This window comes from Sphaerisporangium corydalis, from assembly GCF_025506355.1.
In the GTDB taxonomy this organism is placed as follows: domain Bacteria; phylum Actinomycetota; class Actinomycetes; order Streptosporangiales; family Streptosporangiaceae; genus Sphaerisporangium; species Sphaerisporangium corydalis.
This window is the reverse complement of sequence record NZ_JANZYP010000011.1, coordinates 57,672-110,782: the sequence shown is the minus strand read 5'-3', so window position 1 is coordinate 110,782 and position 53,111 is coordinate 57,672. Positions and strand designations below refer to the sequence as shown.

General features: G+C 70.6%; 42 protein-coding genes (1 of these 42 only partly in view). 14 read left to right on the top strand and 28 right to left on the bottom strand.

Features of this window, described 5'->3' with window-relative positions:
* The 5 genes from NYZ98_RS10910 to NYZ98_RS10890 form a co-directional block, all read right to left on the bottom strand.
* Positions 1–745 (bottom strand): DUF7158 domain-containing protein (locus NYZ98_RS10910; protein WP_262842483.1); only part of this gene is annotated, 745 nt, incomplete at its 3' end.
* On the bottom strand, positions 742–5,178 hold the full coding sequence (locus tag NYZ98_RS10905; protein ID WP_262842482.1) for a glycoside hydrolase family 38 N-terminal domain-containing protein: 4,437 nt from the start codon (positions 5,176–5,178) through the stop codon (positions 742–744). The genes NYZ98_RS10905 and NYZ98_RS10910, both read right to left, overlap by 4 nt.
* Before the next feature lie 3 nt (positions 5,179–5,181).
* On the bottom strand, positions 5,182–6,003 hold the full coding sequence (locus NYZ98_RS10900) for a carbohydrate ABC transporter permease (protein ID WP_262842481.1): 822 nt from the start codon (positions 6,001–6,003) through the stop codon (positions 5,182–5,184).
* Entirely contained in the window at positions 6,003–6,932 is a 930-nt protein-coding gene (locus NYZ98_RS10895) for a carbohydrate ABC transporter permease (RefSeq protein ID WP_262842480.1), read from the bottom strand. Before NYZ98_RS10895 ends, NYZ98_RS10900 begins: the two co-directional genes overlap by 1 nt.
* The gene (locus tag NYZ98_RS10890; RefSeq protein ID WP_262842479.1) at positions 6,929–8,299 is read right to left on the bottom strand and encodes an extracellular solute-binding protein; all 1,371 of its coding nucleotides are present in this window, start codon (positions 8,297–8,299) and stop codon (positions 6,929–6,931) included. The genes NYZ98_RS10895 and NYZ98_RS10890 overlap by 4 nt, the downstream gene beginning before the upstream one ends.
* A gap of 193 nt (positions 8,300–8,492) precedes the next feature.
* On the opposite strand from NYZ98_RS10890, the gene NYZ98_RS10885 reads away from it, so the two are divergent.
* From NYZ98_RS10885 to NYZ98_RS10875, 3 genes are all read left to right on the top strand, one after another.
* Positions 8,493–9,704, top strand: coding sequence for an ROK family transcriptional regulator (locus tag NYZ98_RS10885; RefSeq protein WP_262842478.1), 1,212 nt, complete (start codon positions 8,493–8,495; stop codon positions 9,702–9,704).
* Positions 9,705–9,887: 183 nt separating this feature from the next.
* Complete coding sequence (locus NYZ98_RS10880; RefSeq protein ID WP_262842477.1) at positions 9,888–10,793, top strand: ROK family protein; 906 nt, start codon at positions 9,888–9,890, stop codon at positions 10,791–10,793.
* 121 nt (positions 10,794–10,914) lie between these two features.
* The gene (locus NYZ98_RS10875; RefSeq protein WP_262842476.1) at positions 10,915–12,846 is read left to right on the top strand and encodes a glycosyltransferase family 39 protein; all 1,932 of its coding nucleotides are present in this window, start codon (positions 10,915–10,917) and stop codon (positions 12,844–12,846) included.
* A gap of 136 nt (positions 12,847–12,982) precedes the next feature.
* Here NYZ98_RS10875 and NYZ98_RS10870 read toward each other — a convergent pair whose 3' ends face one another.
* Entirely contained in the window at positions 12,983–13,768 is a 786-nt protein-coding gene (locus NYZ98_RS10870) for a GntR family transcriptional regulator (RefSeq protein ID WP_262842475.1), read from the bottom strand.
* Positions 13,769–14,117: 349 nt separating this feature from the next.
* On the opposite strand from NYZ98_RS10870, the gene NYZ98_RS10865 reads away from it, so the two are divergent.
* Positions 14,118–14,474 (top strand): hypothetical protein, encoded by a 357-nt coding sequence (locus NYZ98_RS10865; protein WP_262842474.1) that lies wholly within the window; start codon positions 14,118–14,120, stop codon positions 14,472–14,474.
* A gap of 2 nt (positions 14,475–14,476) precedes the next feature.
* On the top strand, positions 14,477–14,767 hold the full coding sequence (locus NYZ98_RS10860; RefSeq protein ID WP_262842473.1) for a hypothetical protein: 291 nt from the start codon (positions 14,477–14,479) through the stop codon (positions 14,765–14,767).
* Positions 14,768–14,929: 162 nt separating this feature from the next.
* On the opposite strand, the gene NYZ98_RS10855 is transcribed toward NYZ98_RS10860, so the two are convergent.
* The 6 genes from NYZ98_RS10855 to NYZ98_RS10830 form a co-directional block, all read right to left on the bottom strand.
* Positions 14,930–16,360 carry a WS/DGAT/MGAT family O-acyltransferase gene (locus tag NYZ98_RS10855; protein WP_262842472.1) on the bottom strand — a complete coding sequence of 477 codons (1,431 nt, stop codon included), beginning with the start codon at positions 16,358–16,360 and terminating at the stop codon, positions 14,930–14,932.
* A gap of 134 nt (positions 16,361–16,494) precedes the next feature.
* The gene (locus NYZ98_RS10850) at positions 16,495–17,913 is read right to left on the bottom strand and encodes a cellulose binding domain-containing protein (RefSeq protein ID WP_262842471.1); all 1,419 of its coding nucleotides are present in this window, start codon (positions 17,911–17,913) and stop codon (positions 16,495–16,497) included.
* Between the two features lie 123 nt (positions 17,914–18,036).
* A complete protein-coding gene (locus tag NYZ98_RS10845) occupies positions 18,037–19,320 on the bottom strand; it encodes a beta-N-acetylhexosaminidase (RefSeq protein WP_262842470.1) in 1,284 nt (427 codons plus the stop codon).
* 39 nt (positions 19,321–19,359) lie between these two features.
* Positions 19,360–20,262, bottom strand: a complete 903-nt coding sequence (locus tag NYZ98_RS10840; protein WP_262842469.1) for a carbohydrate ABC transporter permease — start codon at positions 20,260–20,262, stop codon at positions 19,360–19,362.
* A complete protein-coding gene (locus NYZ98_RS10835) occupies positions 20,259–21,179 on the bottom strand; it encodes a carbohydrate ABC transporter permease (protein ID WP_262842468.1) in 921 nt (306 codons plus the stop codon). Before NYZ98_RS10835 ends, NYZ98_RS10840 begins: the two co-directional genes overlap by 4 nt.
* Positions 21,180–21,196: 17 nt before the next feature.
* On the bottom strand, positions 21,197–22,480 hold the full coding sequence (locus NYZ98_RS10830; protein WP_262842467.1) for an extracellular solute-binding protein: 1,284 nt from the start codon (positions 22,478–22,480) through the stop codon (positions 21,197–21,199).
* 146 nt (positions 22,481–22,626) lie between these two features.
* On the opposite strand from NYZ98_RS10830, the gene NYZ98_RS10825 reads away from it, so the two are divergent.
* From NYZ98_RS10825 to NYZ98_RS10805, 5 genes are all read left to right on the top strand, one after another.
* Positions 22,627–23,361: a GntR family transcriptional regulator gene (locus NYZ98_RS10825; RefSeq protein WP_262842466.1), complete on the top strand. Its 735-nt coding sequence runs from the start codon at positions 22,627–22,629 to the stop codon at positions 23,359–23,361.
* A gap of 134 nt (positions 23,362–23,495) precedes the next feature.
* Positions 23,496–23,768, top strand: coding sequence for a phosphopantetheine-binding protein (locus NYZ98_RS10820; RefSeq protein WP_262842465.1), 273 nt, complete (start codon positions 23,496–23,498; stop codon positions 23,766–23,768).
* 320 nt (positions 23,769–24,088) lie between these two features.
* Positions 24,089–24,376, top strand: a complete 288-nt coding sequence (locus NYZ98_RS10815; protein WP_262842464.1) for a hypothetical protein — start codon at positions 24,089–24,091, stop codon at positions 24,374–24,376.
* The gene (locus NYZ98_RS10810; protein WP_262842463.1) at positions 24,373–25,137 is read left to right on the top strand and encodes a 4'-phosphopantetheinyl transferase family protein; all 765 of its coding nucleotides are present in this window, start codon (positions 24,373–24,375) and stop codon (positions 25,135–25,137) included. Before NYZ98_RS10815 ends, NYZ98_RS10810 begins: the two co-directional genes overlap by 4 nt.
* Positions 25,138–25,291: 154 nt before the next feature.
* Positions 25,292–26,011, top strand: a complete 720-nt coding sequence (locus tag NYZ98_RS10805) for an alpha/beta fold hydrolase (RefSeq protein ID WP_262842462.1) — start codon at positions 25,292–25,294, stop codon at positions 26,009–26,011.
* Between the two features lie 15 nt (positions 26,012–26,026).
* On the opposite strand, the gene NYZ98_RS10800 is transcribed toward NYZ98_RS10805, so the two are convergent.
* The 7 genes from NYZ98_RS10800 to NYZ98_RS10770 form a co-directional block, all read right to left on the bottom strand.
* Entirely contained in the window at positions 26,027–26,797 is a 771-nt protein-coding gene (locus NYZ98_RS10800) for a GDSL-type esterase/lipase family protein (protein WP_262842461.1), read from the bottom strand.
* The gene (locus tag NYZ98_RS10795) at positions 26,794–27,246 is read right to left on the bottom strand and encodes a hypothetical protein (RefSeq protein ID WP_262842460.1); all 453 of its coding nucleotides are present in this window, start codon (positions 27,244–27,246) and stop codon (positions 26,794–26,796) included. Before NYZ98_RS10795 ends, NYZ98_RS10800 begins: the two co-directional genes overlap by 4 nt.
* Complete coding sequence (locus NYZ98_RS10790; protein WP_262842459.1) at positions 27,243–27,800, bottom strand: hypothetical protein; 558 nt, start codon at positions 27,798–27,800, stop codon at positions 27,243–27,245. The genes NYZ98_RS10795 and NYZ98_RS10790 overlap by 4 nt, the downstream gene beginning before the upstream one ends.
* Before the next feature lie 183 nt (positions 27,801–27,983).
* Positions 27,984–29,708: an acyl-CoA carboxylase subunit beta gene (locus NYZ98_RS10785; RefSeq protein WP_262842458.1), complete on the bottom strand. Its 1,725-nt coding sequence runs from the start codon at positions 29,706–29,708 to the stop codon at positions 27,984–27,986.
* 14 nt (positions 29,709–29,722) lie between these two features.
* Positions 29,723–30,766, bottom strand: a complete 1,044-nt coding sequence (locus tag NYZ98_RS10780) for an NAD-dependent epimerase/dehydratase family protein (RefSeq protein WP_262842457.1) — start codon at positions 30,764–30,766, stop codon at positions 29,723–29,725.
* Between the two features lie 279 nt (positions 30,767–31,045).
* Complete coding sequence (locus NYZ98_RS10775) at positions 31,046–32,032, bottom strand: helix-turn-helix domain-containing protein (RefSeq protein WP_262842456.1); 987 nt, start codon at positions 32,030–32,032, stop codon at positions 31,046–31,048.
* Between the two features lie 141 nt (positions 32,033–32,173).
* Complete coding sequence (locus tag NYZ98_RS10770; RefSeq protein ID WP_262842455.1) at positions 32,174–32,629, bottom strand: MarR family winged helix-turn-helix transcriptional regulator; 456 nt, start codon at positions 32,627–32,629, stop codon at positions 32,174–32,176.
* Positions 32,630–33,001: 372 nt separating this feature from the next.
* On the opposite strand from NYZ98_RS10770, the gene NYZ98_RS10765 reads away from it, so the two are divergent.
* Positions 33,002–33,490 carry a MarR family winged helix-turn-helix transcriptional regulator gene (locus NYZ98_RS10765; protein ID WP_262842454.1) on the top strand — a complete coding sequence of 163 codons (489 nt, stop codon included), beginning with the start codon at positions 33,002–33,004 and terminating at the stop codon, positions 33,488–33,490.
* Here NYZ98_RS10765 and NYZ98_RS10760 read toward each other — a convergent pair.
* The 3 genes from NYZ98_RS10760 to NYZ98_RS10750 form a co-directional block, all read right to left on the bottom strand.
* Positions 33,487–34,518, bottom strand: coding sequence for a YcaO-like family protein (locus NYZ98_RS10760; RefSeq protein WP_262842453.1), 1,032 nt, complete (start codon positions 34,516–34,518; stop codon positions 33,487–33,489). The genes NYZ98_RS10765 and NYZ98_RS10760 overlap by 4 nt on opposite strands.
* 664 nt (positions 34,519–35,182) lie before the next feature.
* Entirely contained in the window at positions 35,183–35,617 is a 435-nt protein-coding gene (locus NYZ98_RS10755) for an SgcJ/EcaC family oxidoreductase (protein WP_262842452.1), read from the bottom strand.
* A 63-nt stretch (positions 35,618–35,680) separates the two neighbouring features.
* The gene (locus NYZ98_RS10750; RefSeq protein WP_262842451.1) at positions 35,681–36,865 is read right to left on the bottom strand and encodes an acyl-CoA dehydrogenase family protein; all 1,185 of its coding nucleotides are present in this window, start codon (positions 36,863–36,865) and stop codon (positions 35,681–35,683) included.
* A 411-nt stretch (positions 36,866–37,276) separates the two neighbouring features.
* Between NYZ98_RS10750 and NYZ98_RS10745 the strand changes: the two genes are divergently transcribed.
* Positions 37,277–38,887 (top strand): 4-hydroxyphenylacetate 3-hydroxylase family protein, encoded by a 1,611-nt coding sequence (locus NYZ98_RS10745; RefSeq protein WP_262842450.1) that lies wholly within the window; start codon positions 37,277–37,279, stop codon positions 38,885–38,887.
* Positions 38,888–39,181: 294 nt separating this feature from the next.
* On the opposite strand, the gene NYZ98_RS10740 is transcribed toward NYZ98_RS10745, so the two are convergent.
* From NYZ98_RS10740 to NYZ98_RS10715, 6 genes are all read right to left on the bottom strand, one after another.
* On the bottom strand, positions 39,182–40,060 hold the full coding sequence (locus NYZ98_RS10740; RefSeq protein WP_262842449.1) for a phytanoyl-CoA dioxygenase family protein: 879 nt from the start codon (positions 40,058–40,060) through the stop codon (positions 39,182–39,184).
* 91 nt (positions 40,061–40,151) lie between these two features.
* Positions 40,152–40,427, bottom strand: a complete 276-nt coding sequence (locus tag NYZ98_RS10735) for a phosphopantetheine-binding protein (protein WP_262842448.1) — start codon at positions 40,425–40,427, stop codon at positions 40,152–40,154.
* 62 nt (positions 40,428–40,489) lie between these two features.
* On the bottom strand, positions 40,490–41,863 hold the full coding sequence (locus tag NYZ98_RS10730) for a condensation domain-containing protein (RefSeq protein WP_262842447.1): 1,374 nt from the start codon (positions 41,861–41,863) through the stop codon (positions 40,490–40,492).
* Positions 41,864–42,070: 207 nt separating this feature from the next.
* Positions 42,071–43,675 carry a tyrosine 2,3-aminomutase gene (cmdF, locus tag NYZ98_RS10725; RefSeq protein WP_262842446.1) on the bottom strand — a complete coding sequence of 535 codons (1,605 nt, stop codon included), beginning with the start codon at positions 43,673–43,675 and terminating at the stop codon, positions 42,071–42,073.
* Positions 43,676–43,680: 5 nt separating this feature from the next.
* Positions 43,681–46,974, bottom strand: coding sequence for a non-ribosomal peptide synthetase (locus NYZ98_RS10720; protein ID WP_262842445.1), 3,294 nt, complete (start codon positions 46,972–46,974; stop codon positions 43,681–43,683).
* Between the two features lie 38 nt (positions 46,975–47,012).
* Complete coding sequence (locus NYZ98_RS10715; protein ID WP_262842444.1) at positions 47,013–48,422, bottom strand: NAD(P)/FAD-dependent oxidoreductase; 1,410 nt, start codon at positions 48,420–48,422, stop codon at positions 47,013–47,015.
* 423 nt (positions 48,423–48,845) lie between these two features.
* Here NYZ98_RS10715 and NYZ98_RS10710 point away from each other — a divergent pair, with 423 nt between their 5' ends.
* Both NYZ98_RS10710 and NYZ98_RS10705 read left to right on the top strand, forming a co-directional pair.
* Complete coding sequence (locus NYZ98_RS10710) at positions 48,846–49,598, top strand: SDR family NAD(P)-dependent oxidoreductase (RefSeq protein ID WP_262842443.1); 753 nt, start codon at positions 48,846–48,848, stop codon at positions 49,596–49,598.
* Positions 49,599–50,017: 419 nt separating this feature from the next.
* A protein-coding gene (locus NYZ98_RS10705; RefSeq protein ID WP_262842442.1) for a glycosyl hydrolase family 95 catalytic domain-containing protein crosses the window boundary here: on the top strand, positions 50,018–53,111 show its 5' portion. Its footprint extends 32 nt past the window's final position; 3,094 of the gene's 3,126 nt are visible here — the first part of the coding sequence; its start codon is at positions 50,018–50,020; its stop codon lies beyond the right edge, outside the window.

Below are 53,111 nucleotides of genomic sequence, written 5' to 3'. Positions count from 1 at the left end.
GCCCCGCGCCCCCGCCCGGGGGCGGTACGGGAGGGGGTTCCGGGTTGGGGAGGCGGGTCACGTGGCGGGTTTCCTGGTGGGTGTAGCGGTCGAGGTTGCGGGTGTAGTACGCGCGGACCTCGGAGTCGGGGACGGTCACCCCGGCGGTGACCGCCGCGCGGAGGCGGCGGGCCAGGGGCATGGACGTCGTCACGGCCGCGACGACGCCTCCGGTGCGGAGCGCATCGGTCAGGGTCAACCTGGCGGGGCGCGCGTCGTGGCCGACGGAGACCGAGCCGGAGAGGGCGGAGGCCGAGCCGAGGGCGGCGGGGTGCAGGCCGGAGGCGGCGGGGTGCAGGCCGGAGGCGGCGGGGTGCAGGCCGGAGGCGGCGGGGCGGAGGGGGGAGGCGGCGGGGTCGAGGTTGGACGCGGCAGGGTTCGGGTCGGAGGGGGCGGGGTCCAGGTGGAGGGTGGTGGCTTCTTGGTGGATGAGGGTTTCGGTGATCAGGACCTGGACGAGCCAGCGTCGGAGGTTGCGGCCTTCGGCGCTGTGAGGGTGTGGGAGGCGTGCGGCGAGTGGTCCCGCGCGTAGTCCCGCCTCGCGTTCGTCGACGAGGGAGACCGGGATGGCCCGCCCCCCGACCTCGGCCGCGACAGTGTGGGAGTGCGTTCCTCCCAGGCTGTCCTCGGACCTGACGGGCCCGGCGGCGACCGTGTGGCCGGGTTTGTGGGAGTGCGGCGCCTCGCGGGTGGGGTGGGGGGTCATGGGAGGATCTCGATTTTGATGGAATCGGTGTAGTGGAGCCAGCCGGCGCTGGCGAGTTTGACGACCGCCCACCAGTGGCCGGGGCGGGTGCCGGGGGGCGCTTGGACGTCGAAGCGGAGGCGGGCCTCGCCCTGGGCGGGGACGACGACGCCGGTGTTCCACTCAGGGAACAGGTCGAAGGTGTGCCAGGGGCTGATCAGCTGGGCCTGGACGGAGACGTCCGTGCGGGCCGGGGAGCGGAGCACCAGCTCCACCGCCCCGGCCGCCGCCTCGGAGTCGCCGGGTGACAGCCGCACGTGGGGCGTTTCGACCGTGATGTCGAGGCCGGTGCCGTGGAGGCCGCCGACGTGCAGCCGGGTCACGTCCTCGTAGGTCTGGCCGCCGTGGGACGTGCGCGCGCGGAGCCAGTAGACGCCCGCCTCGGCGCCGTCCGGGGGGACGACGGTGACCGGGAAAGAGGTGTGGCCGCCGGGGGCGAGCGCGTACGGGCGTTCGGCCGGCTCGCAGGTCCAGCCGTCGGGCGGCAGCAGGGTGACGACGCCGGACGCCTCGCCGTGGGTGAGCCCGGAGGCGACGGACACGGCCACTTCGGCGGGGCCGTCGGCGGCGAGGTCGGGGAGCGAGAGGTGGACGGCCACCGGCATGTTGCCCGTGGGGGCCGGTCCGGTGTTGTTCAGCCAGTAGCGCGTGTAGACCGGCTGGTACGGCTCGGCCTCCGGCCCGAGCGCCGCCCCGGCACCGCCGCCTGAGGGTCCAGAGGTCCCCGGGGAGTCCGCGGGACCCTGCGAGCCCAGAAGACCTTCCGAGCCCAGAAGACCTTCCGAGACACCCGCACCCGGCGATATCGGAGAGCCCCCGGAGACATCCGCACCCTGCGAGGACGTGCGGCCCCTGGAGACACCCGCACCCTTCGAGGACGTGGGGTCCTCTGGGGACTCCGGGTCTTCTGAGGAGTGGGGGGTGGGGGATTCTGTGGGTTCGGTGGGGGTCGGGGGGTTGGAAAGGGGGGCGGAGACGGTGGCGATCTCCATGCCGGTCAGGGCCAGCTCGCCGCCCGTCAGCGCGTACAGCGGCCGTTCGAGCAGGTCGGTGCGGTGGGCGTCCCCGAGGGGAAGGGTGGTGGTGATCCGGGCGGTGACCGGCGTCCCCGCCGCCTCGTACAGCCGCAGGGTGACGCCGTCGACCTCGCCCGCCTCCCGCCCGGTGGCCAGCGGGTTGCCGGTGGCCTTGAGCGCGGCGAGCACGACCTTGCCCGCCGGCTCGACCGACAGGAACGAGGTCGTGGCGGCCAGGTCGCCATCGTGCGCGGCGGAGGGTACGGCGGCCAGGGGGTGGTTGACGTCGTGCCCGTGGTCGACCAGCCGGGCGGCGCGCCAGTCGCCGGCACCGGTGACCAGGGAGTACTCGTAGGAGTGCGTCCAGTGCTGTAGCTGGAAGTTGGACCCGTCGGGCGTGGTGCGGCGCGGCGGGTCGATCCACACCCCGGACGGCCAGCCGGTGCAGGAACGCAGCAGCGACATGTGCAGGGCGCCGCCGGAGTCGACGGCGAACCCCGGGACGCCACGGTTGACCACGCCGATGGTGTAGTCGTCCAGCGCGGGCTCGGTGAGCGTGGCCAGGTCGGCGGGCTGGACGACCTCGATGACGGCGTCGTCGAGGTCGGCGACCAGTTCCTCGGCGGCGCCCTCGCCCGCGACGACCAGCACGGGCAGCGCGCGGACGCCGGTGAGGTCGGCGCTCGGCACCCAGACCTTCTCCAGCGGCTCGGACGCGGGGATCCACACCCGGGCACGGCCGGCGGAGGCCAGGCGCTCGCGCAGCAGCTCGCCGTACCCGGGGTCGGAAGCGGCCAGTACCTGGGCGACGAACGGGTTCTCCTCCGGGGTGCCGAGCGCGACCCGCACGTCGGGCAGGTTGGAGTCCACGCTGAGGTCGCCGTACCGGGGGCCGGGGGCGCTGGAGCAGGTCGCGGTGACGCCCTTGCGCACCAGGGCGACCGCGAGGTCACGCGGCTCGCCGCCGATGATCTCGGCGATGCCGATGGCCCGGTCGCCGATCGGCGTGCCGTCCTCGGCGCGCAGCGCGACCCGCGCGGTGGAGGACAGCGCGAACCAGGAGCCGGCGGGGTTGTCGAGCGTCCAGGGGTGCTCGCCCGAGTCCACGTCGATGAGGCCGAAGCCCCGGCCGACGACGGCGTCGCCGACCTCGCTGACCGGCAGCGCGCCGGGGACGCGGGCGGGCCAGCGCAGCCGGACGAGCTGGTCGGCGCCGTCGAACTCGTCGATGTGGGTGACGCAGTCGACCCGGTCGAGGCCGTGCCACAGGGTGATCCGCTGGGTGTAGGCGACCGAGCCGACCTGGCCGGTGACGGTGACGCGTTCGGCGAGCGCGCTGGTCTCGACGGTGACGGACGTGGCCGGCCGCTCGGCCGAGCCGGTGGCGGTCCCCTTGGGCACCAGGTGCCAGGGGCCTTCGGAGAACTCGGGGTGCGCCGGGTACTCGTCGTACACGATCAGCTCGTTGCCGACCCGGCCGGGCTGCAGCAGCTCGCGGCCGAGCGCGACGTCGGTGAACCGGGACACGCAGCCGCCGCGCGCCGGGTCGACCTCGACGAGATGGGTGGCGGTGGAGATGGTGTCGCCGTCGCGGGCGGTCCACCCGGGCGTGGCCTGTTCGACCGGCTCGGCGCGCAGGGTCGTGCAGCCGAGCGGCGGCACGGCCCGCGCGAGCACGACGACGTCGACGGACGCGAGCCCGCCGTCCTCGTCGTATTCGGGGTTCTCCAGGAGCACGGGAAGCTCGCCGCCGCCGGGGTCGGTGACGCGTACCCCGGCGGCGCCGGGGCGGGGCAGGGCGAGCCGGACCCTGACCAGGTCGGTGCGCTCCCAGGAGGAGGGGTTCCACACCACGACGGCGGTGCCCTGGCCGCTCGTGTCGACGCGGGCGGTGAGCTCGCCGAGGGAGGCCGTGAGGACGTCCTTGCCCAGGTCGTGCGCCTCACGCCAGCCGGTGAGCAGGTCGAGGTAGACCTGGTCGGACTCCGAACCGGTGATGGCGTCGTGGTGGGCGCCGTACACGAGCTGGCGCCACGCCTTGTCGAGCGCGGCGTGCGGGTAGCGGGCGCCGGAGGTCACGGCGGCGATGGTGGCGAACTTCTCGGCGTCGGCGACCAGCGACTCGGCGGACCGCTGGGCCTGCTTGGTGTCGATGAAGGAGACGTCCTTGCCGGTGTACACCGGGTTCATGTCGCGGGTCTGCGGCGAGGGCGCGGCCAGCGAGGAGCGCACGGCGGCGAAGAACTCCCTCGGCAGCGCGCAGACGAACTTGGGCGACACGTAGCGGGCGTTCCAGTCGCGGTGGATCTCGGTGACCCACTTGTTCGGCGGGGTGTAGTCGGTGCCGACGGGCAGCAGCAGGTTGCGGGTCGCGGCGACCTTCTTGAGCTGGACGAACAGCTCGTACACGGCCTGCTCGGCGGCGGCGAGGTCGGCGGTGGAGTCCATCCACCACCCGGCGCTGTAGTGGGCGGGCATGTAGTGCGTGAGCACGCCCTTGCCGGACGGCGACAGCCATTCGAACTCGGCGGGGAACTGCATGGTCGACGGGTCGCCCCAGCCGTCGCGTTCGAGGTCGCGCCCGGTGAGCATCGGCCCCCACTGGTGGTGCGGGCCCCGCGCCCAGGAGCTGGACGTCAGCCCGGCCTCGGCGATCAGGCCGGGGAACTGCGGGTCGTGCCCGAACACGTCGAGCTGCCAGGCGGTCGCCGGGTCGCCGCCGACGATGTCGCGCTGGAAGCCGACCCCGTACACGATGTTGCGGATCGTGGACTCGGCCGAGGTCAGGTTGGTGTTGGGCTCGTTGTAGGTGCCGCCCATCAGCTCGACCCTGCCCTCGCCGAGCAGCCGGCGCAGCAGGTCGCGGTCCTCGGGGTGGGAGTCCCAGTAGGGCTTGAGGTAGTCGACCTCGGCGAGCACGAACTTGTAGTCGGGGTCGCGGCGCGCGGTGTCGAGGTGCTCGCGCATCAGGGCGAACCCGGCGTGCTGCCGGTCGCCGCGGAACTCCTGGGCGACCTCGCCGGCGTCGTCCCAGGTCGTGGTGTACGCGGCCTGGGTGTTCCACCACACCGGGTCGTAGTGGAAGTGCGGCACCATCCACACCGTCCAGCCGGATTCGGCCACCACCAGCTCGCCGGTCGCGTCCGCGTCGGGCGCGGTGCCCGTGGAGACCGTCACCTCGATCGGGATCCGCGTGCCGGGAGCGGCGTCCGCCGGGACGCCCACCTCGGCCGGGCGCCGCGCCGTACGGGCGGCACCGCTGACACCGGGGCCGGTGACGCGGACCTCGATCTCACCCGGAGGTCCTTCGACGTGCACCCGGACGACCTGCCCGGAGTCGACGAAGAGCTCGGTGGATTCGACGCTGGTGATACGCAACGGTCAACCCTTCACTGATCCGGCGAAGCTGAACGATCCGGCGAGGTACTTGTTCACGGCGACATAGAGCACCACGGCCGGGGCTGTGTAGATGATCGAGAAGGCGGCCAGCTCACCATAGGCGACCTGGCCGTACTGGGAGAAGAAGGTGTAGATGGTGACGGCCGCCGGCTGCTTCTCCGGGGTGTCGAGCAGGACGAACGGGACGAAGAAGTTGCCCCACTGGCCGACGAACACGAAGATCGTGACGACGGCGACGCCGGGGGCCATCAGCGGGACGACGACGCGGGTCAGCGACTGCACCCAGCCGGCCCCGTCGACCCACGCGGCCTCCTCCAGGCTCACCGGGACGCCGTCCATGAAGTTCTTCATCATCCAGATGGCGAACGGCAGCGCGCTGGCCGCCAGGAACAGCACCGTGGCCGGCACCGACCCGTACAGATTGAACCGGAAGAACATCGAGTACACCGGCACCATGATGGCCGTCACGGGCAGCCCGGTGGTGAACAGCAGGGTGAGCATGAAGTGCCGCTTGAAGCGCAGCTTGTAGCGGGAGAGCGGGTAGGCGGCGAGCCCGGAGACGACGACGGTGAGGATGGCCGTGCCGCCGGAGATGACGATCGAGTTGATGATCGGGTGGTAGACGGTCTCCCAGTTCAGCACGGCGGCGAAGTTCTTGAAGGAGAACTCGAACGTCGGTTTGGCGCTGAGGTTGGCCTCGGGCTGGACGGAGGCGACCAGCACCCAGACGAAGGGGCCGAGGAAGGCCAGGGTGATCAGCGCGAGCGAGATGAGCGCCGCGGTGCGGGCGGCCACGCGGGTCATCAGGCGTCCACCTTGATCAGTCGCAGGTAGACCAGCGAGAACACCGCGCCGATGACCAGCATCACCAGGGCCATCGCGCTGCCGTAGCCGATCTCGAAGTACCGGAACGCCTGCTCGTACATGTAGAGCGGCGTGGTCTGGCTGGCCGTGCCGGGACCGCCGCCGGTGAGCGCGTAGATCAGGCCGAAGGCCGCCAGCGTCTGCAGGGTGATGAGCATGAGGTTGGACAGGATCGAGCGGCGGATCAGCGGCAGCGTGATGTGCACCAGCCGCCGCCAGCCGCTGGCCCCGTCGACCGCGGCGGCCTCCAGCAGGTCGCTCGGCACGTCCGACAGCGCGGCGGAGTACACGAGCATGGAGAAGGCGGTGCCGCGCCAGATGTTGGCCAGGATGATCGCGAGCATCGGCGCGCTGAACAGCCAGTCCTGGGACAGGCCGAGCGAGCCGAGCAGCTCGTTGAGCGTGCCCTCCTCGGCGAGGAAGGAGTACCAGCAGGCCGCCGCGACCACTTCGGGGACCACCCAGGCCGCGATGACGACGCCGTTGACCACGCCGCGGAGGACCCGGCCGCGCCCGCGCTGGATCAGCGCGATGACCAGGCCGAGGGTGTTCTGACCGATGACCGCCGAGCCGATCACGAAGATGAACGTGAGCAGGAACGAGTTGATGAAGTCCTCGTCCCCGAACAGCTTCACGAAGTTGGCGAAACCCACGAAGTGCGAGTTCACCGACGCGGCGCCGGTCAGCGTCTCGTTGGTGAAGGCGATGTAGACGCTCCACAGGATGGGCCCCGCCATGAAGATCACGAGCAGGACCAGCGCGGGCCCCAGGGGCACGAGCCAGCGCAGGGTCCCCCGCAGCCGCCGGCGCGGCTCCCCCTGCTCGGGGGAGCCGGCCAGCCGTGGCGGTGTCACGGTCGTGACGGTCATGAGCCGGCGGTCACCTTGTCCGGCCCGCCGACGACGGCGGGCAGCGAGTCCGCGTAGGCCTTGGCCGCGGCGTCAGGTGCCTTGGAGCCGGTCGTCATCGCCTCCATGGCCTTCTGCACCTCGGCGGAGACCTTGGGATAGACCTCGTAGGCCGGGCGGTAGTGCGTGACCGAGGCGAGGTCGGTCCAGAACTTCACGGCCGGGTTGTCGGCGGAGTAGGTCGGGTCGGCGGCCACGTCCTTGCGCGGGGCCAGGTCGCCGGTGCTGACCGAGTACAGCAGGGTGTTCTTCTTGTTGGTCACCGTGGAGATGAAGTCGAAGCCTTCCTTCTTGTCCTTGGCGTAGGAGCTCATGGCCATGACCCAGCCGCCGGACATGCTGACCGCGCCGGGCGCCTCGCCGTTCTGGGTCGGCATCGGGGTCCAGCCGATCTTCTCGGTCCACTCCGGCCACGGCTTGGTGCCGCTCGGCTTCCACGCCGAGGAGACCCACGCGCCGTCGAGGTCGATGCCCAGCTTGGCCTCGGGGAACCATTCGAGCGCGACCTTGTCGCCGAGCTTGGGGTCGAACGCGTCGGCCTGCTTGGGGCCGAGGTTCTCGCGGTAGATCGAGTTGATGAAGCCGAGCGAGTCGGTGAACCCCTTGCCGGAGGCCACCCACTTCTTCTGGGTGTCGTCGTACAGCGTGCCCCCCGGCGTGCCGTACAGGAGCATCTCGAAGCCCTGCATGGTGGCGGCCTCGCCGTGCGGCTTGGTGGAGTACATGCTGAAGGGGATGACGCCGGGCGCCTTGGCCTTGATGGCGCGGGCGGCGGTCAGGACGTCCGCCCAGGTCTTCGGCTCCCAGGGCACCTGGATGCCGGCTTTGGCGAAGACGTCCTTGTTGTACCAGAGTCCCCGGGTGTCGGTGCTGATCGGAACGCCGTAGATCTTGCCGTCGGGGCCCTTGGCGGCCTGCTTCACCGAGTCGGCGTACTGCGTCGCCCAGTCGGGCCACGTCTTCAGGTAGTCGTCGAGCGGCGCGAGCTTGCCCGCGGCGACGTCGGCGTTGACCTGGAACGTGTCGTGCAGGTACACGTCAGGGGCCGAGTCGGGCGAGCGGTTCAGCAGGGCGAGCTTGGTGTAGTAGACCTCGTTGTCGCCCTGGACCGGCGACAGCTTGATCGTCACGCCCTTGTGCGCGGCCTCGTAATCGGTTTTGGCCTGCTTGAGGACCTTGTCCATGTACGGCCAGGTGGGGTCTGTCTTGTACAGGACCTCGATCTCCTTGGCCCCGCCCGCGCTCTTGTCCGTCGTGTCTCCACCACACGCGCCGGCCGTGGCCGCAACCGCGACCGCCAGCATCGAGGCCACCATCGCTCGTCTCATCGGACTCCTTCTCCGGCCTGTGCGGCCGGCCGCCGAGCATGCTCCGCGGCCACGACCCCCGCGCTGGAGTGGTCTGCCGACCGTGTTTCGGCCGTGTTTCTTTGGGTGACGAGAACTTAAGTCTTTTTGATTTACTAAGTCAACGGCCTGTGCGATATTGCCTGAGGACATCGCCGGACGCCGGGAGTCATGCATGCAGATGGGCACCAACCTGCCGAAGGTGGGCAGTTACAACCGTGCCGTCGTCCTCGAGGCGATCCAGGTGTCGGACGGCATCAGCCGCGTCCAGATCGCCAAACGGGCCGGGCTCACCGCGCAGACCGTGTCCGTCATCGTGCGCAAACTGCTGGAAGAAGGCCTGGTCATCGAGGACGGGTCGCTCCCCTCCAGCGGCGGCAAGCCCCGGACGATCCTGCGCGTCGACCCCACCGCCGGGTACGCGGTCGGCATCCACTTCGACCCCGGCGCGATCTCGTACGTCCTCGCCGACCTGGCCGGGCAGCCGGTCACCAAACTGCACACCGACGTGCCCCCCGGGCTCGAACCCGACGCGGTGATCCGCCAGATGGCCGACACGGCCCGGCGGATGCTGAACGCGGCCGACGTGCCCGACGACAAGGTGCTCGGCATCGGGCTGGCCTGCCCGGGCCCGCTGGACACCGACGGCGTGATGAACTTCCCGCCCCGCCTGACCGGCTGGGACCACGTGCCCATCAAACGCCTGCTGGAGGAGCACACCGGCTTCCAGGTGACCTTCGACAACGACGCGTCCGCGGCGGCGATCGGCGAAAGATGGGCCGGCCTCGCCCGCGCCACACCGAGCTTCGCCTACCTGTACCTCGGCACGGGCATCGGCGGCGGCCTGTTCCTCGACAACCAGATCTACCGGGGAAGCTCGCTCAACGCCGGCGAGTTCGGCCACATCACCGTCGTGCCGGACGGCCCCGACTGCTACTGCGGCAACCGCGGGTGCGTCGAGGCCGTCTGCTGCCCGAGCGCCATCGAGGCCACCGTACGGGCGCGGCTGGCCAGGGGCGCCGAGAGCACGCTGACCGGCGGCCCCGTCGACCACGAGGCGATCTGCGCCGCCGCGGCCGACGGGGACCCGTTGTCCCGCGAGGTCATCGGCGAGGCCGCGGCCCGGCTCGCCGACGCGGCCGTGAGCATCGTCAACATGCTCGACATCGACCTGCTGGTGCTCGGCGGGCCCGCCATGCACAAGGTCGCCGACATCTACCACGACGTGATCGCCGAGGCGGTGGCCGCGCGGCCGCTCGCGCGCCGGCTGCACACCGTCCAGGTCGAGACGTCCCCGATCGCCACCGACGCCGCCGCGATCGGCGCGGCGTCACTGGTCTTCCACGCCACCTACGCGGCCCGCCTCGGCACCCTCCTGCCATCCTGACCACGCCCTGTCATCTTGACCACGCCCTGCCGTCTTGACGCCGCCCCGACCACCCCCTGCCGTCCTGATCCAGCCCCCGACCACGTCCCGTCATCCTGATCACGCCCTGTCACCCTTGCGCCACCGCCCGACCACGTATCGTCGACATCACCACGTTCCGACGTTCCCCGCGACGAGGAGCCCATGACCGCCCACGTGCTCGCCGCCGACATCGGCGGCACCAAGCTGGCCGCCGCCATGATCGGTGAGGACGGCGCGGTGCTCCGCCGCAGGGAGGTCCCGACGCCCCACGCGGCCCCAGGTCAGGCCGGCATCGTGAGCGAGGCCCTCACCGGTCTGCTCCACGACGTGGCGGGCGACGCGCCCCCGCTGGCGGTGAGCGTCGCGTCGGCGGGCCCGCTCGACCTGCTCGCCGGCACGGTCAGCCCGGTCAACATCCCCGCCTGGCGGGGGTTCCCGATCCTCGCCGAGGTCGCCGGGGTGGTGCCCGGCGTCCCGACCTACCTGGTCGGGGACGCGGTGGCCGCGGCGGCGGGCGAGTCCTGGCGCGGCGCGGGACGCGGGTCGACCGCCATGCTCGGCATCGTGGTCTCCACGGGCATCGGCGGCGGGCTCATACTCGGCGGCGTCCCCTACACCGGGCCGACCGGCAACGCCGGCCACATCGGGCACATCGTCGTGGACCCCGCCGGCGCGCCCTGCCCGTGCGGCGGCACCGGCTGCGTCGAGACCATCGCCAGCGGTCCCTCGATGGTCCGCTGGGCCCGCGAGCGGGGATGGCCCGGCACCGACGCCCGCGAGCTGGCGCGCGCCGCCCATGGCGGGGACGCGGTGGCCCTGTCGGCGTTCGGGCGGGCGGCGGACGCGCTCGCGGGCGCGATCCTCTCGGTGGCGGCCATCTGCGACCTCGACCAGGTGGTGATCGGCGGCGGGGTCGCCGGGGCGGGCGAGGTGCTCTTCTCCCCCCTGCGCCGGGCCGTGGCCGACCGCGCCCACCTGGCCTTCGTCCAGCGCCTGCGCGTCACCCCGGCGGCCCTCGGCCGCGACGGCGGCCTCGTCGGCGCCGCCCGCATGGCCCTCCTTGGCTGAGCCGGCGGCGGGGTGGTGTGGGGCGGTATTTCATGGAGTTCTCAAGGTTCCTTCACCGAGGTCGTAGACGAGCCCTCCTAGCTTGGCGGTGCAGCTCCTCCCACCGGCAAAGGACGGTCGCGTGACCACCGCACTCGGCGACACCGCCTCCCCAGGCTCGACGGCGCCGCGGCGCCCCTGGACCACCGGCGCCTCAAGCGACCCCCGGTGGGCACGGCCCGCCCTGCTCGGGCTGCTGGCCGGCACGGCGGTGCTGTACCTGTGGGGGCTCGGCGCCTCCGGCTGGGCCAACCAGTTCTACTCGGCGGCCGTCCAGGCCGGGAGCCGGAGCTGGACGGCGTTCTTCTTCGGCTCCTCGGACGCGGCGAACTTCATCACCGTGGACAAGGCGCCCGCCGCGCTCTGGCCGATGGAACTGTCCGCCCGGATCTTCGGGGTCAACGCGTGGAGCATCCTGGTCCCGCAGGCGCTGATGGGCGTCGCGACCGTGGGGGTGCTGTACGCGACGGTGCGCCGCCACTTCGGCGCGGGGGCGGGGCTGCTGGCCGGCGCGGTGCTCGCGCTGACCCCCGTGGCGGCGCTGATGTTCCGGTTCGACAACCCCGACGCGCTGCTGGTGCTGCTGCTCACGCTCGGCGCGTACGGGATGGTGCGGGCGCAGGAGCGTGGGCACACCGGGTGGCTGGTGTTCGCCGCTGCGTGCGTCGGCACGGCGTTCCTCGCCAAGATGCTCCAGGCCTTCCTGGTGGTGCCGGGGTTCGCGCTGACGTACCTGGTGACTGCCCCGGTGCCGGTGGGACGGCGGGTCCGGCAGCTCCTCGCCGGGGGCGCCGCGCTGGTCGCCGGCGCGGGGTGGTGGGTGGCGGTCGTCGCGCTGGTGCCCTCGGGCTCGCGGCCGTACATCGGCGGGTCGCAGACCGACAGCGTGCTGGAACTGGCCCTCGGCTACAACGGCCTCGGACGGCTCACCGGCGAGGAGACCGGCGGGCTCGGCAACCTGAACCAGGAGGCGGGCTGGACGCGCCTGCTCGACAGCGAGATGGGCGCCCAGATCTCGTGGCTGCTGCCCGCCGCGCTGATCATGCTCGCCGCGGGGCTGTGGCTGGCCCGCCGGGCGCCGAGGACCGACCCTGCCCGCTCGGCGTTCACGTTATGGGGCGGCTGGCTGGTGGTGACCGGAGTGGTGTTCAGCCTCAGCCAGGGCATCATCCACGCGTACTACACCGTCGCGCTGGCTCCGGCGGTCGCCGCCCTCGTGGGCATGGGGGCCTCGCTGCTGTGGCGGCGCAGGCGCGCTCCGGCGGCGACGCGGATCCTGGCGGTGGCGGTGGCCGTCACGGCGGTCTGGTCGTACGTCCTGCTGAACCGCACCCCGGACTGGTATCCCGGGCTGGGGGTCGCGATCCTGGCCTGCGGGCTGATCGCCGCCATCGCGCTGCCGGCCACCGGCCGGCGGATCGGCCCGGCGGTCACGGCGGTCGTGGCACTGGCCGTCGCCGCCGCCATCACCGGACCGGCCGCCTACGCCGTCCAGACCGCGACCACACCCCACACCGGCGCCATCCCCACAGCCGGACCCACCCCGACCACCTTCCCCGGCGGCGGCCGCTTCACCGGGGGCCCGCGAGGACATGGCGGCTTCCAGGGACGAGCCGGGGCCGGGCCACGAGGGGGTGGCGGGATGAGCCTGCTCTTCGGCAGTACTCCGTCCGCCGAGGTCACCGCCCTGCTGTCGAAGAACGCCGCCTCCTACACCTGGGTCGCCGCCGCCGTCGGCTCCAACAGCGCCGCCGGGTACCAGCTCGCCACCGGGGAACCGGTGATGGCCGTCGGCGGGTTCAACGGCACCGACCCTGCCCCCACCCTCGACCAGTTCAAGCAGTACGTCGGCGAAGGAAGGATTCACTACTTCATCGGCGGCGCGATGATGCGCGGCGGCGACACCGGCGGCAGCGACTACGCCCAGCGGATCGCGTCCTGGGTCCAGTCCACCTACCCGGCCACCACCCTCAACGGCACCACCCTCTACGACCTCACCACCCCCACCCCCTAACCCACCACACACGATGACACCGGTAACCCACCGCAAACGGCGCCGACTTCACCGCCCCACACCTCCCCGCGCCGGCGCCGAACACAAACGTGCAAAGCGGGCGGAGGGGGTGGGTGGGTTCGACCGGATTCGGGGGTCAGGGAGGGGGTGGGCGGAGGGTTATTTGGTAGTCGAGGATGGCGCGGTCGCCGGGGATGACTATGGGGTCGGCCACCTCGACTACGCGGCCGGCGGCGAGCATGAGCCGGGTGATGGCGAAGACCGGTACGCCTGGCGCGATGCGCAGGGCCTGGGTCTCCTCGGGGGTGGGCATGCGCGTCTCGACCGACTCGGTGATGTCGTCCACCTCGATGCCCAGTGTGCGGAGCTGGCTGATCGTCCCGCCGGGCCACGGCTCGTTCCTCGGGTCGGCGACCGGCGTCCCCTCCACGTCGGCGGCGAGCAGGCACGGCCGTGACACCTGAGCCGGCACGCCGGAGGCGTAGAAGACGAAGCGCCGTTCGAGCACGCGGGAGCCCGTCGCGACTTCGAACAGTCCGGCCAGCCGCTCGTCGGCGTCGATCCAGCGGTAAGCCACGTCGAGGCGGTACTGCGACCAGGCGATCCCCTGGTCGTGGGTGAACGAGGTGCCCGGTTCGGCCTGCGGCGCGAGGTCGGCGAGGTAGCGCCGCGAGGAGATGCGGCGTACCGGCGGGCGGCGGCGGACCCAGGTGCCGCCTCTGCCACGGGTCTCGACCAGGCCCGCGTTCTTCAGGTCGTCGATGGCCTGGCGGATGACGATCTCGGAGACGCCGTGCTGTCGCGCCAGGTCGGCGTGCCGGGGAAGGCGGGTACCCGGGGGAAGGTCGCCGTCGAGGATCGCACCGCGCAGTTCGGCCGCGACGTGCTCGTAGGCGTGGCCAGACAAATGCGTGCGTCCCATCTGCTGGGGGTTCCAACTGGATTGACCAGGTTGACACGCACCTTATCGTCTCGCCATTGTCGTATATGTCAATCGATTACAGTAGCCGTTAAGGGGTTTGGATGGCCGGGGCTCCCCCTCACGACATCGCATGTCCCGCCCGCCTGCCGTCGACCCGGCCAATGAGGCCGTCTAGACCGCCCACCAGCCAGGCCGCATCCCGCCGTGACCCGAGTCGACCGCCTGTTGGCCGGGACCGGTTCAGCCGCGATCCGAGTCGGCCGCCAGTCAGGGACGGTCGGTTCAGCCGGGATCCGGGTCGGCCGCCAGTCAGGGGCGTTCGGGCTTGTCGTGGGTCGGGGTTGTCGTGGTGACCGATCCGCGGGCTGGGGACGCGCGGCGGTCGGCGGGTGAGGGGGCTGTGGCGTCGGAGGAGTTGACCCGGCTGCTCAGGGAGGAGTTTCCCGGGTGGCGGGTGTGGTGGTCCGGACGTAATTGGTATGCCTCGGGGCCGTGGCTGGAGGCCGAACTCCTGCATGCCCCTACTCCCGAGTTGCTCGCCGCCCGCATCGCGGAGTGGACGTCCGGGGACGGCGTGTCGTCCGGGGACGGCGTGTCGTCCGGGGACGGCGGCGCGTTCGGGGACTGCGTGGCGGCCGGGGACGGCGTGTCGTCCGGGGACGGCGGAGCGTCCGGAGGCGGCGTTGCTTTCGGGGAGGAGGAGTGAGCATGTTGACCTCCACGGCGGGGCACGCCGATCACGGCCCGCACGTTCCCCGGCCGCTGGAGGGATGCGAGCGCATCGTCTGGCACCCGCCGATGCACCTGGAGTCCCGGCCGCGCGTCCTGCGGTGGACGTGCGAGTGCCGCGCCCGGGTCTACTACCTGGTGGTCGGCGGGGGGCGCGCGCACATCCGGTGCGCGGACCGGCAGCGGGAGGGCGAGCGCGAGACCACGCGCATGCGGTACACGCAGGTGGAGAACCTGTGGCTCAAGATCCTCCTCGGCCAGGCGAGATGACGGAGCCCGCGCACCGGCTGGGTGTGGGGGTCGTCTGGGTGGGTCGGGGGCGGCGGGGGGGTTCATCCTTGCGAATCCGGATCTGTCGCCTTTGGGCAGGGAAGACTGGGTGGGTTCACCCTTGCGAGTCCGGATATGTCGGGTGACGGGCTCGCGCGGGAGTCAGGTGAGGGAGAGGAGTTCGTCTAGGGATTCGCGTAGGTAGCGGGTGATGTTCCAGACGTCGGGCACCATTTCTCGGCAGGCGAGGACGCCTACCGCGATCCGGCCGTCGTAGGAGAAGGCCGTGATGTTGAGGCCGCCGCTCGCGTCGGTGACCACCGACACGGGGTACTGCGCGAGCAGCCGCCGCCCGCACACGTACAGCGGGATCTGCGGGCCGGGGATGTTGGAGACGATGAGGTTGACCGGCGGCGAGGTCTGGGCGACCAGGCTGAAGGCCGCGCGGTCGGCGAGCCCGGTCAGCGCGGCGGGCATGCTCTCGCTGAGGTGCCGCAGCCAGCGGGCGGGGGCCAGGTTGAACCGGTCCTTGATCCGCCGCATGGCCTCGTACACGGCGGCAAGGCGTTCGCGCGGGTCGGCGATCTGGGTGTCCAGTGAGGTGATCATGAGGGTCACCTGGTTGCCCGGCCCCTCCTCGCCCGAGCTGCGCAGCGAGAACGGGACGCCCGCGACGAGCGGCTCCTCGGGCAGCGCGTCGTGCGTGACCAGCCAGCGCCGTACGGCCGAGGCGGCCAGGGTCATCACCACGTCGTTGACGGTGACCCCGAAGGCGTTCTTGACCCGCTTCACCTCATCCAGCGGGAGCTCCACGAACGCGAACCGGCGGTGGGCGGACACCGGGCCGTTGAAGGGCGTGCGGGGGACGGTGAGCCGGGGCAGTTCGGGGACCTCCTCGTGCCCGAGCCCGGCCCGGCGGGCCAGCCGGCGGGCGGCGCGCGACACCGGCACCGCCCCCGGCAGGCGGGACACGATGGGGATCTCATCAAGGTACGGGACGGCCTCGGCGAGGAACCTCAGCAGGTGCGCGGGGTTGGCGATCAGCCGTCCGGCGGTCCTGACCAGCATCTCCGCCGTCTCGGGGGCGAGGTCGGGTTCGACGTGGCCGCCGGCCTCCAGGTGGGGCGGCTTCGGCTCGACGTCCATGAGGGCGGCCAGCACGTCGGCCCCGCCCAGCCCGTCGATCGCGGCGTGGTGCAACTTGGTGTAGAGCGCGGTGCGCCCGCCGTCCAGCCCGTGGATGAGGTACATCTCCCACAGCGGGTGGCGCCGGTCCAGCCGTCGCGAGTGCAGCCGCGCGACCTGCGCGGCGAGCTGCCGGTCGCTTCCCGGCCCGGGGAGCGCCAGCTCGCGCACGTGGTAGTCGAGGTCCAGTTCCTCCTCGCGCGCCCAGTAGGGGTGGTCGAGGCCGAACGGGACCGGCACCAGCCGCTGCCGCAGCGGCGGCACCAGCGCCGACCGTTCCTCGACCAGTTTGACCAGGTCGTCGCGGCTCACCTGGCCCTGGAGGATGGACAGCCCCGCGACGTTGGCGACGTTCGTCTCGGTCTCGAAGTTGAGGAACTGCGCGTCGAGGGCGCTCAGTTGCCGCACGGGCCCCTCCTCGGTCTCGGTCCGGACCTTCTGCCCCTCTACCTGCCCCCTCCCGCCCGTCCGACTCCCGCGACGCGCTCCGCCGGCACGGCTCGCGCCCCCCGGGCGGGCGCGAGCCGTGCCGTGACGCTCGGTCAGGGGGCGGGGACGGTGTCCACCCAGCGGGTGGCGGCGGCGCGGTAGGCGCCGACCCTGCCGGTGACCTCGGACGGTGCCACGACCTCGTTCTTGGCGTGGTAGAACCAGTCGACCTGCTGGACGTAGGTGCGCTGGGTCGCGCTGCCGACCAGGCCGCCGCTGATGAACCACAGGTTGAAGTTCACAGACTGCACCGTTTCGGGATAGTAGATGTCGCCGTGCTGGGCGAACAGCGCGCCGTCGACGTAGTACTTGATCTGGCCGCCGGAGACCTGGAGGACCAGGTCGTGCCAGCCGGCGTAGCTCGCCCTGACCTCGTTGTGGACGTTGACCGCGAGCCACGGGTCGTTGCGGTAGGTCTCCCATGAGGTGGTGTAGAGGATGGAGCCGGTCTCGCCCCAGCCGCCGTTGGGCAGGTACTCGAAGTCCTGCTCGCTGTAGTCGGGGTCGAGGTCGGCGGCCAGCGGGGTGATGGTGAAGAAGGTCTCCACGAGCGCGTCCCCGTCCGGCCCGCTGACCGGTGCGTCGGCGAACTTCACCCGCGCCGCGTAGGTGCCCTCCAGGAACTTGCGCTGGTGCAGGAACTCCGCCTGCTGGGTGCCCCCGGCCGTGCCGTCGCTCACGGCCTTGAGCTGGAGCGCCTGGTTGCCGGTGGCGATGGACGGGAAGGACACGTTGCCCTTCGGCCAGCTCGCGCCCGGCACGCCGGGCCCGCCCGCGTTGGTGCGGACGGTCCACTTGTGCGCGGCGATGGCCGGGTCGTCGGCGCCGGTGTAGGTGAAGTCGTCGAACACCACCCCGGCGTTGCCCGTGGGAGGCGTCGGGGTCGGCGTGGGCGTCGGGTCGCCGGCGCCGGTCGGCGCGGTGCCCCAGACCAGGGCGCCGTTCTGGTGGACGGTCACCTTGGCCCAGTCGCCGTACGCCGTGTGCGCGGCGTCGAACGAGTAGTCGTCGCTCTGCCTGGTCGTCTGCCAGTCGGCCCGGTAGAAGCGCAGTTGCAGGTCACCGGTCTGCGCGCCCGGCGCCAGGGTGCCGGAGGTGAACCCGACCTCCAGGTAGCGGTCGGCGGTGGCCGTCCCGGGCGAGATCGTGCCGAACGTGCCGGTCACCGTCGAGCAGGACACCACGGCCCACGAGCAGGCGAATCGGTACTGCTGGGACGGCGAGTCGGCCCTGAAGTAGTAGCGGATCCGCACCCCGCTCAGGGGCACCGCCGTGGCGCCGTCGTTGACCAGGGTGAACCACGGTTCGACCTGGTCGGCGGTGGCGCCGGTGGCGCTCGTCTTGTACCGCAGCCGCAGCGACTGCGCGGCCCCGGCGGGCGCGGCGGCGCCCACGCCGATCGTCGCCGCGAGCAGGGTGGTCAGCACCCCGCCGAGCAGCAGTTTCCTGGACGTTCTCATCGTCGTTCGCACATCCGATCCTTTCGTGTGCGGTTCCGCTCCGCGGGCGCGTGAGCGCGTTGGGGGGAAGAGCGGTACTGAAGCGTCCGTCCACGCCGCCTCGCGCGGGAAAGAGCGGCCATGAGACGAGCGGTCCTACGGGACGAGCGGTCCCACGCGGACGCCCTGGGCCGTGAGCCGGGCGAGATGCGGGTCGAGCCGCCTGAGGAAGTCGGGGTAGTCGCCCGGCGACCCCCAGGCCACCTCGGCGAACGCGCAGAGCCGGGGGAAGGCCATGTACTCCACCTGCTCGGGCGTGGGCATGTACTCGGTCCAGAGCTGGCACTGCACCCCGCGCGCCCCCGGGTCGGGGGCGAAGTTGTAGGCGTCGGCGAGCGTGACCACCCCGGGCTGCGCGGGCGGCTGCCCGGGGGCGTCGGAGGGGTAGTAGTCGAGGTAGGTCCGGGTGTGCGGGGTGAGGATGATGTCGGTCCTGTCCCGCCCGGCGTGCTCGTCCCGCCACACCATGACCGTCGTGCCGGGCGTGGGCTCGCGGTCGGGCTCGTCCCAGCAGACCAGCCGCCGCCCGTGCCGGGCCAGGTGCTCCCGCATGCGGCCGATGAACCACCCGCACGCCTGCGCGGGCCCGTCCAGCCCCAGCTCGGCGAGCCGCCGCAGCGCCCGGGGGCTGCGCTCCCACTGGGCCGGCGGGCACTCCTCGCCGCCGACGTGTACGTACGGGCCGGGGAACAAGTCCATGACCTCGGTGAGGACGTCCTGGCAGAACCGGATCGTGGACTCCTCCAGGTTCAGCACGTGTTCGCTGATCCCCCACTCCGACCAGACCTCCAGCCGGCGGGTGGGGTGGTTGCCCAGTTCGGGGTAGGCGGCGATGGCGGCCTGGGCGTGGCCGGGCATCTCGATCTCGGGGACCACGGTGACGAACCGCTCCGCGGCGTAGGCGACGATCTCGCGGATGTCCTGCCGCGTGTAGTACGCCCGCGCGCCCTGGCCGCGCCGGGCGCCGACCTCGGTCAGCCGGGGGTAGCGTTCGATCTCCAGCCGCCAGCCCTGGTCGTCGGTCAGGTGCAGGTGCAGGATGTTCAGCTTGTGCTCGGCCAGCAGGTCGACCAGGCGGAGCACGAACTCCTTGGGCATGAAGTGCCGGGCCACGTCGAGCATGACGCCCCGCCAGCCGAACCTCGGCCGGTCGTCGATCGTCCCGTACGGCACGGCGGCGCCGAACTGGGCCAGAGTGCGCAGGCCGTAGAACCGGCCCGCGCGTCCTCCGGCGGTGAGCTCGATCCCCGACGGGCCGACGTCGAGGCGGTAGCCCTCCTCCCCCAGGGACGCGTCATGGGGCGCGTGCCGTACGAGGTCGGGGTGGAAGGCGACGGTCCCCCCGAGGACGGCGAGTTCCCTCGGCCGCGGAATGATCACGTTGGCTGTTCCTTTCGGAGCGTACGGGACGGCGCGGTCTCAGCCCTTGACGGCGCCGGAGATCAGGCCGGAGGTGACCCTGCGCTGGAGCGCGAGGAAGACCAGCAGCACGGGGAGCATGAACAGCGAGGCGGCGGCCATCGTGGCGCCCCAGTCGGTGCCGAACACGTTGGCGAACGACGACAGCCACACCGGCAGCGTGCGGTCGTCCTGGTTCTTGATGATCAGCGCGTTGGCGAAGGCGAACTCGTTCCACGCGGTGATGAAGCCGAACAGGGAGGTGGACATCAGGCCGGGGGCCAGCAGCGGCAGGACGACCAGGCGGAAGGCGGCGGCGCGGCCGGCGCCGTCGGTCATCGCGGCCTCCTCCAGCTCCGGCGGGATCGCCGCGAGGAAGCCGCGCAGGGTCACGATGGTGAACGGCAGCGTGCACATGAAGTACACGAGGGTGAGCATGGACAGGCGGTCGAGCATCCCGGTGTCGCGGGCGATGACGAACATCGGGATGAGCAGCGCCTCCCAGGGCGCCATCTGCGCGACGAAGACCATCAGGGCGAACGCCCGCCGCCCGCGCCAGCGCAGCCGGGCCACCGCGAAGGCCGCGGGCAGGGCCACCAGCAGCGACAGCAGGACGGCGGACGCGGTGACGGCGAGGCTGTTGCGCCAGAACAGCCAGAAGCCGTCGGCGCGCACGGCGGTGGCGAAGTGCGCGAGGGTGGGGTGGGCGGGCCAGAAGGCCGGCGTGTCCGACTGGATGCCGGCGGCCGGGGTGAACGCGGTGACGGCCATCCAGTAGACGGGGAACACCGAGACGGCGAGGACGCCGAGCGCCGCCAGGTTCAGCGGCACGCGGCGGGCGAGCCGCCGGAGCGCGGGCCGGGGACGGCTCCTTTTGGCGGTGAGGGCCGGAGCCGGACGGGGACGGGTCTCCACGGCGGTCACAGGATCTCTCCTTCGTGCTTGAGCATCCGCCGCAGATGGGTGATCAGGACGGCGACCAGGATGAGCACGGTCAGCGTGGAGACCGCCGCGCCGAGGTCGTACTTGTGCAGCGACTGGGCAACCTGGAACGCGTAGACGGGCAGGGTGGTGGTGGCCCCGTCCGGGCCGCCCTTGCTGATCGCCCAGATCTGGGCGAAGCACTTGAACACCCAGATCACCTCCAGCGAGGTGATCAGCCCGAACAGGGGACGCAGGATGGGGAAGGTGATGTCGCGGAAGATCTGGGCGCCGCTCGCCCCGTCGATGCGGGCCGACTCCTCCAGTTCTGCGGGGATCGTGGTGAGGCCCGCGTACAGGGTGATCGCGGCGAAGGGCACGGACTGCCAGACGACCAGCGCGACGAGGATGGCGAACGTCGAGGCGCCGCCGGCGAACCAGATGTGGTCCTCGAAGGAGCCGAAGCCGAGCGTGACCAGCAGCCGGTTGACCACCCCCAGGCGGGACTGGAACAGCCACTGGAAGATCGTGGTGGCGGCGAGGACCGGCGTCGCCCAGGTGAGGACGAGGCCGCTCATCACCGCCAGCCGCATGCGCCGGCCCAGCCGTGCGGTCATCAGCGCGACCGGGGTGGCGATCGCCATGATCAGGACGACGTTGACGGCCGTCCAGGCGAAGGTGCGGCCCACCACCTGCCAGAACTCGGGGCCGCCCAGCGCGTCCTGGTAGTTCTCCAGGCCCACGAACGCGGCCCCGCCGCGGATCAGCTCACCCGTCCTGAAGTGCTGGACCGAGATCACGACGCTGCGCAGCACGGGGTACAGCAGCAGGAAGGCGGTCCCGGCCACCGTGGGGGCGACCAGGAGGTACGGCCACAGCCCGGCGAGCCGGCGCGGGCTCGGCCGAGGGAGAACGGACACGGCGCTCCTCGGTCGGGTCAGGAGGTGGTGTTGAGGATCGTGGCGATCGTCCGCGAGGCGGCGGCGGCCTCGGACGCCGGGTCCGCCCCGGTGAGCGCCTTGGTCATGTACTCCTTGATGACGTTCTTGGCCTCGACCGCCGCCCAGTTGGGCGAGTTCGGGGTGGCGTGGCCGCCGGCGGCAGCGGCGGCCATCGCCGCGGTGCCCTCGTCGCCGTCGAGGGCTCCCGCGAGGGAGACCCGGTTCGGCACGTAGCTCATCTCCTTGGCCATGTCGCGCTGGAACGTCTCCCCCGCCAGCGCCTTGACCACCTCGTAGGCGGCGTCCTGGTTCCTGGACGCCTCCGGGATGATCAGGTCGGAGCCGCCGGTGAACACCGCGCCCGGCCGGTCGGCCGTCTTGCCGGGGATCGGGAAGAAGCCGAGATTGCCCGCGAGTCCCGGGTTGGCCTTCTCGATCGCCACCGCGGCGCCCGGGGTGGCGATGAGCTGGGCGACGTCGCCCTTGGCGAACACGTCCGCCTGCGGCGGCCTGCTCTCGTCGGAGTCCTTCGGGCCCTCGCCGAGCGCCTGGAGCCGCTTGTAGAAGTCCATGCCCGCCAGCGCCTGCGGGGTGTCCAGCGCGCCCTTCCAGGTGGCGCCGTCCTTCACCGCGAGGTCGCCGCCCTCGTCCCAGACGAACCCGGCCAGGGTGTACCAGTTCTGTCCGGCCAGGTAGATGCCCTGGTCGCCGCCCTTGTCGAGCGTGGCGGTGGCGGTCAGCCACTCCTCGCGCGTCTTGGGCGGCGTCGTGATCCCGGCCTTGGCGAACAGGTCCTTGTTGTAGATGACGACGCGGTTGGCGGCGTACCACGGGACGCCGTACTGGTGCCCGTCGACCTTGCCGGGCTCGGCCAGCCCGGGGAGCCAGTCGGCGCCGCCGAGGTCGGCGACCTTACCGGTGAGGTCGCGCACGCCGCCGCTGGCCGCGTACTCGGCCACCTGGGTGTTGCCGACCTCGATCACGTCGGGGGCGTCGTTGCTGGCCAGGCCGCTGGTCACCTTCTGGCCGATGCCGTCCCACTCCTGGATCTGGATGTCCAGGGTGATTCCGGGATGCGACTGCCGGAAGGCGGTCGTGAAGCGGCCGAGCACGGCGTCGGAGAAGCTGTCGCGCATCACCCAGACCGTGAGCTCGACAGGGGCCGCGCCCGCTCCGGCGGAGGAGCCGGGCGCGGCGGTGGACGGGGAGGGTGAACCGCACGCGGTCAGTCCGGCGGCAAGCGCCAGGAGTCCGGTCGCGGCGAGAAGGCGATACCTCACGGGATCTCCCATTGGTCAGATATTGGTAAGCAATCCGCCCGATGTGGATAGAGTGGTATTAACCAGTTGCCGCGTCAAGCCCCAATTTCGCCCCTCGATCCCGGCGTACAGCGCGAGATTGGTAACGCGCTGGTAAGGTCGGCAGGGTGACTCTGAACATGCGGGCCGGGCTCAAGCGTGATCGGGTGCGTGACTTCCTGCTCGACTTCATCGCCGACAAGCGGCCGGGCGAGGCCATCCCCTCGGAACGGGACCTGTGCAAGGAGCTCGGCGTGTCACGCCCCACGCTGCGGGCGGCCATAGACGACCTGGTCAGGTCCGGCCTGCTGGTCCGCGAACACGGCCGGGGCACCTTCACCGGGCCGCACCGCGTCACCCAGGCGCTCGCCGCGACGGCGGGCGGCTCCTTCTACGCCCCTCCGGCCGAGGGCCACTGGCTCAGCCGGATCCTGGAGTTCGGCCTGGCCCCGGCCGGCCCGCAGCTCGCCACCCGGCTCAGGCTCGCCCCCGCCGACGCCGTCCTGCGGGTCGTGCGGCTGCGCATCGTCGACGACGAGCCGATGGCCATCGAGCGCATCCAGTTGCCCGGCGCCCTGGTCGAGGGGCTCGTGCCCGCCGACATGGAGTCCGGCTCGTTCTACCGGCTGCTGCGCGAGAGGTTCGGCGTCGACGTGCGCAGCGCCGTCCAGACCATCGAGGCCACCGTCACCGACGAGACCGAGGCCGAGCTGCTGGGCGTCCCGCAGCACTTCCCCGCGCTCGGGGTGGAACGCACCACCCGCGACGCCGAGGGAAGGATCGTGGAGTTCGTCCGGTCCATCTACCGGGGCGACCGCTACCGCGTCACCTCCGAACTCCACTTCGACGCCGACTCCGGCTGAGGTTTCCGCGCCGTCGCCCCGGCCCGCGCCGCGGCGGTGTTGCCGTGGGCACGGCGAATGTGCGGAAATGGCGATGGGCGCGGTCCTGACGTCGGGCGCCGAGCACGCGAGGGCCGCCGAATGGGAGTGGTCTCGTGGGGGACGCCGGTTCTTCGATCGTCGGCAAGCGCGTCGAAAGGATTTGGAAGGACGTGCTCGGCGTCTCCCGTGACGAGATGAACGCCTCCTTCTCCGAGCTGGGCGGGCGGGGAATGACCGCGCTGCGGATCGTCGCCCGCATCCAGGCGGAACTCGGCGTCACGGTCGAGGTGGGCGACGTGCTGGACCACCCCCATCTGGCCGACTTCGTGCGCCATGTCGTCGCGCTCTCCCGCCGCCCCGCCTCCCCCGACGAGCGGGACCGCTAGGCGGGCGGACCGGCCCGCCCGCACCCGTACACCCCTTCACCTGCGGCCTCGTGGCAGCGGGCGATCTCGCATGGGCGTGTCCACTTCCGGCATGGCAGGAAGCTGTTATCGGCGTGCAGCTTGCTGACTTGGAATCATCTGGTTCACCGGCCTCGAATCACGGAGAGTTGTTCTTACCAGAACAAGGACAACAGCCCGAGAAAAGAGACCGAGAAATGAAGGAGCACAACCCGCGACCGGCCCGCGAAATCAGCGCCGGGATCACCTGGACCTCACCCGCCGCCACGCCCGGCACGACCGGGGACTGAGGAAAGAATCCGATGCTGGTCGAACTGACAATTCGCCGCGCGGCGGGAGAGCCGTCACCGAATTCACCGGTCGACGGAATCAGAATAATGGCCCTCCTGCCCGCCAGATGGCGAAAGGACCTCAAACACGTCACCGGCGAGATCGCCATCCGAGTGCACACCGGTGAGGACGAGACCACCGCGCAGATCCGCGCCGAGGTGACCGCCATCCTCACCAACCCCGAAGTAAGCGACTGGGAACTGATCACCTGCCACACCCTGGCCAACGGCCGGCACGAAGCGAAGGAGGACACGCGATGAACGCTCCCGCCCTGAAGCCCGGTGACTGTCACGTCTGGTGGGCGGACCCGGAGGTCCAGCCCATGGAAACCCTCCTCAGCACGCTGAACGCCTCCGAACTGGAGCGGGCCGCCTCCTACCGGCGCGAGGCGGACCGGCGCCGCAACCTCACCGCGTCCTGGCTGCTGCGCGAGGTCGCCGGCGCCCAGCTCGGCATCGCGCCGGAGAAGGTGCCCATCGAGCGGCGGTGCGGCAACGCGAAGTGCGACAAGCTCCACGGAAGGCCGCACATCCTCACCGACGACGGGCTGCACGCCTCGATCTCCCACTCGGGCGGCCGCGTCGCGGTGGCCCTGACGACCGCGGGACCGGTGGGCGTCGACGTGGAGGAGGTGCCCACGACGCCGGTCGCCGAGCTCGTGCGGTGCGCGCTGTCGCAGGCCGAGCAGGCCGTACTGGCCTCGATCCCCGAGCACGAGCAGCAGGCCGGCTTCGCCCGGATGTGGACGTGCAAGGAGGCCGTGCTGAAGGCGACCGGGCACGGGCTCCGGATCCCCCCGGACAAGGTCGAGGTCAGTGGCCCTCGCGAGGAGCCCGCATTGCTGAGCTGGCCGCTGGACATAGCCCCGGAAACAGTGCGAATCACCACTCTTTACCCCGGTGACGGTTACACGGGCGTCGTCTCGATCCTCGTGGACGACATCCCGATCACGGTGTCGGAATGGACCGCCACCAGCCTTGGCCGCAACTCGTTCTCGCTCGCGGCGCCCATAGCCGCCTGACCACCATTGACGCGATCCAGCACGAGACTGTTGAATAACTACGGAAATTCAAGTATCCAGCGGGCGGGGACGACCCCCATAAACGTCCCCCAAGGTCCGGTTTCCGTATTGTTCAGGGGCAGTCAAGCTGTAAAGGAGAGGAAGCTGACCTGCCGTGAGAAATCATTACATCCTGATTCCGGGGCCCTGGATGGGCGCCTGGGTCTGGGAACCGGTGACCCGAGGGCTCCAGGCCCTCGGCCACCAGGTCCACCCGGTCACCCTGACCGGACTGGGCAGCGCTGACGCCGACGTCTCGACCGTGGGCCTGGCGACGCACGTCGACGACGTGCTCGCCGTCCTTACGAAGGACGACCTGCGTGACGTCATCGTCGTCGGCCACAGCTACTCCGGCATCGTCGCCGGGCTGGTCGCCGACCGCGCGCCCGACCGGGTGAAGCACACCGTCTTCGTGGAGGGCTTCCTGCCGCACGACGGCAAGTCGATGCTCCACGCCTTCCCCGAGCTGCAGCGCAAGGGTGAGCTGCAGCTCATCGCGGAGAACAGCGGCCGCTGGCCGATCCCCGACGTCACCATCGTCGCCGAGGGACAGGATCTGTCGACGCAGCAGGCGCAGTGGCTGGTGGAGCGGTTCGTCGGGCACCCGGGGCACACCCTGTCGGAGCCCGCCGTGCTGACCCGGCCGCTGGCCCAGCAGCGGGCCAGCTACATCGTGTGCTCCAAGGAGCACTTCGGCGGCCGGATCTCCGAGGATGTGGCCGCCATGCGCGCCGAGCCGAACTGGACCTTCCACACCATCAACACCGGGCACTGGCCGATGGTGTCGGCCCCCGACCAGCTGGTCGGCCTGCTCACCACCATCCCCGCCCGGTAGCGAGGCGCCTCAGCCTCAGCCGAGGGCAGGGGCGGGAGCGGGGATCGGGTCGGGGACACCGGCCCGGTCGTGGCCGAAGGCCGACGCGTAGACGCCGGCGAACGCCCTGGCGATCCTGATCTCCCCCGAGCCGTTCGGATGCACCCCGTCGTAGCTGTCGCGGTAGGGATCGTAGACACCGTCCAGATCGACCAGGACCGCGGCCGACCGCTCCGTGGAGAGCGCCGCCACCAGCGAGGACAGCTCCAGGTTGTACGCGGTGATGTCACGCGCCAGGCCCGGCTGGTCCCGCAGCGGAGTGCGGTGGACCACGTTGGCGATCAGTAGCTGGACGTCGGGGTTGGCCTCACGCGCCCGCCGGACGAACGTCTCGGCGTCCGCCGCCAGCCGGCCGGGGCCGGAGACCCCCCAGGCCAGGTCGTTGAACCCGAGCGCGACCAACAGGTGGTCGGCCTCGTAGGCGGCCACGGCGCCGCGGATGTTGTCCTTGGCCTCGCGCAGGAGCCGGCCCCAGCTCGCGTAGTGCCGGCAGGCGGGGAAGTCGATGCCGTCCCGGTAGCGGCCGGCGTGGACGGGGTCGTCCGGGTGGGCCGGCCGCGGGCCCGGCTGGACCGCGGACGACACCCAGGTGCCCGCCCACGGCCCGGCGAAGCGCGCCGGGATCCGGCGCTGGTCCAGGGTCCGCCAGAAGCGGTAGCGCCAGGTGTGGTCGCCTTCCCTGCCCTGGCTGATCGAGTCACCGACGATCATGATGGTGGGCGTCGTGCCCGGGGCGGCACCGCTCACGGGCCGGCCGGCGCCCTTGGCGATCGCATCAGCAGGCCGGCGTAGGGGAAGACCAGGATGGCGAGGCCGGCCAGGAGCAGCAGCGCGGTGAACACCCACTCGCGCGAGCCGCCCGGCCCGTACACCAGGTTGGGACGGCCGACGTCGAAAGCCCTGGTCTCCATGCCGGGCCTGAGCGAGTCCCGGTCGCTGCCGTACAGGGCGACCGGGCGGTCGGCCCCGCCGGCGTCGGACCGGAAGTCGCCCATCCACGAGCAGCTCTCGTGCCCGGGGTGCTCGACGCAGGAGACGCTCCGCGCGGTGAACACCCCGGGGGCGCCATCGGCCCGGGCGGCACGCACCGCCGGGCCGATGTTCGGTATGACGAGGTAGAGCAGGAAGGCCCCGATGAGGGTCAGGGCCGCGGTGAAGACCGGAGAGTGCCCGTGCCTCGCGTGGCCGACCGTCATCCCCGGTGGCCGGCGCAGGAGCACACCATCTCGGCGCGCTCGGCCGGGCTGGGCCGCATGTGGAGGATCATCGCGACCACCATGGGGATGGTGACCAGGGTGTTGTAGAACAGGTGCAGCTCGACCCTCGGCACGACGAGCTGGATGATGCTGGTCACCGCGGGCTTGCCCAGCAGGTGGTAGCCGCTGATGGCCTGGAGGAGCAGCAGCAGGTGCTCAAGGTGGTGCCAGACCTGGATGCCCAGGGAGACGTTCCACCATGTGCGCGAGCGCCCGGTGAACCCCTTGCGCAGGACGATCAGGCCGACCAGCATCACCAGGGCGTAGCCGTAGTGCATCCACTCCGACTTCACCAGCCACGGGAACGGCACGCCCAGGACGCCGCGCGCCTCGGGGAGCGGCCAGCCGAGGACCCAGATCTGGATGGCCTGGGCGATGTGCTCGGCCCAGTGCGCCACGACGATCAGCCCGAAGACGCTGAGCGCCGCCTTGTGGTATCTGGTGTTGAGTGCGGACAACTGGACTGGAGTTGCCGAAACGGTCTGGGTCGCCATGCGCAATCCTCGATCCCGGAAATGTTCACCGTGTGCCGTCACGCGTCCGATCGCGCGGGGCCCCCTTCCCGGCGTCGCTGGACGACGGCGGGAACTAGGTCTAATTGTTCCGGGGATGTCCTGACCTGGTCTTCTTCGGGAATGCTCTGTTCGCGAAGCTCACCCCGGGTGGACCGGTGCCGGCTACAGCGGCACGTTGCCGTGCTTGCGCTGCGGGGACTGCTTGCGCTTGTTGCGCAGCATCGCCAGCCCGCGCGCGACGGCGGCCCGGGTCTGCACGGGGTCGATGACGTCGTCGACCAGCCCGCGCTCGGCGGCGTAGTGCGGGTGCATGAGCTGCTCGGCGTACTCGCTCACCAGCTCCGACCGCAGCGCGACCGGGTCGGCGGAGGCGGCCAGCTCCTTGCGGAAGATGACGTTGACGGCGCCCTCGGCGCCCATCACCGCGACCTCGTTCGTCGGCCAGGCCAGCGACAGGTCGGTGCCGATGGTGCGCGAGTCCATGACGATGTACGCGCCGCCGTAAGCCTTGCGCACGATGACGTGGATGCGCGGCACGGTGGCCTCGCAGTAGGCGTACAGCAGTTTGGCGCCGTGCCGGATGATCCCGGCGTACTCCTGGTCGGCGCCGGGGAGGAACCCGGGCACGTCGATGAGCGTCACCAGCGGGATGCTGAAGGCATCACAGAACCGTACGAACCGGGCGGCCTTCTGTGACGCGGAGACGTCCAGGACGCCGGCCAGCACCATGGGCTGGTTGCCGACGACGCCGACCACCTCGCCGTCGATGCGGGCCAGCACGCAGATCACGTTCTGCGCCCAGTCCTCGTGCATCTCCATGAACTCGCCGTCGTCCACCAGCTCGGAGACGACCAGCCGCATGTCGTAGGGCCTGTTCGGCTCGACCGGGACGATCTCGGCCAGCCGGGGCCGCAGGTCGGTGGTCGCGTCCTGCGAGGGCGCGCTCGGCGGGAACTCCAGGTTGTTGCCAGGCAGCATCGAGATGAGGTAGCGCACGTCCTGGAGGCAGGTCTCCTCGTCGTCGTGCACGAAGGTGGCCACGCCGGACCGCTTGCCGTGCACGTCGGCGCCGCCCAGGTCGGCGTGGCTGATCTTCTGCCCGCTGACGGCCTCTACCACGTCGGGTCCGGTGAGGTACATCTGCGCGGTGTCGCGGACCATGAACGCGAAGTCGGCCAGCGCCACGGTGTAGGCGGCGCCGCCCGCGCACGGCCCGAGCACGACGCTGATCTGCGGGATGACGCCCGACGCCTGGACGCTGCGCTGGAAGATCCCGCCGTACCCGCTGAGCGCGACCACGCCCTCCTGGATGCGGGCGCCGCCGCTGTCGATCAGCCCGATGATCGGCGACCCGGTGGAGATCGCCATGTCCATGACCTTGTGGATCTTGGACGCGTGGCCGGCGCCGAGCGAGCCGCCGAAGATCGTGAAGTCCTGGGCGTAGACGAACACCCGGCGGCCGTCGATGGTGCCCGACCCGGTGACCACGCCGTCGGTGTGCGGGCGGTTGTCCTCCATCCGCAGGCCGTGGGCCTGGTGGCGCCGGTACATGTCGAGCTCGATGAACGAGCCCTCGTCCAGCAGCATGTCGATGCGCTCGCGCGCCGTGTGCTTGCCGAGCGCGTGCTGGCGGGCGACCCCCGCGGGGCGCCCGCCGACGATGCCGTCGCGCAGGGTGGCGTGCCGCTCCCGGAGCAGGCTCATGGACCGCGGCGGGGGCGCGTCCTCACGGCGTTCCGTGCCCGCGCGGTCGTCCGGGCGTGACTTGACGCCGTCGGTCTTCCGCCTGGGCACGGAGACCGGCACGAGGTCGAGCTCCACCGCGCTCCCCGGCGGTCCCGCCGGCGGGTAGTCAAGGCTCGGGCTGGTCGCGGTCCGCTCGCTCATGGCGGCGTCTCCCCTCATTGCGCTCCTACGGACGACAGGCTCGGCCGGCCTGATCCCGCCTGCCTGGCGGACAGGTGGCCGCTCTCGCGCAGCCAGCGCACCGTGTCGCCGACGGTCTCGGCGATCGGCCGGGGGCCGATCCCTGGCGTGCCGGCGTGCTCGGCCACCCGCGTGGCGCAGGCGCACGTGTAGATGGCTCCGTACTCGGCGGGGATGTGCCATGGCCACACGCGCTGGACCACGTCGGTGAGCCTCCCGATGGGGATCATCCCCCGGGCGGGCAGGAAGATCGTCGGAAGCGCGCGCCCGGTGACCTCGCGCAGCGTCCTCATGTACTGCCGGGTGGACAGGTAGCGGCCCGGCCCGAAGTGGCGGCCCCGGCCCTCGGCCGGCGCGGCGAACAGCCCGGCGTGCAGGGCCGCGGTGTCGCGCACGTCGCCGACGGGGAACCCGCCGAGCGGCCAGAAGGGCGTGAGCCCCCGCAGGACGGCGCGCAGGCGCGCGTTCTGGTCGCCGAGGTTCGGGTCGTGCGGCCCGAGCAGGGCCGGCGGGTAGGTGATCACCACCGGCGCCCCCTCGTCCTGGAACCGCCGCGCGATCACCTCGGCCGCGGCCTTGCTCGCCATGTACGTCTCGCGGGGGCGGCCGACGGGCGAGTCCGCGTCGATGACGCGCCCGGGGGCGGGGAACATCGCGACGATGCTGGAGACGTGGACGACCGGGTTCGCGCCGGCCCGCAGCGCGGCGCCGAGGACGATCTCGGTGCCCCGCTCGTTGACCTCGCGCATCCTGCCGTGGAGCCTGCTGTCGAAGGAGTACACCGACGCCGCGTGCAGGACGCCGCCGGCGCCGCGGACCAGCCGCTCGACGCCGGCCTCGTCGGTGACGTCTCCGGTGACGACCTCGACGACGTGGCGACCGAGGCCGAACGGCGCGAGGGCGCGGTCCACCTTGGACTCGTCGCGGACGAGCATGCGTACCCGGTGACCCGCCCGCACGATCGCCGCGACCGAATGGGCACCGACGAATCCGGTGCCACCGGTCACGCTTACCAGCATCAGACCATCTCCTCTGATCCACACCAGTCAAATGCCTATCGCGCCCGGCTGTCATCTCCGATTGTGCTTTCACCCGGAGTGAGCATTTACCCGGTGCGTTGTGACCCATGGGAATGTCCAGTCGTCCCGGCGGCAGGAAGCGGACGGCCGGCGGCAACTTGATGACGTGGAATCGACTGTCCGGCCCGCCGGAAATGCCGCAGAGTTGGACGTGTCAGAACGAAATGAACGGCAGAAGGGAACCGGAAATGAAAGCGAACAATGGCCGGACGGGACCGGTCAGATCCACTTCTCCTCTTTCGCCCGCAAGGCGGCCTGAAAGCGATTCACCGCGCCGAGCCGGGCCATGAGGTCGGCGACGTAGCGGCGGTAGGTGCGGACCGACACGTCGATCTCGCGCGCCGCGATCTCGTCCTTGTCCGCCCGCGCCATCACCTCGAGCACCTTGCGCTCCAGATCGGAAAGGAGAGGTCCGTCGGAACTGGGCTCGGTGAACTCCCGCAGGTCGGTGGCGGCGTCCCAGACCCCGTCGAAGTAGGTGACGAGCTGGGAGACCAGGCCGGGCTCCTTCACCAGAAGGGCGCCGCGTGAGCTCTCCTTTGGATGGATCGGCACGACCGCCACGCTACGGTCGAAGATCAGCATCCGGTCCATCGGGTCTTCCGTTATGTGAATCTGACCGCCGAGGCTGACGACCTCGCGCAGATATGCCGCCATGTTCTGATCGTCAAGTGCTTTGGGATGGTAAACGGCCTTCACGGCCAGTCCACGGCGCAGTGAGCGCGTGTCCAAAGGCAGCGCCGTCTCGATGGCGCCCAAAGAAAGGGGTCCCCCCGGATGCAGGCACAGAGTTTCCTTGTAGGAGAAGAACCCAAGGTCGTCAAGGCGCTGGCGAACGCGGTCGAGGCCTTCCACACGTTCGATGTCCAGCGCCGACGTCGCTTCCTCACCATGCCGCTGATCCTCTACGAAGGACGCGATGGCGTCGCGAGTGGTCAGAACGCGGCGGATTTCGGTGTTGAGCTCGTTGAGACGCTGTTCGATGAGGCGTTCAATTCCGATTCTGGGTTCGGTGGCCATCACCCGGTGGCGGTCGGTGATATCGAGAAGGGCGAGCCGTCCCAGAGTGTCGACGGCCCCCTCGATCGTGTCCGGGTCCATGTCGAGGGCTTGCCGGATAGAGCCGATGCCGTCGCCACGGTGTCGTAAGAAGTACCGATAGATCTCTACTGCTTCAGCTGGTACACCGATGACGGAAATGTCCATGGCTCGCCTCCTGGCCATGTACCTCACCCAAGGGGGACCTCGGGGTCCTCGACCCTTGCCCGGCTCCATGGATTATGTATGATTACAAACTATCAGACGTCAGATGGTTCGCGCACTCTCACAAAATGCGGACCCACTCGGTCAGGGTCCCCCGACGAGCTGTCCGAGGATCCGGTTGAGGTGCGCGCGGTCCTCGAGCGTGAGCCTGCCGATCACCCTGCCGTGCACCTCCGCCGTCAGCGGGTGCAGCACCTCCACGAGCAGGGTGCGGCCGGGCTCGGTCAGCTCGATCGAATAGGCGCGGCGGTCGGTCTTGTCCCGGCTGCGCACGACCAGGCCGCGCTGCTCCAGGACGTCGATGATGTGCACCATCGTGGACCGGTCGACGGCGAGCCGCCGGCCGATCTCCTGCTGCGAAAGCGGCCCGGCCGCTTCGAGCACGACCAGCACTCCGTAGTCACGCCAGCGCAGGTCATCACCCTTCAGTGCCTCTTCGAGCCTCAGCGTCACCTCGCGCGCGGCGTCGTTGAGCAGCCAGCCGGTGGACTCGGCGAGCAGCCGCGCGGTAGGTGCGGGCTCGTGCCCGTTCCCGCTCATGGTCCTGCCTCCCTCAGCGGGTCAGCGATCAGTCTTCCTGCTCATCGGCCCACGCCGACACGATCTCACGGACCTCGTCCCAGATGTCACGGAGCTCATCCCACGTGGTCCCGGCGACGGGACCTGCTCGTCCATCGGACATGGACTCCTCCTCGCCACGGGCGTCCGTGAACTCCGCCCGAAGCCCTTCGCCTCTCGTTCACGCATTAAGTAGGGTCGCAGATCATCAGCATTCCTGTCAATCAGTGCAACTGATGATTTGTAATCAGCTGTTGCGCTGCCCAATCCCCCGTGTGACACTCTTGCCATACAGGCGTGCTTGATAGCGGCATGCCGCGCGTAACGGGACAGGTGACGACGGAAGGCACGTAGGTGAGCGCTGATCATCCGAGTACCGACGGTCCCCTGCCGGACTTCCTGGCCGGCTCCACCAGCCTTCTGCTGAGCAAGGCCGACGACCTGTTCAACGAGATCCTGGAGTCGGCGGTGGAGCCCTTCGGGTTGCGGTCGAAGGATTTCATCGTTCTCACCGCCATCGACGCGATGGGCCCCCAGTCACAGCAGCAGCTCGCCCGCACCCACGGCATCGACAGGACCACCATGGTCAGCGTGGTCGACGGGCTGGAACGGCTCGGCCTGGTCCAGCGGGCGCGAAACCCCGACGACCGGCGCAAATACGCGATCGGCCTCACCACCGAGGGGCAGTCGCTGCTGCGGCACAAGCTCGGACCGGCGATGCTGAACGCCCTGGACACCTTCCTGTCGCCGTTCAGCGAGGACGAGCGCGAGCAGTTCAACGCCTTCCTGCGGCGCCTGGTCCACGAACGCGCCCCCGCCGGCCCGCCGGCCGGCGCCTCCTAGGGCACCGGGCAGGGCAGCGTCGTGCCGGGCGGCACCGTCCGGTAGCACGCGGCCCCCGGGCACACCACCTTCACCGGGTCGTCGAACGCCCCGAGCCCGACCAGGATCGGCTCGTGCCCGAACCTGCGGGCGGCGATGTCGGCCCAGCTCGGCGGCTCGTCCGCCGCCTCGGACCGGTCGAACGCCGACGGATCGGCGTCCAGCGCCGACCATTCGAGGTACGCCAGGTAGTCGACCTCGCGGTGCCACACGGTCAGGCGGCGCAGGGAGTCGGCGGTCGACAGCGTGTTCCACGGCTCGGACCGCGCGGCCACCGCGCGCAGGAACGCCTCGCGGACCGCCTCCCTGGCCGAACGCGCCGCGGCCGTCGCGATCGTGGTCCCCTCGCCGCTCAGCCCGACGACGGCGATCTGGAAGTCGGGGCCGGGCAGCACGAACGCCGACACCCGCAGCCCGAGCGCCGGCACGGCGGCCGCCGCGCCCGGGGAGATCAGCGCGTCGAGGTGGTCGGACACCCGCAGCAGGGGCATGCGCGGGTTCGCCCACCAGCGGGTGACCATGTCGTGGGCCAGCAGGTCGGCGATCGCGCCGGAGACGCCCTCGTAGGTGTCGCCGATCACCCCGACCGCGGTGGGCTCGACCCGGCAGTCCCGGTCGCCCATCCACACGACCTCGGCGGGCAGCAGGTAGCGCTCCCGGCTCAGCAGGCCGACCCCGCCCACCCGGGCCCGGTTGTCGGCCGGCGGTTCCGGCATGAAGTCGGCGAGGCTCAGCTCCCGGCCGGCACGGCGTTCGGTGACCCCGTCGGGCAGCTGGTAGAGGGCGTCGAGGGCCGCGGCCCGCACCTTCGCCCTGCCGCGGGCGACGTCGGGCGTGAAGCCCGCCGCCACGGTGACCACTCCGGATTCGGGCCGCTGCGCGTAGGCGAGGTACGCCTCCCCGCCGAAGCACTCGGCGACCTCCTGCAGGTGGACCGGCGACCGGGGTGCCGAGATCGCTGACGGGGTGCTGTCAGGTTTGGGCGCCATCAGTCACTCCTCGCGACGGATCCGGACTACCCGAGGGTCTCCTGGTGAAGGCCCTCGGCCCGCGGCCACGTGCCGCCGCCGGAAGGGTCTTGCCACTGGCCTGGCCGCGAACCGGGCCTGCCCGGCACCCAGCACACCGATTCGTGCCGCGGATCACGCAAGGTGCTGACACACCACCAATGGAACCGCCCCGGAAAGGACGCGTCAACACGAAAGGACCCATCCAGCAACCTGGAAGAAGGATTCCGGGTCCGCGCCGGACGGCATCTTCCACGGGGGCCGCATGTGGTCCGCGAATCGATTGTTCGCTGGTTCGACACCGATTCCACAACCGCTGTCGAAAATGTGTCCACCAGCTCTTTCCATCACCCCGCAAGGCGTCATCGCTTTTGGTAATCGACTTTTTACTACGGTAACCCAGCGAACGAGGAAGGGGTATCCCCTGACCGACCCGAAATCCCGGGAAAGCGGAATATCCCGGATAGGCGGTGAAAGCGGCTTAAAAGCGACCGGCCCGGCGCGCGCCCGCCGCCCTTTTCCAGGGAGACCGGTACGACCGCCAGGCCGGTGGAACTCTTCTCGGGCCCGCGAAAGGCCTTTCAGGTGACCGGGCCGGCGCCGTGCCGGTGGAGCGGCACGGCGCCGGGACCCGGCCCGCCGTCGATCAGGCGTCCCCGCGGGGGCTGTTCTGGTAGGCGGCGAGCTTCCACTCGCCCTCGTGCCGGGCGACGACCCACGTCGCGCGGACGGCGCGCTCGTCGGCGACCTCGGTCTCGCCGGCCGCCAGCACCCCGCCCACGGTGACCACGACGGCCGCGTCGTCGCTGAGGAACCGGAAGTCGATGGGCGTCCCGGTGACCTGGGTGCCCTTGTAGGGGCCCTCGAACCCGAAGCTCATGAAGGCCTCGATCTCGTCGGCGCCCTTGCGGTAGTAGCCGGGAAGGATCATGGTCCCGTCCGGGGTGAAGACGTCGGCGAAGGCCTTGGCGTCGTGCTGCGCCCAGGCGGCGACGATGCGGCCGGGGACCGAGACCACGGCGGCCTTGTCCGCCTCGGTCACGCCGGCGCCGATGGTTGCTGAGGAAGTGGATGCGGCCATGGACTCAACCCTTCTCCGTGGAGGCATTGCTGCGAAGATCGCGACCGGGCGGGGGCCCGGAGGTCAGATGTAGAGCGTGTTGGGCTCGAGGCCGCACAGGACCCGTCCGTACAGCTCGGCGTTGGTGTCAGGGTGCATCAGGGCGTGCAGGTTGGCGGCCTGCACGTCGCGCGAGATGCGCTGGATCGGCACGTTGCTGTAGATGGAGGACCCGCCGCTGGCCGTCGCGAAGATGTCCACGGCCTCCTTGGCGAGGCGGCACACCGCGCCCATGTCGGCGCGGGCACGGGCCCGCTCCTCCAGCGTCCACGGCGAGCCGTCGACACCCTTGGAGTCCACCAGCGACGACAGGCGGTGTGCGTGGAACTCCGCCTCGTCGATCTTCATGGCGCCGTCGGCCACCTGGAGGTGGGTGAGCGGCGCCTCGGCCTGGCTCGTGTAGGCGGTGTAGGAGATCTTGCGCTCGGGGAGCCGCTCCAGGAACGTCTCCTTGGCGGCCCTGGCCAGGCCGACCACGGTGCCGACCGAGGAGGCCGAGGCGACCGGGAGCAGGGGCGCCCGGTAGATCGGGCTGGCGGCGTTGGCCACCGATGAGTACTGGCCCTGCAGGACCGCGCCCAGGTGCAGGACGCGCTCGGACGGGATGAACACGTCCTGCGCGATCGTGCTGACGCTGCCGGTGCCCTTCAGGCCCGCCGTGTACCAGTCGTCGGCGATCTGCAGGTCGGTGATCGGGACCACGGCCATGATCGGCGCGGGCTCGCCCCCGCCGCCCACCAGGACCGCGACGACGACCTGCCAGTGGCTGTGCAGCGCGCCGCTGATGAAGCTCCACTTGCCGTTGACCACGATCCCGCCGTCGACGGGGGCGGCCATGGCGGTCGGGCTCAGCGTCCCGCAGATCCGCACGTCCGGGGTGGCGAACACCTCGTCCTGGACCTGGTCGGGGAACAGGCACGTCATCCAGGTCGGGATCCAGTAGACCGACGCCACCCAGGAGGTGGAGCCGTCCGCCCTGCCCAGCTCGGAGGCGACGTCCACCAGGGTGCGGGTGTCGGCCTCGTAGCCGCCGTAGCGGACCGGAACCCTCAGTTTGAAGACACCGGCGTCGGCGAGGGCCTCGATCGACTCCTCGTGGATGCGCCGGTTCTCCTCCGCCCAGGCCCCGTTCTTCCGCAGGACCGGGACCAGTTCGGACGCGCGACGGACAAGCTGTTCCCGCGTCGGAACATCGGTCGTCAGCACCATATCCTCCTAAAAAAGTCCGACGAGAATGTGCGGAGCCGGCGAGATACGCCGGTGGCCGGATACCAGTCGTGGCCGAATGGCCGTCCGCCGATGCTCACCATCCGACGGTCGCACCGGCGCCGGAGCGGCGCATCTTCTGAATTGCGGGCATCATGGTCAGCGGTGCCGACACCGCAACGTGAGAGATGCCCCGCGGGAATCACCGATGTGACGATTAAGGTCCGCAACAGGCTTGCGGTGTGCCCGCCCATCCCCCGTCGGCGAGCGGACGCGTCGCCAACGGCGGCGATCCGGCTCCTGCCATTCCCTGACCCTTTATCTGCCGGCGCGCGCGTGCGATCTCGGACTTTTCTTCGAGCGCGTCCCCTGGACAGCGATGCTCGACAGCCACCGATTCATCGAGGAGTTGAGGTGCTACAAGAGGAAAGAAGTCCGAAAGCCGCCGACCAGGCCCCCGCCAACGGGGCGGCCGAGGCGCGGCCGAAGACACGTCCGCTGACCGGTGACGAGTACATCGACAGTCTGCGCGACGATCGTGAGATCTACTTGTACGGCGAGCGGGTCAAGGACGTCACCAAGCATCCCGCCTTCCACAACCCCATCCGGATGACGGCCCGGCTGTACGACGCCCTGCACGACCCGGCGAAGCGCGACATCCTCACCAAGCCGACCGACACCGGCAGCGACGGGTACACCCACCGCTTCTTCACCACCCCGCACAGCGTCGAGGACCTGGTCGCCGACCAGAAGGCGATCGCGGAGTGGTCGCGCATGAGCTACGGCTGGATGGGGCGCAGCCCCGACTACAAGGCCGCGTTCCTCGGCACCCTCGGTGCCAACGCGGACTTCTACGAGCCGTTCTCCGACAACGCCAGGCGCTGGTACAAGGAGTCGCAGGAGAAGGTCCTGTACTGGAACCACGCCATCGTCCACCCGCCGGTCGACCGCAACCGCCCGCCGGACGAGGTCGCCGACGTCTTCGTGCACGTGGAGAAGGAGACCGACTCCGGCCTCATCGTCAGCGGCGCCAAGGTCGTGGCGACCGGCTCGGCGCTCACGCACTACAACTTCATCGCGCACTACGGCCTGCCCATCAAGGACAAGCGGTTCGCGCTGGTGGCCACGATCCCGATGGCCGCCCCCGGGATGAAGCTGATCTGCCGGCCGTCGTACTCCAGCACCGCCACGGTGATGGGCAGCCCCTTCGACTACCCGCTCTCCTCGCGGCTGGACGAGAACGACACCATCCTGGTGCTGGACAAGGTGCTCATCCCCTGGGAGAACGTCTTCGTCTACGGCCACCTGGGCAAGGCCCTGCTGTTCACCGGGCGCTCCGGCTTCTTCGAGCGGTTCACCTTCCACGGCTGCACCCGCCTGGCGGTGAAGCTGGAGTTCATCGCCGGCCTGCTGATCAAGGCCACGGAGATGACGGGCACCAAGGACTTCCGCGGGGTGCAGACCCGCATCGGTGAGGTCCTGGCCTGGCGCAACCTGTTCTGGGCGTTCTCCGACGCCGCCGCGCGCAACCCGGTGGAGTGGAAGGACGGCGCGCTGCTGCCGAACCCCGCCTACGGGCTCGCGTACCGGTGGTTCATGCAGATCGGCTACCCGAGGATCAAGGAGATCATCCAGCAGGACATCGCCAGCGGGCTGATCTACCTCAACTCCAGCGCCGAGGACTTCAAGAACCCCGACATCCGTCCCTACCTGGACAAGTACGTCCGGGGCTCCGACGGCTCGGACGCCGTCGAGCGGGTCAAGCTCATGAAGCTCCTGTGGGACGCCGTCGGCACCGAGTTCGGCGGGCGCCACGAGCTCTACGAGCGCAACTACGCCGGCAACCACGAGAACACCCGCGTCGAGCTGCTGGCGGCGCAGCTCACCAACGGCCAGGTCGACGGGTACAAGGCCTTCGTCGACGAGTGCCTGGCGGAGTACGACCTGGACGGCTGGACGGTCCCGGACCTGTCCTCGTTCGACCACCTGCGGCAGATCGGGAACGGGAGCCCGCTCAACATGTGACCCGGGCCTGAACCACCGAGAGACCACCGATGCCCCGTCGGTGGTCTCTTCGCTTTCCACCGCCGGCGGGGAAGGCGCGGGGGGAGGCTCAGGACGCCTGAGCGGGCCGAGGACGCCTGAGCGGGCCGAGAACCGGCCGGGCCGATAAGGACTCCCCCTCCGGTCGTGCAGCGAGGGGCGGAAAAGCGGAATCGGCGGAGGTCGGGGACCTCCGCCGATCAGGTGGGCATCCGGTGGGCCGGGCGCCGGAGCGAACGCTCCGGGGGATGGCGCCCGGCCGCCGGCCCGGGACCGCTAGCCCGCGGCCACGGGGGTCGCCACGCCGGGCACCTGGACGGTGTCGCCGTCCTCCAGCACGACGTAGGGGTCCTCCATCTCGTACCAGCCGAGGCCGGGCGGGCAGCGGTCGTAGCCCAGCAGCCGCCGCACCTCCTCCGGGTAGGCCAGCACGGACTCCTTCGGCACCGCGAGGTACTGGTTCTCCTCCTGGCGGAGGTTGCCCAGGTCCAGCGCGAGCGTCATGCCGGTGCGCGGGGCGTCGGTCGTGTTGCGCCCGCCGCCGTGGTACACGCCTCCGAGCCAGATCAGGCCCGACCCGGCCGGCATCACCGTGGGGTACGCCTCGGCGGCCTCGGGGGCGCGCTCGTCGTCCCAGAAGTGGCTGCCGGGGATCACCAGGGTGCCGCCGTTCTCGGCGGTGAAGTCGCTCATGGCGACCATGAGCTGGACCCGGCTGGTCGGCCCGGGGTGGCGGCGCAGGTGCAGCGCGTCGTCCCGGTGCAGGGGCTGCTTGCCCTGGCCGTTGTGGATCTGGATGAGCTGGGTGCCGCTGATCTGGATGGTGGGGGTCATCTCCACCCGGGACTTCCCGATCCACATCGGCACCGGCTTCTGCATGATCGCGCGTGCCGCCCCCAGGTAGAGGCGCTGCGTCACCACCGGCGTCAGATGGGTCGTACGGGCGAACAACGACGACACGCGCCGGGTCCGCTTGCCGTTGTACCAGTCCTCGCCGTAGGCGCAGGCGTCGAGGGCCGGCGTGAAGTCGTCCATCAGCGCCGCCAGCGTGGCGGCGTCGGTGAAGTTCTCGACGATCACGCCGCCGTCGCGTTCCAGGATCTCCACGACCTCGTCGAGGTCGGCATCGGGCTGCACCCGGATCAGGCCCGCCATCGGGCACCACCTTTCCTGACTCGATGTCTTCGTACGGCCGCGCGACGGCCCGGCTCGCGCGCGGCCGTCACCGGTGACTCCTTCGGGACCGTCAGACCCTGGTCGGGTTCTCGGCCTTCGCCAGGACGGTGCGGATGAAACCGGGCAGGTCCGGGTCCTCCTCGAAGATGTCACCGACCTCGATCCAGATGCCCAGCTCGCCCTCGACGCGCGAGGAGAGCCGGTTGGCGGAGATCGACTCCCCGTTCAGCTCGAAGAACGTCTCGTTCTCGTGGCCGGTCGGTACCTGGAGCACGTCCCTCCAGATCTTCTCGACCGTCTCCTCGATCGCCGCGCGATCGAGCTGCCCGCTCTGGTCTGCACTCATTGGATGTCCTTTCGCTTGCGGGGCAAGCCTTCTCGATCGTTCGGCTGACTGTTCACTGATGGTCAGGACCACTGCACCGGGGCGTCGGGGGCGGTGACCGTGGCGGCCAGCACCCGGTGGAACTCCGAGGCCATGTGGACGATCGTGGCCTCGTCGAACAGGTTGCTGTTGAACCCCAGCGTGCCGACGATGTCACCGGTGGAGTCGATCTCCAGGTGCCACATCGCGCCGTCGGGGATGTCCCCGCCCGCGGGCTGCGACAGGAGCCGCCTGCGGATCTCGGAGTACGCGAGCCCGCCGGCCGACTCCGCCTCGGTCGCGAGGGGGGACCGGAACACCTGGAAGGCGCACACCGCGGCCTCGTCCCCGATCGAGGGGATCATCAGCTCGGGGGCCTCGCCGAGGAGCTGGGCGAAGGGGATGTCGCGGGAGTAGGCCTCGATGCAGGTGGCCCGGGTCCGCTCGACCACCTGGCGGAAGGTGTCGCACCCTTCGACGTCGATCCGCAGGGGGACGAAGTTGAAGAAGGATCCGACCGTGTCCTGGAACCGGGGCTGGGAGCGGCCGGAGGTGAACGTCGGGATGACGATGTCGGTCGTGCCGGTCATGTCGCGCAGCAGTGTGGCGTAGACGGCGAGCAGCACCATGAACGGCGAGCTGCGCATGCCCTTGGAGACCTTGAGCACCGCGGAGGTCAGCTCGGCCGGGATCCAGAAGCGGTGCCAGGACGTCGCCTTCGGCAGGCCGGCCGACCGGGGGTGGTCGGTCTTCAGGGCGAGGATGCGCGCGTCCTTCAGCTTCTCGCGCCAGTACGCCCGGGCGTCGTCCCCGGTCGTGCCGGTCACGCCCTCCTGCTGCCAGCGCGCGTACTCCTGGTAGGGGGAGGCCGAGGGCAGCTCGACCGTGTACCCCTCGCGGAGGGCGTAGCAGCCGACGAGGTCGCGCATGATGAGCCGCATGGACCACTCGTCGGCGGCGGTGTGGTGGGCGATGAGCACCAGAACCGAGTCGTCGTCGCTGAACCGGCCGAGTACGGCCCTCACGAGCGGGAGTTCGGCGATGCCGTACGCGCCGGACTCGATCTCGATGAGCAGTTCCTCGGCGCGCAGCTCACGGCCGTCCGGCTCGACGCCGGTGAAGTCGTGGACCAGCAGCGCGGGCGGGGAGGCGGGGAGCACCTGCTGATAGGGCGGGCCGTCGTCCCGGATGATCAGGGTGCGGAGCGTCTCGTGGCGGACCACGACGTCCTCAAGCGCGTCCTGCAGCGTCTCGGTGTCGATCTGCCCGGTGAGCCGCCAGCCGCACAGGATGTTGTATTTGGGACCGAACGGTCCCTCCTCGTCACCCCTGTCGAAATTGAGGAGGAATTCCTGGTTGAAGGAGAGTGGAATCCGATCCGCCGCAGTCGGCGCACTCGGTGTTTCGGAAATCGTCATGATGCCCCAAATCCTCCTTCAGGGTTTTCGTGGGCGACGGCATCGTGTGGACCGGTACGAGAGGGCTGCCGAAGCAGAAGGGGCTGACCGGACGCCCGGCTCGGTGAATGCACAGTCATTTTGATTAAATGTAACCATTCCGAGCCGGGTTCCAGTTCTTCTGGAATGCCCTGTCGGGCGCCGGTCTCCCGGCGCCCGGCCGGCGGTTCAGCGCAGAACGACGTCGTTGCTCGCGGCGGCCTCCAGGAAGGTGCCACGGGAGACGGCGGCGGCCACCAGCTCGATGTCGTCGGACATGTAGCGGTCGCGGTCCAGCGTCGGCACCAGCGACCGGATCAGGTCGTAGGTGGCCTTGCCCACCGGGCTGAGCTGCTCGTACCGCCCCGACACGTCGACGGCCTGCGCGGCGGCGAGGAACTCCACCGCGAGGATGCGGTTGTTGTTGGACAGCACCCTGCGGGCGTTGCGGGCGGCGATCAGGCCCATGCTGACCACGTCCTGGTTGTCGCCGTTGGACGGGACGCTCTGGGTGCTGGCCGGGCCGATGGTCCGGTTCTCGGCGACCAGCGCCGTCGCCGGGTACTGCGCGCCGGCGAACCCGCTGTTCAGGCCGGGGTCGCCGGCCACCAGGAACTCGGGAAGGCCGTCGCTGAGGTGCCGGTTGAGCAGGCGGTTGGTCCGGCGCTCGGAGAACACGCCGAGCTGGGTGAGCGCGATGGTGACGTAGTCCATCGCGAACGCGATCGGCTGCCCGTGGAAGTTGGCGCCGTGGAAGATCTCCTTGCCCTCGAAGAACAAGGGGTTGTCGTTGGAGGAGTTGAGCTCGATCTCCAGCTTCTCCACGGCGTGGTACAGGGTGTCGCGGACGGCGCCGACGACCTGCGGGATGGCCCGCAGCGTGTACGCCTTCTGGATGTAGACCTCGGTGCGGTGCACGCCGTCGCCCGACTTGGCCTCCTGCGCCTGGCGGCGCAGCTCGGCGTGCTCCAGGGTGAGCGCGCTCCCCTTGATCAGCGCCCGCATGTTGGCGGCGTTGTCGATCTGCCCACGGTGCGGGCGGGCGATGTCGTGGCCCTCGGCGAGGAACGGGCTGGTCGAGCCGCGGAGGGTCTCCACGACCAGCGCCGTGACGATCTCCGCCTGGCGCACCTGGCTGAGGGCGCGGCCCACGACCAGGGAGCCGAGGCCGGTCATCCCCGAGGTGCCGTTGATCAGCGACAGCCCCTCCTTGAACCGGAGCTGCAGCGGCTCGATGCCGTGCTCCCGCAGGACCGTGGCCGTCTCGACCCGCTTGCCCTCGCGCAGCACGTACCCCTCGCCGATGAGCGTGGTGGCGATGTGCGCGAGCGTCGCGAGGTCGCCGCTGGCGCCGAGCGAGCCGATCTCCGGGATGGCCGGCGTGATCCCCAGGTTGAGGTACAGCGCCAGCCGTTCCAGCAGCTCGGGACGGACGGCGGAGTAGCCCCTGGCCAGCGCGTTCAGACGGGCGGCCAGGATGGCCCTGGCCTCGTCCTCGGCGAAGAGCGGGCCGACGCCGGCGCTGTGGCTGCGCACCAGGTTGGTCTGGAGCTCGACCTCCTTGGAGGTGTCGACGAGCATGTAGATCATCTCGCCGTAACCCGTGGTCACGCCGTAGACCGGGATGTTCTGGCGGACGGTGTCCTCGAACATCCGCCGGCTGGTGGCGGCCCGGGCCAGCGCCGCCGGGGCCACACTGCACGTCGCCCAGTCCTCGGCGACCCGCCGCACGTCGGCGATCTCCAGGCTCTCACCGTCGAAATCAACTGACAGTTCGGTTTCGACCAGAGTCACGTTTCTCACCCCATCATGGTTTGGGTAACAGCTTCTGTCGGTACGGATCGCGACTGGACGAGGGCGGCCAGGCCGCCCGGCGTCGGATCTGCGAAGAACTGGGCGAGTGACACCGTTGTGCCTAGACGCCCGCGAATCCGGTCAAGAAGTACGGGGATCAGCAGGGAGTGCCCGCCGGTCGAGAAGAAGGTCGCGTCCGCGCCGGGCTCCTCGGTGCCCAGCAGTTCCGACCAGATGGCGACCACCTCGCGCGCCGCCTCGGTGTCGGGCATCCGGGCCGAGGGCGCGCGGGCGGGGGCCGGATGCGGCAGCGCGCCCCGGTCCACCTTGCCGCCGATGTTGCGCGGGAGCCGGTCCAGGGTCTTGAACGACACCGGCGGCATCGCCTTACCGAAGCGGCGGCGCAGGGCCGCCCGCCAGGCGTCCGCGGTGCCGGCCGGCGTCCCGTCGGGGGCCGTGCGCGAGACCACGTAGCCCACCAGGCGTTTGACCAGCCCGTCGGGTCCCGGGACCGCGACGACCGCGCACTCGGCCACCGACTCGTGCGCGGCGAGCGCCGCCTCGATGTCGGTCAGCTCCATGCGGGCGCCGTTGAACTTCACCTGGAAGTCCTTGCGGCCGCCGAACTCCAGCGCGCCGTCCCACCGCCTGCGGCCGAGGTCGCCGGTCCGGTAGGAGCGGTGGCCGTCGTCGAACCCGGGGAGCGGCTGGAAGGGCGCGCGGTCCCCCGAGGCGGCGCCGACGTACCCGGGCGTGACGTGCGGCCCCCGGATGACGATCTGCCCGGCCACTCCCGGCGCGCACGGCCGGTCGTGCTCGTCCAGCAGCAGGACCTGGCGGCCCGGGATCGGCCGGCCGATCGGCACCACGCCGTACACCGGGCCGGTGACCTCGTGCCAGGTCGCGAGGATGGACTCGGTGGGGCCGTACAGGTTGACCAGCCGCGCCGTGGGCAGGGCCGCGCGCAGGCCGTTGGCCAGCTCTCCGGTCAGCGGCTCCCCCGCCAGCAGCAGGTGGCCCAGGGCGGGCGCGCCCTCCGGGTCGGCCGCCACCACGCCGAGGATCTGCCTGGCGAAGCTGGGGACGGTCTGGAACAGGGTGATCCGCTCCTGGGCGAGCCAGGCGACCAGCTTCTCGGGGTTGGCCCGGGTCCGCTCGGGCACCGGGCACAGCGTGGCGCCGGCGGCCAGGGCCACGAAGATCTCGACCAGGCTCGCGTCGTAGCCCGGTGCCGCCCACTGCGCCATCCGCGTACCGGGGACGACGTCGAACTCCCGGGCGAACCAGGTGACGAACTGGGCGAAGCTGCCGTGGGTCTGCGCGATGCCCTTGGGCCTGCCGGTCGAGCCGGAGGTGTAGGCGATGTACGCCCGCCCGTCCTCGCCGCCGGCCGCCGGGCCGGGAAGGGCCCCGCCGGGGACGGCGACGCCGGGGAGCGCGATGTCGAGGACCTGGCCGCCCAGCTCCTCGCGGTACCACCGGGCCAGCTCGTCATCGGCCCCGTCGTCCACCACCAGCACCGGCGGCGCGCTGTCGCCGAGCACCGCCTTGCCCCGCTCACCGGCGTCGCCGGTGCCGAGGCAGACCAGGTGCGCGCCGGAGTCGAGCACGCCGAGCAGCGTGGCGACCTGTCTCGGTCCCTGCGCCATCCGCACGGCCACCGGCTCCCCGCCGGTGACGCCGAGGGCGCGCAGCGCGGCGGTGACCGGGGCCGCGCGTTCCTCCAGCTCGCGGTAGGTGAGGTCGGCGCCCTCCCAGGTCACCGCGACGGCGTCGGGGACGGCGCGGGCGCGCAGGTGGACCAGCTCGTGGACCGGACGCTCCGCCGGGCCCGCGGCGATCAGGTCGGCGTCGCGGACGGCGACGCGGACGCGCTCGGGGCTCTCCAGCGGCAGGTCGCCCGCGGTGGCGCCGGGGTCGCGCAGCGCGGCGGCCAGCAGCGTGCGGAGCTGGCCGAGGATGAGCCGCGCGGAGGTCTTGTCGAACAGGCTGTCGCGGTATTCCAGGGAGCCGGTCACCGAAGGCTCGACCCGGTCGACGGTCAGGGTGAGGTCCGTGGCGGCCGAGCCGCCGCCGTCCGGCAGGCGGCGGACCGCGGCGCCGGCCAGCCTCAGCTCGGGCTCCGGCGCGTCCCGGTAGACGAACATGACGTCGCCCATGGGGGTCCGGTAGGGGTCCCGGTCGACGTTGAGCGTGCGCACCACCGTGTCGAAGGGGAGCTCGCGGGCGGCGAACGCCTCCTCGGTGACGTGGGCCACCCGGGCGAGCACCTCGCGGAAGGCGGGACGTCCCGACAGGTCGGCGCCGAGCACCAGGTGGTCGCCGAACGGCCCGATGAGGGCGTCGGCCTCCGAGCTGGGGCGCACCGTGACCGGGACGCCCACCGCGAACCGCTCCTCGCGCCCGTACCTGCCGAGCAGGCACTGGAACGCCGCGAGCAGGATGACCATGGGCGTCCTGCCCTCGGCACGCGACAGCGCGGCCAGGTCGGCGCCGAGCTCCTCGCCCCAGTCGAACCGCAGCAGGCCGCCGTGGGGGGACGGGCCGGCGGGTCGGGCCCGGTCGGCCGGCAGCGCGGGCGAGGCCGGGGCCGGCGTCAGCGCCGAGGTCCACCGGTCGAGCAGGCGGCCGAACTCCGGCGTGCTCTCCCGCTCCCGCTCCCTGCGGGCGTGGTCGGCGTACTGGAAGGGCAGGCCGGGCAGCGCCTCCCCCACCGGGCGGCCCGCCACGGCCGCCGCGTAGCAGGCGGAGATCTCCTCCGCCAGGATCGCCATCGACCGGTCGTCGGCGACCGCCCGGTGCAGGGTGACGGCGATGACGTACTTGGCGTCGCACAGCCGCGCGACGGCCAGCCGGGCGAGGGGGCCCTCGTCCAGGTGGAACGGCAGCGCGGTCTGCTCGGCGCACCACCGTTCGGCGGCCTCCTCGGTGTGCCGCCGCCCGGCCGCCTGCTCGGCGTAGGCCTGCCCGGGGGCTCCCGGGGGTTCGGCGCCCGCCGAGGCGAGCGCGCACAGGTCGATGTACGACGGGACGGCACGGACGTCGGCGGCGATCCGCTGGACCGGCCGGCCGCCGTCGTCGGCGAGGGTGGTCCTGAGGATCTCGTGCCGGGCGGTCACCTCGCGCCAGGCCGCGCCGAGCGCGGCCAGGTCGAGCTCACCGGTCGCCCGGTACGTCCTGGACAGGCTGTGCGCCGGAGACCCGGGGACGAGCCTGTCCAGGAACCACGCCCTGTCCTGCGCGTGGGAGGTCACGGCTCGCCGGGCGAGGGACCCACGGGTACGAGATGCCTCGGTCACTCATGTTCCCTTCGAGCTCCGGCGACGAGAGACGGCGTTCAGGCGGTCGGGACCTTCGGCTTCTCGCCGGTCCAGGTCCAGTGCCCCTTCGCCTCCCTGACCTTGCTCAGGCCGGCCGCCGCGAGCAGCACCCGGAGGAGGAACCTGGGACGCATCAGCGTCTTGGGGTGGTCCACCTGGCCCGCGACCCGGAAGTAGCCGGCGGTGACCCGGCTGTCGCGGGTGCCCGCGCGGTACACCAGGCGGGTGAAGGCCTGCTGCATCTTGATCGCGAAGGTGCGGGTGCCCTCGACGCCGGGGAACCCGAGGTCGATGGCGTGGGTGACCTCCCACGGCGGGTCGATGACGTCGCGCGCGAGGTCGCGGAAGTACTGCAGCGGCTGCGGCGCGGCCCCGCTGTGCAGGTGGTTGCGGATGGTCGTGGCCGAGAGCGCCGCGACCGTCATGCCGCCGGCGTACACCGGGTTGAAGCACGTGACGGCGTCGCCGACCACCAGCAGGCCGTCGGGGAAGCGGTCCATGTCCTCGTACCGGCGCCGCAGGGTCGTCGGGAAGCGGAACGCCACCGGCTCGTCGAGCGGCTCGGCCGCGATGACGGCGTCGTAGATCTCCGGGATGCCCAGCGACTTGACGAAGTCGAAGTAGCCCGCCTGGTCGGTCGGCGGGTGGTCGCCGAGGATGCCGTAGACGGTGAGCTCGACCCGGCCGCCGTCGGTCTTGGTGAAGATGCAGCCGCGCGGCAGCTTGGGGTGGGCGATGGAGTTGATGGACAGGTCGCCGTCGTAGGGGTCGGTGTTCAGCCGGTAGTGCTGGGTGCCGTACCCGAGGCCGATCTTCTTGCGGTCCTCGACGACGCGGGCGTAGCCGAGGTCCTCCAGCCAGATCGGGGTGCGCGACCCTCGGCCGGTGGCGTCCACGACCAGGTCGGCGTCGACGATCTCCTCGCCCTTGTCGCCGTTCAGGTTCTGCACGCGGACGCCGACGATCTTGCCGCGGTCCGGTGTCGCGGCGAGGCCGAGGATGTCGTGCCTCTCAAGGAAGGTCACGTTGCCAAGGGCCGCGGTCCGCTCGCAGACGTGGCGCTCCAGCATCGGGCGGCTGGCCGCGACGCAGATCATGCCGGCGGGCTCCTGCCTGAGGTGCTTGCCCCGGGCGTACCAGCGCACGGTCCCGGCCAGGTCTCCCTGCGGGACGCCGTCGTCGAAGATCTCCGTGGTGATCCCCGGGTACATCTGCTCGATGGCCATCTGGCCTCGGGTCATCAGTCCGTTGATGTGACGTCCCTGCGGGCAGCCGCGGCGCGGCCCATCCACCCCGATCAGCTCGTCACGGTCGACGATGACGACTTCGTCGTAGGCGTCGGAAAGCACCCTGGCCGCGAACAGCCCGGCCAGGCTCCCGCCGAGCACCACCGCACGGGTATTGGCGTCGTTGCCCATCGTGGTCATCTCCTCGAAATTCCGTTTCTTCAGGCATCGTCTATGGGGCTGTCGGTAATCGGTGATGGACCGTTCGCCTGGCGACCACCGGCACAGCCCGGGATTTCACACCGGCCGTGGCCGGAGTGGCGGACACCGCCCGCCGGAATATCCGGGCGAGGCGCCGGCGTTCAGCCCGGTACCGGTCCGCCGGTGCAGGGGACAACGACCCGCGAGTGGGTACGGATGAACTTTCCTTTGTTCAGGGGAAAATGGTGGTTCCGCCGATCAGCACGGCTACATCGTCACGCCCGGCCGCGTCGTGACGCATCTTTCGGAATGCTGTTCTGTGACCCCGGAAGCACCACTACCGAAGGAACTCGTCCGCCCTTTCCAAGGAACACCGCAATTCAGGAGATGTAACCCGCGGCGGTGAATGTGACGCTGACTCGCATGACCGAGTTTGAAGGCAAGACCGTACTGATCACCGGTGGCGGCAGCGGCATGGGCCTGGCCACCGCACAGCGGCTCGTGGACGCCGGCGCGCGCGTGGTGCTCGCCGGCCGCAGCGAGGAGCGCCTCGCCACCGCCGCCAAGGGCCTGGACGCCGACGACCGCGTCCTCGCCGTCCCCGCCGACGTGTCCCAGACCGGCGACCTCGACCGTCTCGCCTCGGAGATCGAGCAGCGCTTCGGCGGGCTCGACGGCGTCTTCGCCAACGCGGGCGTCGCCTCGTTCGGGCTGAGCGCGTTCGTCACCGAGGAGGACTTCGACGGGATCGTCGGCATCAACCTCAAGGGCGTCTACTTCACCATCCAGAAGTCCCTCCCCCTCCTGCGGGACGGGTCCGCCGTGGTGATCAACGGGTCGTGGCTGGCGCACAAGGGCCTGGCCTTCACGTCGGTCTACGCCGCCACCAAGGCCGCGGTGATCAACCTCACCCGCACCCTGGCGCCCGACCTCGGCGCGCGGGGCATCCGGGTCAACGCCGTGAGCCCCGGCTACATCGTGACCGACATGTTCACGGCCATCTCCAGCACCGAGGAGGCCCAGGAGCAGTGCCGCAGCCAGGTCGCGCTCGGCCGCCTGGGCAGCGCCGAGGACGTCGCCGACGCCGCGTTCTTCCTGCTGTCGTCCCGCTCGTCGTACATCACCGGCCAGGAGCTCGTCGTCGACGGCGGCCTGACCACCTCCGTCCCGCTGTAGGCGAGGACACCAGGCGCCCGCCGGCCGCCCGCGCTCCCAGGCCGTCCAGGCGCCGTGAGGGTCCTTCCCTCCACAGAGAGCCGATACATCGGAGGTATACCGGACCGCTCCATCGAGATGATTCCGACCGGCTAGCAGGGAGAAGTCCCTGTTTGCCGGTCATTTTCCTTTTTTTCTGCGCGATTCTGTTGGGTTTTGTTGGGTCATTCCGACGTCCGGTCCCCTATTGACGTCGGAAGACATCCAATGTTAACTGCGCCTGACAGTCTGAAACCGGAGCTGTGCGGCCTCTTGGTCCAGGGATCGCCGCGGCTCCGTTCACCACCCCCCGCCTGCGCGGCCGAGCGATGGCAGCGTGCCTGCTCCGCACGGTCATGCCTCAGCGCGGTGAGGGTGGCCGGCCGCAGGAGAGGAAGACCATGTTGAAGAGGCTGTTACACTGCCTGCCTCCGCTGACGCTAGCCGCCGGTCTGCTGACCGCGGGTGCCGCCTCGCCGGCCCTGGCCTCGACGACCGACGCCGCCTTCGACCAGGCGGCCGGCGCGCTCAACGTGGACTACCAGGGCTACATGTCGAAACACGACATCGTCTACAACAGGCCCAACACCAACCCGCTCTACGGGCTCACCGTCGGCAACGGCAAGACCGGCGCCATGGTGTGGAACCAGAACGGCCTGACGATGCAGGTGTCGGGCACCGACCTGTCGCAGCAGTCGGCCTTCGCGGCCGGGCTGGTCAACCTGTACTCCAACCCCGGCATGGACACGAGTTACACGACCTACCAGCAGCGGCTGAACCTGTACGACGGCACCCTCACCACCAAGTACGACTCCAACCGGACCGTCACCATCATGGGCTCGCCCAACTCCGAGGTCATGGGCATCCACGTCGACGACAGCCGCGGCGGGGTCTCCAGCGTGGCGCTCGACCTGAGCATGTGGGACCCGGCGACCGTCACCAACAGCGGTGACGTCCCCGACCTGAACACCTGGAAGACGATCTCCACCTACGCCGACTCCGCCAGCGCCGGGCTGAGCCGGGGGCAGACCGACGCCAACGGCTTCGGCTACACCCTCGCCGCCACCGTCGAGGGCGCGAGCTACACCACGCAGGTCGTGGACGGGCGCAAGGTGCGGCTGAACATCACGCCCACCTCCAGCTACACCATCTGGCTCACCGCGGCCAGCCGGATCAACGCCCCCAACCGCGACTCGGTGACCCAGGCCAAGAACCAGCTCTCCTCGACCAAGGGCACCGGCTACTCCACCACGTACACCAACTACCGCAACTGGTGGCACTCGTTCTGGGGCAAGTCCTTCGTCCAGTACTCCAACGGCTCGCGCGACGCGGACTACATGGAGAACGTGTACTACCTCAGCACGTACATGATCGCGGCCGGCGGTTACGGCAACTACCCCCTGCACTTCATCAACGGGGTGTTCCGCGCCACCCAGGACGCCACGAAGTGGAGCAACGCGTACTGGTACTGGAACCAGCGCGACGTCTACAACTCCTTCCTGGCCTCCAACCACACCGACCTGATGGACGGCTTCAACAAGCTCTACAGCCGTAACTACAACGCGCTGAAGTCGTACACACAGACCAGGTACGGCGTCGACGGGCTGTGGGTGCCGGAGACCATGGGCTGGGACGGCAACGCGCGCGGCACGGTGGGCAGCGACTACACCAAGAACATCCTGTCCACCGGGTACGAGGCCGCCTACAACATGTACATGCGGTACCGCTACACCAACGACCAGAACTACCTGAGTAACGTCGCCTACCCGTTCATGCGCGAGACGGCGAAGTTCTACTCGGCCATGCTGACCCACGACACCAGCAACAACACGTACTACATGGCCAACTCCAACTCCCACGAGACCTACTGGAACGTGCGGAACGCCATCACCGACCTGGCCGCCGTGCGCAGCATCTTCCCGCTGACCATCCAGGCCAGCACGCAGCTCGGAGTGGACAGCGGCCTGCGGTCCGGCTGGCAGAACGTGCTCGACCACCTGGTGCCCTACCAGGTCGCCAACGGCGCCTACCAGCCGCACCAGCCGCCGATCTCGCAGACCAGGAACAACGAGAACGTCTCGTCCGAGCTCATCTGGCCCTACGACGTCACCGGCATCGGCTTCCCCGACTACCAGACGGCGGTCAACACCTGGAACGCCCGGCCCTTCCCCTACGGCAACGTCTGGGCCAACGACGCCGTCCAGGCGGCCCGCCTCGGCCTCGGCGACCAGGCCTACCAGGGCATGAAGACGATGCTGCAGAAGTACCAGAACTACTCCAACGGCATGACCAACAACACCAACGGCGTCTTCGAGTACCTCGGCGTGCACCTGACGGCGATGAACGAGTCGCTCATGCAGAGCTACAACAACAAGATCCGGGTCTTCCCTGCCGTGCCGGGCGACTCCTCCTTCGTCGGGAAGTTCACCCTGCTGGCCAAGGACGGCTTCCTGGTCAGCTCCGAGCGTGAGGCCGGCGAGATCAAGTACGTCGGGCTCAAGAGCCTGTACGCCAAGCAGGCGACCGTGGTCAACCCGTGGGGCACCCAGCAGGTGCGCGTCCGCCGCACCTCCGACAACTCCATCGTGACCACCGCCTCCACCTCCGAGATCTCCTTCGCCACCGCCACGAACGCCGTCTACGTGGTGGAGCGGACCGCCAAGCCGCTCAGCTCCTACACCTCGACCCGGCTGACCGGCACCGCCAACCAGAGCTCCAAGGCGCTCAGCGGCACCGCCTCCACCCTGGGCCTCGGCTCGTCGTCGTCCCCCGGGCTGGTGAACGACACCCTGCTCACCTACGACTCCGGCTGGAACCTCACCACCGCCCGGGGCTACGGCGACTACAACGACGACACCCACCACAGCACCGTCGTCGGCGCGGCCGCGCAGTACACCTTCACCGGCACCGGCGTCGAGTACCTGTCGGAACGCTTCAGCGACATGGGCAACGTCGACGTCTACATCGACAACGTCCTGCAGCAGAACGTGAACCTGAACGTGTCCGGCGGCCGGCAGGTCCAGCAGGTCGTGTACAGGAAGACCGGGCTGGCCAGCGGCCAGCACACGATCAGGATCGTCAACAAGACCACCTCGGTCGGCATGGTCGACGCCCTGCGCGTCCTCACCACGTCCAGCTCGGGCGCGGTCAGCCTGCGGTCCAAGGCCAACAACCTGTTCGTCACCGCCCCGAGCGGGTCGGCGCTGATCGCCAACGGCTCCAGCGCCGGGACCGGCCAGCAGTTCGACCGGGTCGACCTGGGCGGCGGCAACATCGCCCTGAAGGCCAGGAGCAACGGCCAGTTCGTCTCGGCGGAGAACGCCGGGGCCAATCCCCTGATCGCCAACCGCCCGTCGGCGGGGGCCTGGGAGACCTTCCAGCTCGTCACCAACTCCGACGGGACCGTCAGCCTCAGGGCCCAGGTCAACAGCATGTACGTCTGCGCGGACGGCGGCGGCGCCCAGCCGCTGATCGCCAACCGCGCCTCGATCGGCC

Bases quoted from the DNA above. Each gene is read 5' to 3' on its own strand.
- NYZ98_RS10750 (WP_262842451.1), bottom strand. From the start codon at position 36,865: ATGGTGCTGACGACCGATGTTCCGACGCGGGAACAGCTTGTCCGTCGC.
- NYZ98_RS10755 (WP_262842452.1), bottom strand. From the start codon at position 35,617: ATGGCCGCATCCACTTCCTCAGCAACCATCGGCGCCGGCGTGACCGAG.
- NYZ98_RS10775 (WP_262842456.1), bottom strand. From the start codon at position 32,032: ATGGACATTTCCGTCATCGGTGTACCAGCTGAAGCAGTAGAGATCTAT.
- NYZ98_RS10770 (WP_262842455.1), bottom strand. From the start codon at position 32,629: ATGAGCGGGAACGGGCACGAGCCCGCACCTACCGCGCGGCTGCTCGCC.
- NYZ98_RS10795 (WP_262842460.1), bottom strand. From the start codon at position 27,246: ATGACGGTCGGCCACGCGAGGCACGGGCACTCTCCGGTCTTCACCGCG.
- NYZ98_RS10890 (WP_262842479.1), bottom strand. From the start codon at position 8,299: ATGAGACGAGCGATGGTGGCCTCGATGCTGGCGGTCGCGGTTGCGGCC.
- NYZ98_RS10785 (WP_262842458.1), bottom strand. From the start codon at position 29,708: ATGAGCGAGCGGACCGCGACCAGCCCGAGCCTTGACTACCCGCCGGCG.
- NYZ98_RS10740 (WP_262842449.1), bottom strand. From the start codon at position 40,060: ATGGCGGGCCTGATCCGGGTGCAGCCCGATGCCGACCTCGACGAGGTC.
- NYZ98_RS10760 (WP_262842453.1), bottom strand. From the start codon at position 34,518: ATGGCGCCCAAACCTGACAGCACCCCGTCAGCGATCTCGGCACCCCGG.
- NYZ98_RS10790 (WP_262842459.1), bottom strand. From the start codon at position 27,800: ATGGCGACCCAGACCGTTTCGGCAACTCCAGTCCAGTTGTCCGCACTC.
- NYZ98_RS10880 (WP_262842477.1), top strand. From the start codon at position 9,888: ATGACCGCCCACGTGCTCGCCGCCGACATCGGCGGCACCAAGCTGGCC.
- NYZ98_RS10735 (WP_262842448.1), bottom strand. From the start codon at position 40,427: ATGAGTGCAGACCAGAGCGGGCAGCTCGATCGCGCGGCGATCGAGGAG.
- NYZ98_RS10810 (WP_262842463.1), top strand. From the start codon at position 24,373: ATGAACGCTCCCGCCCTGAAGCCCGGTGACTGTCACGTCTGGTGGGCG.
- NYZ98_RS10860 (WP_262842473.1), top strand. From the start codon at position 14,477: ATGTTGACCTCCACGGCGGGGCACGCCGATCACGGCCCGCACGTTCCC.
- NYZ98_RS10870 (WP_262842475.1), bottom strand. From the start codon at position 13,768: ATGGGACGCACGCATTTGTCTGGCCACGCCTACGAGCACGTCGCGGCC.
- NYZ98_RS10730 (WP_262842447.1), bottom strand. From the start codon at position 41,863: ATGACGATTTCCGAAACACCGAGTGCGCCGACTGCGGCGGATCGGATT.
- NYZ98_RS10900 (WP_262842481.1), bottom strand. From the start codon at position 6,003: ATGACCCGCGTGGCCGCCCGCACCGCGGCGCTCATCTCGCTCGCGCTG.
- NYZ98_RS10815 (WP_262842464.1), top strand. From the start codon at position 24,089: ATGCTGGTCGAACTGACAATTCGCCGCGCGGCGGGAGAGCCGTCACCG.
- NYZ98_RS10710 (WP_262842443.1), top strand. From the start codon at position 48,846: ATGACCGAGTTTGAAGGCAAGACCGTACTGATCACCGGTGGCGGCAGC.
- NYZ98_RS10885 (WP_262842478.1), top strand. From the start codon at position 8,493: ATGCAGATGGGCACCAACCTGCCGAAGGTGGGCAGTTACAACCGTGCC.
- NYZ98_RS10780 (WP_262842457.1), bottom strand. From the start codon at position 30,766: ATGCTGGTAAGCGTGACCGGTGGCACCGGATTCGTCGGTGCCCATTCG.
- NYZ98_RS10715 (WP_262842444.1), bottom strand. From the start codon at position 48,422: ATGACCACGATGGGCAACGACGCCAATACCCGTGCGGTGGTGCTCGGC.
- NYZ98_RS10895 (WP_262842480.1), bottom strand. From the start codon at position 6,932: ATGACCGTCACGACCGTGACACCGCCACGGCTGGCCGGCTCCCCCGAG.